Below are 55,811 nucleotides of genomic sequence, written 5' to 3' on the forward strand. Positions count from 1 at the left end.
ATCTGCGAGCGATTCACCAGTGGCCGCAACACCAGACGCTCGATCAGCAGCGCGGCGACGACCATCACCAGCAGCGCCAGCAGCAACGCCAGCGCGAATGGCACACCGCGCTCGTGCAGGCTCACGAAGGTCAGCGCGGCGAACAGCAGCATCGAGCCCTGGGCGAAATTGAACACGCCGCTGGCCTTGTAGATCAGCACGAAGCCGATCGCCACCAGCGAATACAGGGTGCCAGCGAGCAAGCCGCCGATCAGGGTTTCCAGAAAGGCATTCATGCGTGCGCGGCCCCCAGGTAAGCGGCGATCACCTCCGGGTTGGCCTGCACCTGCGCAGGCGTGCCGTCGCCGACCTTGCGGCCGTAATCGAGCACCACCACATGGGCGCACAGCCCCATGACCACCTTGATGTCGTGCTCGATCAACACCACCGTGGTGCCAAGCTCGCGGTTGATGTCGGCGATATAGCGGCTCATGTCCTGCTTCTCCTCGGTGTTCATCCCAGCCATGGGCTCGTCGAGCAACAACAGCGTGGGCTGCGCGACCAGTGCCCGGCCCAGCTCCACGCGCTTTTGCAGGCCATAGGCCAGGTTGCCCACCGCTACCTCACGCCAGGGCTGCGATTCGAAGAAAGCCCAGCACCTCTTCGGCGCGCTGCTGGAAGGCGCCTGCCTCACGCCGGGCGCGTGGCAGGCGCAGGGCCTGCTCCAGGAAGGTGCTGCGCTGGAAACGCGACAGCCCGGTCAGCAGGTTGTCGAGCACGCTCATGTTCTTGAACAGCGCATTGTTCTGAAAGGTACGGCCGATCCCTCGCTGCGCGGCCTTGAGCGGGTGCGGGCGGCGTAGCGGCTGGCCGTCGAACAGCAACTCGCCACTGCCCGAGCGGTACACGCCGTTGAGAATGTTGAGCAGCGAGCTTTTGCCTGCGCCGTTCGGGCCGATCAGCGCGCAGATCTCGCCGCGCGCCACCGAAAACGACAGGTCGTTGATCGCCTTCACCCCTGGAAAGACAGCGACACGTTGCGCACTTCAAGCAGGGCACTCATGCGGCGCGCTCCACACTGCCCTGCTGCAACCAGGCCAGGGGCACGGCAGTGCGTGGCGGGGTGGCCGGCGCTGCCGGGCAGTCGATATGGGCCAGGCGCTCAAAACCCAGCAAGGTGCGCACCCGCGCTTTTATCCAGCGCCTCACGCCCCGGCGCGGGTCGCGCAGGGTCCAGTCGCAGAGCTGGCGCCGCCAACTGCCTGCAGGGGCCAGGCGCGCTTCGATTTCGTCCGCGAGCGCCTGGGCGCGGGATGCCGACAGCAACAGCGCGGTGGGTGCCACTTCGCGGCGGTCGCGGCTGGCAGAGCCTCGGGTTTCCGGAAAGGCGAAGCCCGTTCCCGTCTCGAGCCAGCGGCTGAGCACGTGTTTCAAGCCCTCTGCCCATTCAGTGCCCTCGTCGACCCACACCACCTCGTCGGCTGCGGCGTTTCGCCAGGCAAGGGGTTGCGGCGCTACCTGCTCGCCTACCAGCAGGGCCGCAAGAGGCACGACCTGCCAGCCGCTTGCTGTCGCAGCCGTGGCCTGGGGGCTGACCACCGTGATCGCAGTGTTCACTGCCTGGCTTGCCGTGCGCCAATGGGCGACTTCTTCACGCCGCTGCACGAAGGCAAAGCGCGGGCGCGCCGTGCGCAAGGCCTGCTCCAGCGCCTCGCCCTGGCTGTCGCGGCTCACCACCACGCAGCGCCCGCCCAGGCTGCGTACCGCCAGGGAAAGATCACCACGCCCGGCTCCAGCGCACCACACAAGGCCACCGGCGCCTGGCCGGTAAATCCAAGCTCACGCAACGCTGCCGCACAACGCTCCACGTCCTGCAACACGTCGGCCCAGCGCCAGGCCTTCCACACACCCTGGCGGCGGTGGCGCAAGGCAATCTTCAGCGGAGCGCTCTGCGCCCATCGGCGCAGAGCAGTAAGCGCCAATTCAGGCACGGGGTCCGCAAGTTCAGGAGCGAAAAGATGAACAGTCATGGGTGTGCCTTCTGGTCAGGTTCAGGCGAGTTCGCGTGCCGGTTGCGGTTCGGGTGCATGGGCGAGCTGGCGGTAAGCAGCGCCCGGGTGGTTGGCAGGCAACCGGGGGCCATCGCCGAACAGTTTTTCGCGCAAGGTGCCGGGGGCGTATTCGGTCTTGAAGGCGCCGCGCTTCTGCAGCTCGGGCACCAGCAGCTCCACCACGTCGCGGAAGGTTTCATGGGCCAACGCGTAGGCCAGGTTGAAGCCGTCCACGTCGGTCTCCTCCACCCACGCCTGCAACTCATCGGCAACCGTCTCGGCACTGCCCACAATCAACGGGCCGAAGCCACCGATGCCCACCCAGTCGGCCAGCTCCTGCACGGTCCACTGCTTGTTCGGGTCGGCGGTGGAGAAGGTTTCCACTGCCGAGCGGATTGCGTTGGTGTGCAGGTGCTCAAGCACTTGGTCGGGCTGGTACTGGCCGAAGTCGATGCCGGTCCACCCGGAGATCAGCGCCAGCGCCCCTTCATAGCTGGCGTAGCTTTTCAGCTCCTTCCACTTGGCCTGCGCCTTGGTATCGGTCTCATCGACGATCACCGTCTGCAAATTGAAGATCAGCACTTTGCGCGGGTCGCGGCCTGCCGCAGCGGCGCGTTGGCGAATGTCGGCCACGGTCTTTTTCAGCAGCACCTTCGATGGCGCCGCGACGAACACGCACTCGGCATGCCCGGCGGCAAAGTCCTTGCCGCGGCTCGAGGCGCCCGCCTGATACAGCACCGGCGTGCGCTGCGGCGACGGCTCGCACAGGTGAATGCCCGGCACCTGGAAGTGTTTGCCCCGATGGTTGATCGGATGCACCTTGCTCGGGTCGCTGAACACACGGCGCTCGCGATCACGCAGTATCGCGCCCTCCTCCCAACTGCCTTCGAACAGCTTGTAGAGCACTTCCAGGTACTCGTCGGCGTAGTCGTAACGGGCGTCGTGCTCGCTCAACGCCTTCTGCCCCAGGTTGCGCGCGCCGCTGTCCAGGTAGGAGGTGACGATGTTCCAGCCCACCCGCCCCTTGGTCAGGTGATCGAGGGTCGAGAGCCGCCGGGCGAAAGGGTATGGGTGCTCGAAGGTGAGCGATGCGGTCAGGCCGAAACCCAGATGCTCGGTGACCAGCGCCATCGGGGTGATCAACGCCAGCGGGTCGTTCACCGGCACCTGCGTGGCCTGGCGCAAGGCGGCGTCGCCGTTGCCGTTGAGCACGTCGTAAATGCCGATCACGTCGGCGATGGAAATGCCGTCGAACTTGCCGCGCTCAAGCAGTTTGGCGAGGTCTGTCCAGTACTCCAGGTCCTTGTATTGCCAGGAGCGATCACGCGGGTGCGCCCACAGGCCGGGGGCCTGGTGGCCGACGCAGTTCATTTCGAAGGCGTTGAGGCGGATTTCACGTGGCACGAGGGGGCTCCAGTCCGGGAAGGGGGTGGCTGGAGGTTGGGGTTACAGGAAGTGTGCCAATTTTATTTCTATTTCTAAATCATATGGTTAGAGTATTTTGGGTGATTGGCATGCATGTGGAGGGGCATTGTGTTTGTTAAGTGTTGGTGGGAGAACAGTTGGCGAGGGCGGGCAAGTGCGATCGGGGGGTTGTTGCCGCACAATCGAAACCACCCTTGATAGCCCGGATGTGCAAGGATGCTTTCATTACGCGGATAAAAAATAGGAAGACGCCATGGATGCAGTAATCCGACTTGCCAAACTTACCGATATCGATGCGATTTTCAAGATTCGAACCAGTGTTCGGGAAAATCACTTGTCTCAAGACCAGTTGATTGAGATAGGCGTAACGCCTGAAGCGATAAGTCAGGCAATTTCAGAGGCTCCGTGCGCCTGGATCGCTGAGGTCAATGATGTCCCGGTGGGTTTTTCGATGATCGATATTGAAGAGGGTTGCGTATTCGCGGTCTTCGTCTTGCCGGAATTCGAAGGATTTGGGTTGGGGCGCAATCTGATGCTAAAAGCAGAGGCTTTCCTATTTCAGCGCCATCGGACGATATGGCTGGAAACCGCAGAAGCAAGCCGCGCGAGCGGATTCTATAAAAACCTTGGCTGGCAGCCAGTGAGGAACCTACCTGAGGGGGACATTCGTTTCGAGAAGCGACTGAATTAAAGCGAGAATAAATGTACCGAGACGGTTGGATGGGCGCCCCGCCAATTAAGCAACGTGTGTCTGGCGGACGCTTATAAATAGCACAAGCGTTATGGATAGCTTTTCCTTGGTCAACGGCATCTTGGATAGCCAAAGGACTGTCGGTCAGGCTCTGCGAGCCCCCTGTTTTGATGAGGTGCAAGCGCTCTCTGCAGCGAGGCTGGATTTTATGAACGCCTCAAACCAGCCCGACTCCAAACCTTGCTCCGGTGATTAAAGCAAGCGTGCCGCCAGGGACGTTGGCTTCACCCTTTAACCAAGGAACCGTCATGACAGACCCACGTAACGTTGCCCACGATAAAAAAGTTCAGCAAGAAAAAAGAACCATGGCGAAGAAATCGCGCCCGATGCCGAACACGCACCTCAGCCAGGTATGAAGCCAGCGCTCAAGCATGACGATGACAAGCACGACAAGGATGCCTGACGTTTCATACTGGCCCAGGGAATGCTTGCCTTGTGGATGTTCGCCAAGCTGAATTCGAAAGCTGGCGAACGGTAACGGTCAAGGGTTCCCGGGCTTGGAGTTCGCTTTTTATCCGCACCAGCGTGCTGTCCAATCCCGATACGCTGAGGCCGCCGCCGCCAACAGTACGGCTGCTTGGGATTGCCCAGCCCAACAGCACCTCACGGCTACATGAAACCCAAGCCAAAAGCCACCCACAAAAAAGCCCTGACTGCGCAGGGCTCTGATGTTGAAATATGGCGGAAGCGTAGAGATTCGAACTCTCAGGATAGTTGCCCATCGGCGGTTTTCAAGACCGCTGCCTTAAACCCACTCGGCCACGCTTCCTCGTTTTGCGGGCGACATCTTACTGCAATCTGCGCCCCTGTCAATCACCGATCTCCACTCCACGCGCCCGCTCTGGTATGCTCGTTTTGCAACGAGGTGTTTCTATAACCCCTTTGTCACTTGCCGACGGCAGGAAGCCTTGATTCAATCGCAGCATCACTCAAGAGGAGTCTCGCCATGCGCGAACAGGACTACATCATCAACCAGCGATCGGAGGCCGCGCAAGGCGAGGTCAGCCGTGTGCTGCGCAACACCTATGGCCTGCTGGCGCTGACCCTGGCGTTCAGTGGCGTCATGGCTTTCATCTCCCAGCAGATGAACGTGCGTTATCCCAACGTTTTCATCGTGCTCATCGGTTTCTACGGCCTGTTCTTCCTGACCAACAAGCTGCGTGACTCGGCCTGGGGCATCGTCTCCACCTTTGCCCTCACCGGCTTCATGGGTTACATCCTGGGCCCGATACTCAACCGCTACCTGGGCATGCAAGGCGGCGCCGAGGTCGTAGGTTCGGCATTCGCCATGACGGCGCTGGTGTTCTGCGGTCTGTCGGCCTATGTGCTGATTACCCGCCGCGACATGAGCTTCCTGTCGGGCTTCATCACCGCAGGCTTCTTCGTGTTGCTGGGTGCTACCCTGGCCGGCCTGTTTTTCCAGATCAGCGGGCTGCAACTGGCGATCAGCGCAGGTTTCGTGCTGTTTTCCTCGGTCTGCATCCTGTTCCAGACCAGCGCCATCATTCATGGTGGTGAGCGGAACTACATCATGGCAACCGTCAGCCTGTATGTATCGATCTACAACCTGTTCGTGAGCCTGCTGCAAATCTTCGGCATCATGAGCAGCGACGACTGATCGAAACTGCACTAGCGAAAAGCCCGCCTCGGCGGGCTTTTTCGTGCCTGAAGGTTTAGAATCGCGGCATCTGCCACACCAGGTTCGCCATGAAATTCGCCATAGCCGTGTTCTCCCCTGCCCACTCGCCAGCGTCACGGCGCGCGTTGCGCTTCGCTCAGGCGGTGCTCGCCAAAGGGCACGGTGTCGAGCGGCTGTTCTTCTACCAGGATGGCGTGCACAGCGCCTCGGCGAATGTGGTCTTCCCGCAGGATGAAGCCGACATTGCGGCGCAGTGGCGGGCCTTCATCGCTGAGCATTCGCTTGATGCGGTGGTGTGCATCGCTGCAGCGTTGCGCCGGGGCGTGCTCGATGAACAGGAGGCCGCCCGCTATCAACGGCCCGCGGCCAACCTCCCAACGCCGTGGGTGCTGTCCGGGCTGGGGCAATTGCATGAAGCCGCGCAAACGGCTGATCGCTTCGTCAGCTTCGGGGGTGTTTGAATGGCCAGGTCTGTATTGATCGTGACCCGCCAGGCCCCTTGGGCAGGCCCCGCCGCGCGGGAGGCACTGGATATCGCATTGGCCGGCGGCGCCTTCGACCTGCCGCTGGGCATGCTCTTTCTCGACGATGGCGTGTTCCAGCTGCAACCCGGCCAGGCGCCCCAGGCGCTCGAGCAAAAAAACCTCGCCGCGAACCTGCAAGCGCTGCCGATGTTCGGCGTGGAGGAGCTCTACGCCTGCGCCCACAGCCTGGCGGTGCGAGGTTTGCCAGCCGGCTCGCTGAGCTTGCCCGTGCAGATACTGGACAGCGACGCGCTGAAAGCCCTGCTCGGGCGCTTCGATGAAGTGATCACCCTTTGATGACGACTTTGCACGTGCTCTCCCATTCACCTTTCACAGACAACCGCCTCGACAGCTGCCTGCGCCTGCTGGGCCTTGAGGACGGTGTGCTGCTGTGTGGCGATGCCACTTACGCGCTACGCACCCCGGATGCCTTGAAGGGCGCGCGGCTCTTCGTGCTGGCCGAAGATGCCGAGGCGCGTGGCCTGGAAGTGCCACCGCCAGCCCAGGCGATCGACTACTCGGGGTTCGTTGAGCTCGCATTGGCCTACGATAAAGTGAACACCTGGCTATGAGCCCGTCGATGACCGTGAAAGCCGAGGAAGTTGCGCTCGACAAGGACGGCTTTCTGCTGGACCTGTCACAGTGGTCGCCGGCGGTGGCACAGGCCCTGGCCGCCAACGCCGCAATCGAGTTGACTGACGCTCACTGGGAGGTGCTGCATCTGTTGCGCCGCTTCCACAGCGAATATCAGCTCTCACCCGCCACTCGCCCGCTGATCAAGTATTGCGCACTGCACCTTGGCCCGGAAAAGGGCAACAGCGCACACCTCAACCGCCTGTTCAACGGCACCCCTGCCGAGCTTGCAGCCAAGCTCGCCGGGCTGCCCAAGCCGACCAATTGCATATGAATACGCCATCTGATCTGCAGCTCACCACGCCCGAGGAACACCCCTTCGCGGTGTTCGTGCGCATCCTCGGAAAAGGCAAACGGGGCGCCCGCAGCCTTACCCGCGATGAAGCGCGCCAAGCCATGGGCATGCTGCTCGATGGTGAGGCCGAGGCCACACAACTGGGTGCCTTCCTGATGCTGCTGCGGCACAAGGAAGAAAGCCCCGAAGAGCTGGCCGGCTTCACTGAGGCTGTGCGTGCGCGGCTGCCGAATCTGGCGTTCAGTGCCGATATCGACTGGCCCAGCTATGCCGGCAAGAAGCGCCACCTGCCCTGGTACCTGCTCGCAGCCAAGTGCCTGGCCGGCAGTGGTTTACGCATCTTCATGCATGGCGGCGGTGCGCACACCGCAGGCCGCCTTTACACGGAGCAACTGCTCGGGCCGCTGGGCATCCCGGTATGCCGCAGCTGGGCCGGCGTAGGCCAGGCCCTGGACAGCGAGCACCTGGCCTTCATGCCCTTGGTTGACTGGGCGCCGGCGCTTCAGCACATGATCGACCTGCGTAACACCCTGGGCCTGCGCTCGCCCATTCACTCACTGGCGCGCGTGCTGAACCCCCTTGGCGCTCGCCTGGGCCTGCAAAGCATCTTCCACCCCGGCTATCAGGCAGTGCACCGCGAAGCCAGCCAGTTGCTCGGCGACACCTCGATCGTGGTCAAGGGCGATGGCGGCGAGATCGAAGTGAACCCCGACAGCCCCTGCCACCTCTACGGCACCACTGGCGGGCAGAACTGGGATGAAGAGTGGCCGGCCATGGCTGCCCAGCGCCATGTGAAACCGGCCAGCCTTGAGGTGGAACAACTGCTGGCCGTCTGGGAAGGCCATGAAGAAGACAGCTACGGCGAAAAGGCGGTGCTGGCGACCATGGCGCTTGCCTTACGAGGCCTGGGGAGCCCGCCGAGCAGGCCTTCAGCCACGCCCAGGCGTTGTGGGCACAACGCGCGCGCTGAGAATCGCCTTGCCCTTGCGCGCGGCAACACCCTCGGCCTGGCCATCGCGCTGTTTGCCCAGCCGGGCCTGGCTCATCAGCTGAGGTATCAGCGGCCCTTCGGGCAGGTGTTGCCAGAACCGCTCGGGCATGTGGCCCTGCATCGCCTTGGGGTTCAAGCGCGCAGGGTTGAAGATGTGCTGGTAATACGCCAACCACAATGCCTGCCCGGCATCTGCCTCGCCATGCGCGAGCGCTCGCCACTCCGGGGGACATTCGCGGCGATAGTCCAGCGACTGCCCATCGAACGCCAAGCCGTCAGTGGGCGTTGCGATCAACCAGCGTTGCTGGCCCATGCGCCCGATAAAATGCTCGCCTACCTCAGCCAGCACATCGTGAGCCGGCACGTGCCAGGCGGTGAACAGCTCGCCGCGCTGGGTAAAGCGCAAGAATGCATGCACGTGGTGAATTTCCCGCCGTACCTGTTTGATCCGCCTGTGCAATTCGCTGCCCAGGCTATCGCCGGCGAGCATTGCGGTGCGATCTCCATGGGCGACGCGCCATAGCACTTCATAGAGCAGGCTCCAGCGCTGCGGGCCGATGAAGCAGGCGGCCTGCTTCAGCAAGTCGAGCAAGGAGCGTGGCACCCGCAGCAGGAAAGGCCCAGCACCTTCGGGCAGCCCCTCACCGCCGAAGAACAGATCATCGGCGCCCTCCCAGCTCACATCGGCAGGGTCGATGCCGTGAGCGAGCAGTTGCCGCGCTTGTTGCCGCCAGGTGGCAAAGCCATCGCAATCGAGGCAGATCATCCGAACAGCCCCATTTGCTGGGGTGGCGGCGTGTCGCGCAGTTGTTGGCGCAAGATCGCACTCGGCACTTCGGACTGGCGCGGGTGGTAATCACTGGTGACGATAAAAGGCTTGGCCTTGGCCAGCACGCGACGCAGGCGGGTCAGGTCGTCATAACGGATCCGCCGCTCACGCCGCAGCGCGACCAGGCGCTCGGTGGTGCGCAGGCCGATGCCGGGCACGCGGGCGATCAGCGAAGCGTCGGCCTGGTTCAAATCCAGCGGGAAGTGCTCACGGTGCGCCAGCGCCCACGCCAGTTCGGGGTCGATGTCCAAGGCCAGGTCGCCTGGTCCGGATAGGAGTTCGGCAGCTTCGTAGCCATAGCCCCGCAACAGAAAGTCGGCCTGGTACAGGCGGTGCTCCCGCAGCAAGGGCGCGGCCGCGTGCGGCACGCTGGAGGGGCTTTGCGGGATGGGGCTGAAGGCCGAGTAGTACACCCGGCGTAGCCGGTAGCCTTGATACAGCGCCTCGGCGCTGCGCAGGATCACGCTGTCATCGCTGCTGTCAGCGCCGATGATCATCTGCGTGCTTTGCCCCGCCGGGGCGAAGGCAGGTGCGCGAGCATGGCCCGCAACGGCTTGCTGCCCTCGGTCGATAGTGCCCATGGCCGCACGAATGGTTGCGCCCTGTTTCTCTGGCGCCAGCCTGCGCAGGCCGCTTTCACTGGGCAATTCGATGTTGACGCTCAAGCGGTCGGCGTAGCGGCCGGCGGCTTCGATCAACATCGGGTCCGCTTCAGGAATGGTCTTGAGGTGGATGTAACCCCGGAACCCATGCTCCTCGCGCAGCAACCGCGCCACCTCCACCAACTGCTCCATGGTGTAATCCGGCGAGCGGATGATGCCTGAACTCAGGAACAACCCACTGACGCAATTACGCCGGTAGAAGTCCAGCGTCAACCGCACCACTTCCTCAGGCGTGAAGCGCGCTCGCGGCACATCGCTGCTACGGCGGTTCACGCAGTATTGGCAGTCGTACAGGCAGAAGTTGGTGAGCAGCACTTTGAGCAATGACACACAGCGACCGTCAGGCGTGTAGCTGTGGCAGATGCCCATGCCCGTGGTAGCACCGAGCCCGGCCTTGCCGGCGGAGCTGCGCTTGGGCGCACCGCTGCTGGCGCAGGAGGCGTCATATTTGGCGGCGTCGGCGAGGATGCTGAGTTTATCGATCAGTTCCATGGCTACATATACAGTGGTTTTTCATACAGTATATTGCAGCCAGGCCTGGATCAAGCGCCGCTAGTCAGTAGATGTTCTTCGAGAACAGCGTAAACGGGGTTTTGAGCAGGATCTTCACGTCCAACCATAGTGACCAGTGATTGATGTAGGCAAGGTCTCGCTCCAGCCTGCCCTGCATCTTTTCCAGGGTTTCGGTTTCGCCGCGGAACCCGCTGACCTGCGCAAGGCCAGTGATACCCGGTTTGATGCGGTGGCGGGCCATATCGGCAGTGAGCTTGTCGCCGTAGTAGTCGTTGTGGGCGACAGCATGCGGCCGCGGCCCTACCAAGGCCATCTCGCCACGTAGTACGTTGATCAACTGCGGGAGCTCATCCAGCGAACTGCGCCGCAGGAACGCCCCGACCGCCGTTACGCGGCTGTCGTTGCGAGTCGCCTGGCGAACCTCCTGATCATCGTGCACCCGCATCGAGCGAAATTTGTACACCTGGATCACCTGGCCATTACATCCGTCGCGGCCCTGGCGGAAGAACACCGGGCCAGGCGAAGACAACTTCACTGCAGCTGCAGCGGCCAGCAGCACTGGCGACAGGGCAATGATGGCGAGCAAAGCCAGCGAACGGTCGATCAGTTCCTTGCCGAATGCCGCTGCAGGATGCGAGCTCAGCGGAGTTTCGTTCAGGTAAATGGCCGGGAACTGCTCGATCTGGGAGACCGATTGATTGAGCAGCATCATGCTGCCGAAGTCAGGCACCCACACCACGTCTACGGCAAGGTCGAGCAAGTCCACATAGATCGACTCGATCTGCACCATCCGGTCCAACGGCAAGGTGATATAGACGCGGCGTACTTGTTCGCGCTGAACGATGCCACGCAACATGCTCATGTCGCCCAAGCGATCCAGGCCCGGGACGTTAGCCCCTTCCGGGGCGATCAGGCCCAGTACCGGAACACGTGGTTTGAGTTGACGGGCCAGCTTCCCAGCCAGCTCGCCTTCACCAATGATGAGCGCAGTGCGAACCATGCGCAGCCGGCGGCTATGGCGGTTGAGCAGCCAACGCAATGGCAGGAAGCTGGCTGCCTGAGCCAGGAAGCCAACTACCATCAATTCGGTCGCCAATTCAGGTTCCAGCTCCAGAGGGCTGCCACTGGCCATCAGTAACAGGCCGAGTGTGCCGATCAGTACCGACCACCCTGCCAGCAACCGCAGCAAGCCGGCAGCGTGGTTCAGTCGCTTGTGATAGACGTGCAGGAACCCGTAGATTGGGAATGAAGCCAGCATGCCCAGGATCATCAACACGCGGTAAGCCGGGGCTATGGTGCCGGTTTCCACCACCAGCAATATGCAGAGCATTACCCGGCCAACACGGTGCCGGAGGTCCACATGGCCCAGAAAGTCAGGCCACGACGATTTGCCATCGGGTGCAGACGAGGAGCGATCATCGCAAGGTTCTCCATGACCAGGCACGGCGAGCCGCTGCGCGTGATACCAGGACAAGGCTGGATCTCAGGCAGGCTACCGCCACGACAGGGGACGTCGAAGTAAGGGGATCAGGCTGGAAGGGTGTGAAAGGTGCTGCTCACTGCATGAAGCAGCGATCGCGTGATGTTATGTAGCCATATATTTTCGTGCAATGCAGCGAATGAAAATTATGTGAAATTTTTTAGCAAAAATACGCTAAAACAATGGCTTACATCATTTTAATAAAGCTACACATCAATTCCATTTAGTCAAATTAATGACAAAAAAGCCGTCTTTTTAGAAAAAGACGGCTTTCTGGCAGATTAGGGTCGGTATCCCGGCGTCAGCTCTGTGGCGCTTGCAGGCTGAGTACTACCTTGCCGATACAAGGGCATTCGTCCATGTAACGATGCGCCTCCACGAATTGCTCGAAAGGAAAGACGCGCGCCGGTTGCGGTGCGATCACTCGGTCGGCGGTCAGCTGGTTGATCTGCGTGAGCGCTTTGCGCGTGGCCGCCTCGTCCTGCGGAATGTCGAGCTCCGGCTTGCCGGTGAAGTTGCCCAGGCAGTGCAGGTGCAGTTGCAGGCTCTTCTGGAACGCCGCACAGGCCGGCAAGGAAGTCTGGTTACCGCCTTGCAGCCCATACAGTATCAGGCTGCCGCGCGGCGCCATCAGGTCACCGAGCATCGACATCTGCGGGCCGCCAAGGCCGTCGAACACCATGTTCACGCCGCGCCCGTCGGTGTATTTGCCGACCTGAGTGACCAGGTCCTGCTCCTCGGTGGCAATTACCTTGTCAGCGCCGAGCGCCAGCAATGCTTCACGCTGTTCGCTGGTTTTGCTCACCGCAATCACCTTCACCCCCAGCGCCTTGCCCAGTTGCACGAACGCAGGGCCGGCGCAGTAGCTGGCGCAAGTGACCAGCGCACTCTGCCCCGGCTGCGCACGGGCAAGCTCGACGTAAGCGAACCAGGCAATCAACAACGGTGTGTAGTGCACGGCTGCCTGTTCGGGTGTGAGCACGTCGGGGTAACGCACCAGTGCCTGGGCAGGCAGCACCGCTACCTCACCGTAGACCGGGTGTTCATTGGCACTGGCGGCCGGAAAGCTGGCGACGGCATCGCCCACCTTGAAACCTTCGACGCCCTCGCCCACGGCAGTGACCACACCGGCCATTTCCTGGCCAAGGCTGGCTGGCAAGCGGGCCTGGGAAGGCGCCAGGTTCTGGCGCCAGAGCACGTCGTACCAGGTCACGCCGATAGCGGCCACTCGCACTTGCACTTCGCCGGGGGCGGGCAAACGGGCCTCGTGCTCTTCGCACTTCAAGACCTCCGCCGGGCCGAACTTGTGAAAACGAATTGTGCGGGGCATCACGAACCTCGTCTCATGACCTCTAATGGCTTGCAGATTATCCGGGCTTTAAGTGAGGCACCATCGGCGCAGGTTAATAGTCACCATGCCTGGCATTGATCCTCACACACCCGAACGCGTGTTACTGTCACATTCCCGATGCAGATTAACAGCTTTTGGCCGTAATATTCGACGTCTGCGCCCACCCCTGAGCATGAAGCCCGCCGATGAATCGCAACGACCTGCGCCGTGTCGACCTGAACTTGCTGATCGTTTTCGAAACGCTGATGCACGAGCGCAGCGTGACTCGCGCCGCGGAGAAGCTGTTCCTTGGCCAGCCGGCGATCAGTGCAGCGTTGTCACGCCTGCGCACCCTGTTCGATGACCCGCTGTTCGTGCGCACCGGCCGCAGCATGGAACCTACCGCCCGGGCGCTGGAGATCGGCGCCCTGCTCTCGCCTGCGCTCGACTCGATCTCCACTGCCGTCAGCCGAGCAGCCGAATTCGACCCCGCCACCAGCACAGCAGTGTTTCGTGTGGGGCTGTCCGACGATGTGGAATTCGCGTTGCTGCCACAACTGCTCAAGCGCCTGCGCGCCGAAGCGCCGGGCATCGTGCTGGTGGTGCGCCGTACCAACTACATTCTGATGCCCGCCCTGCTTGCATCTGGCGAGATTTCGGTAGGCGTGAGCTACACCAGCGACCTGCCAGCCAACGCCAAGCGCAAAGTGCTCCGCCGCAGCCGCCCTCGCCTGCTGCGCGCCGACAGCATGCCTGGCAGCATCAGCCTCGACGACTTCTGCTCACGGCCTCATGCCCTGGTATCGTTCGCGGGCGACCTCTCCGGCTTCATCGATGAAGAACTGGAAAAGATCGGTCGCGAGCGGCACGTGGTGCTCGCGGTGCCGCAGTTCAACGGGCTGGGGTCACTGCTCGCGGGCACGGACATCATTGCCACGGTGCCTGACTACACCGCAGACAGCCTTACTGCAGCCGGGGGGTTGAGGGCTGAAGATGTGCCAATTGGTACGCGTACCTTCGAGCTGCACATGGCTTGGCGTGGGTCGCAGGATAACGACCCGGCGGAGAGGTGGTTGAGGTCGCGGTTGCAGATGTTTTTTGGGGATCCTGAGAGTCTTTAGGCCTCATAGGACAGGCTGTTCTTCGTAAGGGGGCGGCGACCACACTGGACTGGCCCCTACAAAACCGGACGCAGGCACCCCGTCAACTTGATGCCGTCTTCATGCACCTGAACTCTCTCGGAGAGCGGTATTTCCACACGCTGTGTGGATGCTACTCGTTGTAATGTTCGAAAGCGATTGCCAGGTTGCGTAACGCCGTTTCGCGGTTCGGGCGAGGCATGTGGGCCACGTAGTCGCGCTTGATGGTCTTCACAAAGCTCTCGGCCATCCCGTTGCTCTGCGGACTGCGAACCGGCGTCGTGACAGGCTGCAAGCCGATTTGCTGTGCAAAGAGCCGAGTCTGCTCTGCGATATAGGCCGAGCCATTATCGCCCAGCCACTGCACAGGCGTGCTGGGGAGCTGATCACCAAACCGCTTCTCTACGCTTTCCAGCATCAGATAACGTACGTCGTCGCCAATGTACCCAGTGGGCTGGCCACCCAGCCAATCGCCTCTCGGTCGCTGCAGTCCAGCGCGAAGCTCACACTCAGCTTGGTGCCGTCGTCGCAGCGAAATTCAAACCCATCGGAACACCATCGAGTATTGCTGGTAGCAACAGCGACGCGGCCCTCATGCTTGCGAGCAGTACCAGGCTGTTTCACACGGCGTACCAGCAGCAACTTATGGTCACGCATCACTCGGTAGACTTGCTTCACATTGATCGCAGGCAATGCCAATTGCTCTCGGGAGCGGCGCAGCAAGCCCCACATTCGGCGATAGCCATACGTGGGCAGATCCCCAAAATACTCCCTAATTTCAGCAACTACAGCCGTGTCATCCGAATGCCTGGCACGTCGTGCCTTTGGCTGCGCGCCTTGTTTGAGCCGAACCGTTAACTGGGAGCGCGACACACCGAGACTTTCGCTGGCCAGCTTCACTGGTCGTCCCCCGGCAACAAGAGTGAGTGCGCAATCCATTTTCGCGAACGAGCGATCTCCACGGCCTCTTTGAGCACTTCGGCTTCCATGGTCTTTTTGCCGAGCATTCGTTGGAGTTCGCGGATTTGCTTTAACGCATCGTTCAGCTCATAAGCCGGAACAACGGCTTCGCCGGCACTGACCGCTGACAAGCTGCCTTCTTGGTAAAGCTTGCGCCACAGGAAAAGCTGGTTGGCATTTATGCCGTTGCGCCTGGCGACCACCGAAACGCTTTGCCCGGGTTCCAGGCTTTCGCGCACCATGGCCAGCTTCTGCTCGGGGCTCCAGCGCCGCCGGCGCTCCTGGCCAAGCAGTTCGCCGCCACCCTTATCGTTGCTGTTAGTCATAAACATACCCGTTTGCCTACTCTTATCCTAAGGAGAGGCACGGTGTCCTGTCTTTCAAGGGGCTCGTTCAAACGTCTGTATGCATGGAAATTCTTTGTGTGTACCCAGTCATTCAGCTCAGTGGTGAGGACTGACCTGGACGCCGCTCAAGACATGATGGATATGCGTGACTTTCAAGCTGTACGCACAATGGTCGGTAGCAACATTCTCTCTCATCAAGCAAGCGCACTTACTGGGCGAGCTCTCCAGTGCTCGCAGCTTCTACGCTGTAATTTTGGCCTACTGCAGAGACTTCGAAGCCGCCGATCGCGAGATGGCATTGATCGCACTGTTTCGCGGAGGGTTCGCTGATGCCCAACGCCATGAGTTCGACTCCCAACTGAGCTTGATCGGAGACATTCGAGCGGGTCGAGTAACGTAGCCTGAACATTGGTGCCCTTCCGCGTGGGGGACATTCCGCGATCGTGTACCTGGAAGTGGTGTAGCTCATTCTGCGGTGCTATTGAGCGCCCTCCCCACCTATGCTTGATAAGCAGAAAACCAAGATTGACCTCGTAAGGATTATTCCTTACCCTTCAATCAATACATCCGGGAGAACACCCATGCCTGCCATCCACGAAATCGCTACGTTGACCTCGAAGGGACAGGTCACACTGCCCAAATCCGTTCGCCAACTGCTGGGCATTGACACAGGTGGCAAAATTGCATTCGACGTACGAGGCGGTGAAATTGTGGTCAGCCGCGTAGAAACCACCCACGAAGACCCTGCCATCGGTGCATTCCTGGGTTTGCTGGAGGCTGATATCCGAGGCGGCCGCAACCTCACCACTCTGCCGGAGGACTTGGCGCAAACCATGCTCGCCAATGCAAACCACTCCATAAACCTGGACGAAGATATCGATGGTGAGGTCGCGGTCTGATGCTGCGACATGGCTGGACACTGTTGTTCCATGAAGGTGTGATTTTACAGCTACGCAAATTGCAAGAAGCCGCCGCCCGAGCCGAGCAGAACGATCCGCAAGGTTTTGAGAGCAACGCCAACGTCAAGCTGTTTCGGGCGCTGAGTCATCTGATCATGGAAGCTGTGCCTATGGATCCGGGCCGTGATGAGTTCCGCCAAGGCAATACGCTGGGCACCGCCTACCGACATTGGCGCCGTGCAAAAATCGGCAGGCGCTTTCGGCTGTTCTTTCGCTACGACTCAAGGTCCAAGGTCATCGTCTATGCATGGGTCAACGACGAAAACACCCTACGCTCCGCAGGCAGCAAATCCGCCCCCTACGCGGTCTTCGAGAAGATGCTGGGCCGCGGCAACCCTCCTGATGACTGGGATGCGCTGACTGCTGCGACGCGTAGCGACTGGGACGAGCCCAAAACATAAATTGCGCGAGTGGGTGAGGTATTGCACGTTTGAAACCGATCCCCCCTCGTTGCGTCCACTGGTATCCACTCGTGGCTGGTGCTGAAAGGGGCACATCTAAGGTTAAAAATCCAGTGCCGCAGGCGGTAAGATTTTTGCGAGGTTTTCAGCCCTCTCCGGGAACGAATCCTGTGATTGCCAGATGATCTGACCGCCAAAATCCAAATGCTCTGCGACGCGAACGGCGTACACAGCGCTATCTTCTTTCTGCCGGCCAAGCCAGTGATATCAGCTCCTCACCGCCATTAACGCTTCGACAGGCTCGCAAAATGCTGTGGCGCGATGGTCTCATTAGCTTGCGTAATGCGGTGTTCGCGACAACCGCTTTCAGACAGGACCAAACTGAGGGCCCTACCCTCAAAGTACCTGGCGAACCCGCGCGACCACCTCCTCCACCGCCGCCTCCACGCGGCCTTCATTACGGCACAACGCCAAACCATGGCGTTGCGCCGCCTGTTCGAAGGCCTGGGTGCAGGCCGCGTGCTCCTCGACATGCTGCAGCACCGTGCTGCCCAGCCCGCGGGTACGAGCTGCGGCCCTGGCCCAGGAAATCTCCGGCGCAGTAGTGATGCCCATGTGCAGGTCCGGCACCCTTACCCGCCGCTCGAGGTTCAGTTGCAGCACCTGCTCGAACGGCAGCAAGCGCCGAAAGGCGGCATCGGAAGGATACCAGCGGTCCATCAGCACGATGCAACCCGAAGGCTGGCGTGGCAGCACCTGCTGAGAAATCCATGCGCGGCTGTCTGCGAGGCGTTGGCACACTTCAAGTTCCAGCGCGGGGTCGGGGTGCCTCGCCAGCTGATTGACCATGGCCATGGTAGGGCCGCGTTGTGGGTCGCAGTTTTTTTCGCTCAGGCGCACCACTTTGTGCCCACATGCGCGCAAGGCGTGGGTTGCCGCTTCCAGCACCGTAGTTTTGCCGGTGCCCTTGGGGCCGTCGAGGCAGATGAAGCGCACGTTTGGGTCGGAGGCTGTCAGAGGCAGAGGGCTCACCGGTTGGTTGAGTGGCGGGTAATCAGCGGCGGATTTTATATCAATGCAGAGCCGTTCAGCAGCCTTGCCAAAACGCATGCCCGGCACGGGCCTGGCGCTAGCCAGCTGCGGATAGCCGGCTTGAATAGGGGCAACGTCGCACGCCATGCTGACGGTGTTCGCCCAGAGCATGATGGGAACCGTCAAAAGCACCTACCCTGCCACCCTATTAGAAGCTTGATCCTCGAAAACTGACCACCCGATCCCACGGAAGCACCCCACATGCCTGTCGATTTCAGACCCGCTCAAGCTTCGGACGCATACGACATTGCGCGTTTCTTTCAACTGACATCGGAGGGCATGGCCGACTACATATGGTGCAAGCTTGCCGCCCCGGGAGAAGCATTGTTGAGTGTGGGCACATCTCGCTATGCCAGGGAGCAGGGCGACTTTTCTTACAGGAACTGCCTGATGGCGACTTTCGAAGAGCGCGTCATCGGCATGATGCATAGCTATGCTCTGCGCGAAGCTCTTGACCGGCCTGCCGAGACCGACCCGATCCTGGCGCCTTATTCCGAGATGGAAGTACCTGACACCTTGTACATTTCCAGCCTTGCTCTGGATGAGGCCTGGCGCAGCCAGGGATTGGGCGTCCAGTTTCTTCACTACGCCCAGAAGCGCGCCGAGGACGCTGGCCTGAATGGCCTATGCCTGATCGATTATGCAGAGAACCACGGTGCACGCCGCTTCTACGAACGCCACGGTTTTCAAATTGTTAAAACCTGCCAGATCGTTCCGCACCCGATGCTGCGTGTGACTGGCGAGGCCTATTTGATGTATCGCCCCAATCACAACGTGCTCGAGAAAAAACCATGAACAACAAACTGACCGTATTTCGCGAACTGGATATTCAACCGGTGCGCGACCTTCCCTTCTTTGAAAAAGTCGTGGAAGGCACCCCTCACACGCTGACGTCCAAGTACTATCACGATGAACAGCAAGGTCGTATTTCCGGTGAGTGGGAAGCCAGCGTCGGGGCGTGGAGCATCGACTACAAGGTCTGGGAGTTCTGCCATGTCCTGAGTGGGCGCTGCGTCATCGAGCTTGAAGGTTGCGCCCCGGCCACACTGGCCGCTGGCGACACGTTCATTATCGAACCGGGCGCCAAGGGCAAATGGACCGTGCTCGAAGACATGAAAAAGAACTTCGTGATCCTCTTGCCCGCGAACTAGGCAAGCCAGATTTGGGCGTATGCTTTATCTTCCCGAAGAAAATACCGGGCTGCAGGTATGGAGCTCGGTGGCAAGCACGAAAACGGCCGGAGGCGAGCGGGCAACGACATGGCGCCCTGCCCGGGGGAATGTCTGGACACCCCGGCAGCCTGTTTAACAGCGCTGCCTGAAGCAGCACACCCATCCCCGACTCAACTGCCGTCTAGCTATACCAGGACGCTGAAATGGACACCGCTTTTCAAACACTCGCACTCAAGCTCGGCATCCAACTGCCGGAACGCTTTTCAGCACTGCTCGACCTAGCGCATTCAGGCACAGGAGCCATGCGCAGCGTGGAGGATTTGTTTTGGCTCGATGCCGAAGAGGCCGAGCGTGAGATCGATGAGTGGCTTAATCCCGAAGACCAGCAAGGGCGAACATTTCTGCCGTTCGCGAACAATGGTAGCGGTGAACCCTGGTGTTTCGTGCAACTGGAAACCGGCATGGCCGGGATTACGCAAGCACTGCATTATGGTCAGCTCACAAGCCTTGCTCACACCGATATCTCTTCATGGGTGGCAAGCCAATACATAGGCCTCGCCACAGATGTGACCCGGCTATCCCATCAAAAAGACGTTGGCATGGCACTCATGCATGAGGGGCAATCGCTTCACCCTGTATTGCTGCCGGCAGACTGTGCGCTGCTGGCCGACCTGTTTTCCAGGCCCTGCGTGGCCCTGGCATTCAAGGATGGCCCCAGGAGCCTCCCGAGAACAGTCAACGCCTTTATTTCTCGGGAAGAAGAGAAAGCATTGCTGCAAAGGCTCGAGCAGCCGGCCCCCATTGAATTCGCAGTTCTGCGTGACTGGATGCGCTGAGCACCGCTGGCATCTGCAGAACGACAACGGAGTACCCATGAGCGAAAAACAACCCTGCCGTATTTGCGCGAAGTTGATACTGCCAACCACGGCTGCTCGCAACGATGGAATGTGCATGCCTTGCAAAGGCGGCTATCGGCAAAATATCGAAGACGGCAAACTCCGGGGCGAAGAGCACAGGCGTTACCTTGCGAGCGCGGAGGCTTTGTATTGGAACGCACTGGTCGGGCGCGTCCACCACTCTCCCGAGGGGCTCTCAGAGTTGGCATTGGCAGAACAGCATTATTACGCAGTCAGCGCATTACAGGGTGAGGTGTACAACGGCGGCCTCGATCAATACTTCGGCAACTCCTCGGGAGATCACTACGCCAGCGCTTGCGCGGGGCTTCTGGAACTTGGGGCAACGCAGACGCTGGCCCTGCTCCATGAGGCGAAACACCTGCTGTTCGGTGCCCAGCCGGTACCCACCGAACAAGCCTTGCGCCAACTGAGCATGCCCACCTACGCAGACGAACGGGACCTTGATTGCGAAGCCGCACTGGATGCCCTCGACACGCAATTTTACCTCGACGCCGAACAACTCAACGAGCGCCTGCTGAGGTACGCCCGCGAGCACCGGTTGTTCGAAATGGAAGTTGAGTGACTGTCAGCCTTGCATGGCGTTGAGCCCGACGCCCGCGAGATAACGCACCTGCTCATCGCTATCCTGTGTAACCCTGCACAGGCCCTCGATTGCCCGAAGCACGTCGCAAGGTTGCATGCCGCTGTTATTCAACCCACTCACAGCATGGCGGCGAATGGCGACGTGGGGTGAAGACAGGCCACGCAAGGCTTCGCTGACATCAGCAGCAGTAGTGTCGATTCTGCCGCAAGCGGCTTCAAGGGCTTCTTCAACCGCAGGCCCAAGTTCAGGGCGCTGATCAAGCAGGCGCTCAAGGGGCCTGTAGCTCAGCACCAGTGGCCGCACGCCCCGCCAGCGGAAACCGCCGAAGTCAGCGCAGATGCCCGCGACCGCGAGTTCAGGTGATTGCTGCACGAGCCAGTCGACATCTCCGAGATAACCCAGGGCCGTTGCGCACCAATGGCGTGTCGGCCGCTCGGCGCCCTCCACTGCCTGCCGCCGGAGGGCCTGGACCACGGGCTGGTCGGCAATGCCCGCCAGCCCGAGAATCCGCGCCGCCGGTGTGGGTTCCGTGTGCCCATTGACCTGCTCGATAAGCGCAGCCTGTGCGGGGCGGCTATTGGCAATCAACCAGCGCTCTGCGTATTCCGCCGACACGCCGTCATGATGGTGCAAGCGCCCGACGTAGAAAGCCGCCTGCTCGGCATACGGCAAGGCAGAGACGTTGCGCAAGGTATTTTCGATGCCCCATTCGACAGGGAAATTATCCTCGAACTGCTGGCGCGTCAGGCTGCGTCGGGCCAGGGCAATATCGCCAGCGAAGTCATGGAAAAACACAACGAAGCCAGGCGCCACATTCGGGTGCTGGCAGAAATGCCGGCCCAGCGCCCTGGCGGCACGGCTCACAGTGACCAGAAAGCGCCGCTCAGCCGCTTGCCATTGGCGCGCGCCAAGCCGGTTGGCATGGGCTTGCAACTCATCGTCAAGGGGCGTGAACGGCTCGGCAGCGCAGATTTCCCAATCCCACTGCCAATCCGCCGGGTTCCACTTCACCGAACCGAAGCTTTGATCTTGCTCATCGGGGCAGCTTTGGCTGAGTGCTTGCAGGCTGTTTGCGGCAAAGCTGGGCAGCGACAGCACAGCCTCTTCTTCCCGGTAGCTGGCGTGAAATGCCGCAGCGTACAGTGGGCTACAGCCTTCATCGAGCAATGTTTGCAAGCTATGCCTGGCGGCGTCGAACAGCGCCCGCTCCAAAGCTTTCCAGTTCATCATCGCTCTCAGCTCCCTTCAAACAGCCCCAGATAGCGCAAGCCGTTGTAACTGTTTTCAGGCGGGATGCTGAGCACGCCATCACCGTCGGTATACCAGAACGTCGCATTGGCCTCTGCAATGCCTAACGCTGCGCAAGCGGCCATGGCCCTCGCCCAGTCGCTCGGATCGATGGGGGCGTCCTTCAGGATTTCTTCGACCGCAACCGGCTTGGCGCGCCGCGCGATGATGCCGATGAAATCTTCGTCGTACCACTTGGCACCGACATCCCTGCAGAAGCCACACACACGGTACGCAGGATCATCAAAATCGCCTTCCACGGAATAGTCCAATTCGAAGTATTTTTGATATTCGCTTTCTGGCGTAAAGTTGGTGCCTACCCAAACATGCACCTTTTCATAGTTTTCCAGGTTATACGTATTCACTGAATGCTCCATGCCTGCCAGCGCCGCGATAAAAGCCTATTGAAGGTTAGCCACTGCCCTTTTCGCAGCTTCGGCTTTGAGCGCTTTGGTTTTACCGTACTCTGCCAGCAGCTCCAACGTATGTTTACCAGCGTTGGGATGGTTGAGCAGATACTCGTGCAGCAATTTGTTGCCGGCTTTGACGAGTTGCAAAACAACCGCGGTGTCGTTGTACTCTTGTTCGAAACGCATCATCTGGCTTTCCAATCGATAATGATCTTCAGCCGTTTGCTCGGACGTGTCCTGGGCGAAAACCTGTACCCGTAGCTCATCCCGCTCAAGCACATGCACAAACAAGAATACGGTGGTCACAAAGGTCAGGTAGTTGCGATTGGTCGCGGTTTCCGGAAGGTACACTTGCGAGCAGAAATGAAACAGCTGCCCGTTACAGGCAGGGATGCTGGCTTCTGACGCTTTCCACTTGGGTGGGCGGCGCAAAAAGAGAATGTCTTTCTTCTTGAGCATGTCGACACAAGCACGCTCGGTATCTTCCCCCTTGCGGCTGAACATCACGCCTTCATTTTGCGAGAGTGGATGATAGATCAGTGCACCATTGTGCAGTTGCTTTTCTATGACCAGGTAATGAACCTGCTGCAACCTGCCATATCTGGGGTGGACCTCACCCGTAAAAACGGTACCGCCAAACAGGTAGAGCTCCCTTTCAATCTGGCTACCCAAAATCTCCAGATCTGCCTGCGCGAGTGTTATTCGCTCGATGAAGACCGCCTGATTACCCTGTATCTGCGGCCAGGGAATATCCAGCATCGGGTCTTCGCCGTGCATGTTTACGGCAATCATGGCTGCTTCAGGTGCTGCACTCATACTATCGACCTCTCCCGATCAGCAGGATGTATCCTAATAGTGATGGCTATCGCTACGCTCAACTACGAATCGAGGATATTCTCGGATTGCAATTGCGTACCCGCCTGCCTTGCCTGAGTGCTGCGATCAGGCAAGGCTGCAACCTTACTTCTGCTCGAGGAATTCGGTCAGGAATGCCTGCGGGCGGCCCGTCATGGACAACTCATCGTTATAGACGACGCGCAGCTCATGGCTCTCACCCGGCAAGTAAAGCTCGCCAACGTCCCGATCCAGCCGCAATACTTCGTAGCGCTTGCCGTCTCGCTGGACGGAATAACGCGTGTCCTTGTTGGTTTTTTCCACGGCCATTTTCTGAATGCGCAGGTTCCACTCGTTGTCTACACCCGCCACTTGAACCAGTGCTTCATTGGCAGCACGATCACCGATACGCAAGATCCAGACCTTGACGCCCATCTCGCCGCTGTAGGCGAAAATCTTGTCAGCGATTTCCGGGCGCGCCTCCTCGGCCATCGCAACGGACGAACCCAACAAGCAGACACTGAAAAGCACTGCCCAAACACTCCTGATTACCGACATCGATCGTCTTCCTTAGCGAAAAAAGTCCGAAATTATACATAATTTGAAACCATTAATAAAGAGCGAGTATTACAACAAACTCACTGCAAAACCCGCACCTAAAACAAACTTGCGCCAGGCGTGCTGACTTTTATTACAGCCGCTCGATCCTGAAGTCCCACCGATCAAAGTTTGCGCCATTCGGCACAGCCGGTAACGACTCGACGGCAGTAACACCTAACTGATACACGTTCTGAGAAAGCTCCGCACCAAGCTGGTTAAAACCGGTGATGCTCAATGAATAAAACCCCGGCTCGATATCGAGATAGTCGTTATTTCCCAAACGATCAGAGAGCCGGGCTTTGTAATTCAGGAAAAATTCCGGGTCCCAATCCATCAGCGCATGCAAATCCGCAATCAATAACAGGCCGCTGACGACATTCAGTGGAATATCCTCGTATCGAAAAACCGCCTCGTTGCTCTGCTCGAAAGGACGCATGCGCTCATCGCGCAAACGAAACACATAATTTTCTTCGGGAATGGGATACATGGGCACCACCGCCCCGCTCTGCACGGCCAGGCTGCCTATGTTGCTTTGTTCGACGAAAATCTCAAAGACATTGGAATCATCAGGGCAATGTTCGGCGATGAAGCGGCTCAACACGGCCGGATCGAAAATAACCACACCGGGAATAAAGGCCTCTATCTGTGCCTCTGTTTTCATCCGTTGCCCCCACAGGTTGAACCATCATTTCAAAAGGCGATCCCACATGGCGACGATCCGCCCTGCAATTCTCGGGATCATACCCACATCCACGCGCTGCACCCTATCACTGGAGCACCACATGAAATATGACGATGCCTCTTGGCATTACGGAGGCACCTTTCCGGCGGAGCTGCCCGAAGCAGCGGGTGCCACCCATATCGGTATGTTCCTGGCATGGATGCTGATGAATGACCTTGCCAGTGAAGAGCTCGAAGAAGACGCCGAGAGCGAACTGGCCCAACTCAAGGATCGCACCCTCACCGGCGCACGATTCCTGATGACTGTACTGGACGAAAAACTGACCGACGAAGAGTTCTCCGAGACCGGCAATGCATTCGCCGTCGCTTATTACCAAGGGCTGAACAACGACAGCCGTTACGTCGACGACTACCTGCTGACATTCGGCGCCAGCATTGAAGGCCTCTACCATGTTGAGGACAGCTGGGCCCATTACGACCAGCTGAGTGGTGTGATAGGCGCACGCTTTGGGGCCTGGCAGGCGGCTGGCCAGCCCGAATATATCGTTTGAAGGGCTCAGCGCCCCGCAGTGAGTGCCTTCTGATGGATCTGCCTTACACCAGCAAAAACCCGCCTGCCAGCACTGAAGCGATCACGCTGGCCATGCAGCAATGCACTATAGAACCGCGCGCCTGGATATGTGGATTCTGGGCACAGTGCGACGGCGCGATGATTATCGACCTCGTGCAGATTTACTCCACTGACATGATTACCGAACGCCAGCAGACTTACGAAATTGCGGCTTACTTTCCTGATCATCTGCTTGTGGGTGACGACTCCGGCGGGCGCCTGATTTTGCTGGAGCGCTCCGGAAAGCATCGGTTTTACCTGCAGGACTCAGGGGACCCGTTCATAGATGATGCAATGGCTTTTTCATCCATCGACGACTTGATCAAGGCTGTTGCCAGTGAGCCATGACATGCAATCCTCAAAAGACCTTATCCGCCAGCCGGGCTATCAGGCGCTCTCCGAGCAGCAACAGCGGCTGGTGATCGCCAGCTACACGTACAGAAGCCTGCGCCTGGTCGAGATGTTCGACCGCCGCTACGACCAGTGCCTGGCAGGCCTCTTTGGCCGTGGCCTGGCAGCCTACGCGGCCGGCACGGCCCATGACAGCCGCGCCCTGAAGGCAGAGATCGGCACCCACATACCTGATACCGATGAGTTTGGTGAAGAGGAAGGGGCCTATGCGCAAAACGCTTTCATTGCTTTGGCCTATCTGATGGAAGCAGCAACCTCTGGCGACCTGGCTTTATTGCAGGCCAGTATTGAAATGACCCAGAACAACGCTGACTTGTTGTGTTACGAATGCGACCCTGATTACACGCTGGTGGCACTGCTGGCTGCTGAGCAGCAGGTGCTCGACAACTTGGTGGCGCAGGCGGCGGCAATCGCTTCGGCGGAGCCTGCCACCCTCGACCTGATCGCATCGCTGGCCCTGCCCCACAGGCTGTGATTGTTGTGATTTGATACGCCTGATTGAACAGCCCGGACATGAGGCCCTATGAAAACGTACAGCATTCGCGACGTGCTGCAGAACATCGCCCACATGCCTGACAGCTGGTTCTACCTGCCAGCGGCCGGATGGACGCTCGATACCCGCGGTGCGTTCTCACTGGACAGTCGTGATTTCGCCCCGAATCCACTGACTATCTGCCGTTTCAGGTATTTAGTGACGGTTGGGTATCGACACTGGAGAAGGCCATGATCGAAGACGTGATCTTCAACGTCGACCAGCAGTTGCCTCAAGCATCCATACAGAGGTACTTCAAGGCCTTCGAATACTTCTACCAGAACGACGCCTTCATCGAATTCAGCCCGCCCCGCGCTGATGCCCACGCCAATTCAGAGCAGGGTTAGCGTAAGCCTCCAGCGGGATGCACGGATATTCACCCTGTTTGCAAGGACCTCACAATCATGAGCCTCGTCGATAACTACCTCGCCGGCCTGCGCAAAGCCTTGCCGGCCGAACAACTCGATGAGTTGCAACCTGCACACGGCGCCAGCGCGGCAGATATTCAGCGGCTGGCCGAGCGTTATCCGCTGTGCCCCGACAGCCTGCTGGAGCTGCTTGGCCACATCGACGGCACGCACTATCGGGATTACCCCGCTGGCAAGGTTCTGGTGCTGGTACTGGGCTCCGATGTATTTGAGTACCCCTACTACCTCAGTTCGGTCGACCAGATCCTTGAAGAAAGTGTGGATTACACCCGCAGCATTGCGCAGATCTATGCCGGCTATCTGGACACTGAGCCCGACCTGGTCGGCCCCGGAATCGATGTTTCGCTGGGCATGCATGAGCGGCTGTGTTTCTCCCACTGCATGAACAATGGAGGAACTTCGAGGCTGTACATCGACTTCAACCCAGCGGCCGGCGGCAAGGTGGGCCAGGTCGTGCGCTACCTCCACGACCCTGACAGCTACAAGGTGATCGCGCCAAGCTTCGATCAGTATTTGCAGCAGTTGATCGATGACGATTACGCGTTCGTTTTCGAGGATGGCGACTACTGAGGCGCGGATACCATCGCCCTGAACTTAGGCTCTGTACGAAATGCATCCCAGCTCGGCCATGCTGCGTTGAAAACAGGCTCGATCGCGAGCCCGGTCGGAATGCTCATTTACAACCAGTAAACTCCGCTTCCTCGCCTGTTTTCGCCTTGCCTTGCCTTCGCTGGAATACATTTCATACAGAGCCTAGACCCATCAACCCGGCATGCCCCAGACCCTGGGCACCACAACTTCCCAGTGCTGGCACTTGCAAAGCTCACGATAGGCCTCTTCACTTTGCTCGGCTGAACGAACCAGCACCGCTGCAACCTCGCAGGCCTCTATAACAAACTCAGGGTTGAAGGAAGCCGCAGTTCGGCCTACCGCCGCGCCTGACTCGTTCAATATCAAATAACGCCCGCCAGTGGATTCTGCCTGCAGCGTCAATGGGGTGCCTGTTTGCAATCCACCTAATGCCGCATGAATCCAATGGCGCTCGCTCTGCCTGCCGGCATAGCCAAGGTCGATGTGTTTGAGGCTCAGCTGCAAATAGCGTTTACGCAGTTCGGGCATTGGCTGGCCGGTAAACCGCTTGCAAGCAACGCTGGGAGGCAGGCTACCGCTGAACGCTTCACCGCCGCCGAACTCGCACAGTGTCAGGGTCTGCTCCGCCCGGGTCATGCCGACGTAGTACAGCCGGCGCTCATCCTCGATATTTTTCTCATTGCGCATATCCCACCCGCCGTCCAACAGCGCCACATGGCGAAATTCCAGTCCCTTGGCAGAGTGCACCGTTCCAAGATACAAGCCCCTGTGAGGCTGTTGGCGGATTTCGCGCGCATAGTCATACAGCCAGTCGATCACCGCCTTGCATTGCAGTTGGCAATTACCGAGTTCGACTTCGAGTTCATCGAAAGCGGTTTCGAACAATGGCCTGGCATAGTCGTCGAGCGAAGACTGAACCAGCCGCCATGCCTCGCTTGCAGTGAGCGCCTGGCCTGACTGCTCAAGCTGGGCGACCACTGAAACGAACGCGCGCTGGCTGGTCAGCGGCAACACGCTGTCCTTGTCTGCCGCCAGGTGGTACTCGATCCCGTGCAACTCGCACCACGCCTGGACCGGGAGTAGATAGTGATGAGCGCGAGCCAGCACTGCACAACCATCCCAGAGGCCGTTTTCCAGGCCCAGCAACCGCTCCAGTTCAAGCATGGCAGCCTGGGCCTGGCAGTTGCCGTGTGCACGATCGGCCGCACCGATCTGCAAACGCAGCACGCGCCCCTGGCGCTCGGCGTCCAAAGCGCTCCACTCGCCACCGGCTGCATTCGCCGAACGGCGCGCGTCGATCATCACCGGCGCGTCGGCCTTCAGCCGCTGGCCGTTGAGGCCAATCAGGTGATTGGCCGCCGCGATGATGCAAGCGCTGGAGCGGTAGTTCTCCACCAGAAAGGCATTGCTGGCCTCGTATTCGTGGCGAAACTCTTCGATGTAACGATTGTTGGTCTCACGGAAGGCGTAGATGTTCTGATCGTCGTCGCCTACGGCAATGATGCACGGCTTGCCTTCATCGGATGAGCCGCGGCCAGTCAGCGCACTGACCAGGCGATACTGGACCTCGTCGATGTCCTGATATTCATCCACCAGGATGTATCGATAACCGCGCAGCAACTCGGCACGCTTGTTGGCACGGGCATCGTCGAGATCGTCTTGGGTCAGCGCCTGGTCTTCATCCTCATCCGGCTGCACCACAAGGGAGCCTTCGAGCAAGTCGACGGCGTCTTTCATCAATTTGCCCAATGCGCCTTCGTCCACCTCATCGCCACGCTCGAAGCGCGTGCCGGTAAGGCGCATGGCCAGGCTGTGGTAAGTCATCACGCTGACCCCATAGGCATCGGCCCCCACCAGCGCCACCAGGCGTTTACGGATCTGATTGGCGGCATGGCGATTGAAGGTCAGCGCCACGATGGCGCTGGCAGGCACCCGCCGAACGCGCAGCAAGTAGGCAATGCGGTGGACGATGACCCGCGTCTTGCCAGAACCAGGCCCGGCCAGCACCAGCCGGTTGGCGTCCAGGTCGTCGGTAACGATGGCACGCTGTGTGTCGCTCAAGGCCTCGACGATCATCTGCCAGGAGGCCTCGCTGGTGGCGTACTTGAGCACGTGCTCACGGCCAGCGAAATAGCGCTTCAGAAAAGCCGACTTATCGATATTGAAATAATCTGCCACCAGTTGGCGCGACCTTTGTGGATTACCTTGTGCTTGCTCGGCGTACTCGCGCATCACGTGTACCTGGATGCGTTTTTCGCGATAGTGCTCGTCGAGAAGTTGATAGTCCTCTTTAAGGTAACGGGAGCGCTGAAGATCGACGTTCAAAGTCATGGCCCGGCGCATCACGGTAACGCCGTGGTTGAGGCAAAAGACTTCCTGGCGATGCAGGAACAGCAACACCCGCTCGATGTACTTGCCGCGATTGGCCGGCACTCTCTGGCTCAGTTCCAGGTCTTGATCGATCAGTGCCTCCAGTTCGCCAAACGTCGCCTCGGCCACCTGGTTCTTTTTACGCGCAGGCAATTTGGCCAGCAAATGCTCAAGCAACTTGCTGGCGACCACAGCGCGTGTTTCTCGAATGCCCTCGAGTACTTGCCAACTGCTTTCCTTGCGAATGCTCAAGCGAATGTAATCGTGGCTGATCATGCGCAAGTCGAAACTGTTGGCGCGCCGTTCGGGATGGCCATCTCGGTCAGGCGCCAGGCCTCGCAACAGCCGCAGCACATCCAGCGGCAAGATGTTTTTACGGCCCAGGCGCAGCTTGAGTGCCGACGTCAGCATCGCGACGCTCATATCCTGCCAGCCGCCACCAGGCGCATCGGGCGCCTGTTCGCTAAGCGTCTCCAGCAATGCTTTTTCAAGCGCCAGCAACTCCTGGAGTTGCTGCTGCGAGCTTTCGGTGCGGCCGTTGCTGAGCACGACGGTAAATTGCGTGTCGCTGACCAGCAGCCCGCGTGCTTCCAGGTCCTTGAGCACAAAGGCAACTTCCTGAGGTTCCAGGCTGGCAAGGGCAACCAGGTTGTCGGTATTGATGCGCTCATCGGCATTGGCACGGTACAGGTAACGCAGGATCGACAGGTATTCTTGCCGGCGGCGGTCAGGCAGGTTCGACTCGCCAATGCGCTGCTCAGCCTCTTCGCGAGGCAGCGCCAGGCGAGAGGCGAAGATTTGCGTGTGGTTCTCCTCGCGGGTCAGATACCGGCCGCGCTCCAACCAGGCCACAGCGGTCACTACCTTGGTATCGGCATCGGCGGCATCAGCACCGAAGGAGGTCTGGATGCTGTCGTCCATGAGCACTTCGCCTGCGGTGATCACCAGGGGCTTCTGGCCACGGCGTCTGAACTCGCTGTTGAGCTTTTTGTGGATCTGCTGGATATCCCGCTGGCTCAAGCAGGCTCGCTCGCATAAGCCGAACTGAGTTTCGATGTCCTGCGGGTCATACAGCAACACCGCGTGCGCCAGCTGCTGGTCACGCCCTGCTCGCCCGGCCTCCTGCAGGTAGTTTTCCAGCGAGCCGGGAATGTCGGCATGCACCACCAGGCGGATGTCTTTTTCGTCCACCCCCATGCCAAAGGCATTGGTGGCCACGATGATCGGAACGTCGCCATCCTGATAGGCAGCCTGCACCTTGAGCTTTTCGGCAGGCTGCATGCCTGCATGAAAATGCTCGCACACAAGCCCCTGCCCCCTCAAAAACTCCGCCAACTGCTCAGCCGACTTGCGGCTGGCGACGAACACCACCGCCGCCCCTGGCTGCTGCGTCAAATGCTCATCAAGCAGCCGATAGACACGCTGCCACTTTTCAGCGCGGCTACAGGGCATCACCTCGAGTGTCAGATTGGTACGCTCGTGGCTGCCGAGGAACTCGGCGAAACTTACGCCCAGCGCGTCTTTGAAATGGCTGCGGATATCGGCCAGCACTTCCGGCTTGGCCGTTGCGGTGAAGCAGCCGATGGGCGCCGGCTCGCGCCCTGCGTGGTACTTGGCGATGTAGCGTGACACGTAGTGGTAATCCGGGCGGAAGTCGTTCCCCCATTTCGACAGGCAATGGGCCTCGTCGAACACCCAGCCACCGACTTCGCGCTGCTCGAGCGCCTTGCAGAAGGCGCGGTTACGAAATTGCTCTGGCGACACCAACAGGATGCCGATATCACCCAGGCGCAGTTTCTCCAGCACGTCCATGCGCTCGGGCAGCGTGAGCAGCCCATTGAAAGCGCTGGCGCAGTGAATTCCCTTGGCTGCCAGGCCATCAACCTGATCTTTCATCAGCGACTGCAGCGGCGAAACGATCACCGTCAGGCTGCCATTGCGGTGATAACGGTTGAGCGCCGGCAACTGATAGGTAATGGACTTGCCGGCACCGGTGGCCAGCACCGCCAGCACATGCTGCCCGCGCATGCCGGCCAGGGTGATGCGGTACTGGAGCGGTTCGCCGGAGCGCTCCCGGCGAAAATCCGGGTATTTGAAATAACGCCGCAGTTCGTGGCGCGGGTCATGCGTGGTGCAGCAGTACTGGCAGCCGTCATCGCCGCACGGCTGATCACGAAGCTCGCGGATGAGCGCGCCCACCTTCGGGAACTGATAGCGCACCCAGGGTGCGAGCACCGAGTTGCCACCCGACACCCGCAGCCAGGCAAGCACATAGGCGAGCGGCAGGTGCGCGTCGGGATCTCGCAGGTCTTCGGCGATCAGCTTTCGAAGGCGGGTGCGGCATACCTTGAGGTCGCGGTTGGCCTCGAAGTCGCGCTCAGCCAACTGCCGCTCGATCAAAGGCCCGATATCCTGCACCGCCCATGCCTGCTGCCCGGTCAACGCGGCGAACAGCCCCCCGGCATCGAGCTCGGGCGTGGGCGCCAGCAACGCCTGGTAGCAAAGCAGCTCGGCAGGCTCCAGCTCCTGCAATTCGGCAAAGGCCTGGCGCTGGTCATTGAACAGCGAGAGGGTCAGGCGGCAGTCCGCCAGTGGTGAATTGAGGGTGTCGCGGACCAGTTTGTAGTCCTTGACCAGCCGATGATAAGGGTTGCGCGGAAATGCCAGGGGCGAGAGGCGCAAAGTATCCAGCGCCGGCAGGTGGAGCAACCCGAGCTCTGCGGCCTGCTCGCGCAGGATGCGCAAGTCATGATCGAGCAGGTTATGCCCCAGCAGGTACTCCGCACCCTCGGCCAGCCCTTCCACCTGCGCCAGTACTTGCGGCAGGTTTTTCTTCACATCAAGTTCGAGTGAAGCGCCCAGATCCTGCCGAAGCGCCCCGACCTTGAAAATTTCTTCCGGCTTACCGGGCGTTGCCGGATAAACCTCAAGGTCGACAACGAGCGCTTTTTCCTGGTGCACGGGGAACATGTCTGACGCAATCCTTGCTTGAAACCTACAGAATTACGCAGAATACAGGCAAAGGGCCATGCATTAAACCTCTCTCGACGAACAACGCCGCGGCACAACTATGGGTAAGTTCTGTTAAAGCACCGTGGGCATGAGATTTATGCGACAACTGCGGCTGCACCCTTATCGATAAAACGTTATCGCCATGGGCGAGGAATTCATCGCAGTTATCGATACCCCGTATCGCTACCCTGGCAGCCGAAGATGCACCGCTCAACATCACCCGCTCCGCTGCCCCAACTTCATGGATGAACTCATGGCGCCCGATACACTTTCAGTGCTACTCGACTACCTGCTGCGGCTGCCTCCGATCATCGGCGTGCTTATCGCCGGGCTGTATTTCACACCCGCATTACGGCAAGGCCTGCGTGTACTCATCCTGATTGCGGCCTTCATCTGCCTGCGCGATCAAATGACCCCGGCCGGGCTGTGGGCACTTAGCGGGCAGCCTCCGCTGCGCTTTCACGCCAACCCCTGGGTGCTGTTCTTTCTCGGCAGCGCCTCCATGGTATCGCCGGTTTTGATCCGCACGTTCCTTGCGCAGTGCTGGCAGCTGGTCGTCGGCTTCAAAGCAAGCCCTGTCGCGGGCCTCGCGGTGGGTACCTGGCCGGCTGCCTGATTGGGCTGCCGATCAGGCTGCATTTTGGCCTCCCGCTTGCGCCACTCCCCTGGTTACTGGGTTTTGCCACACTGGCCTTTGCCGGCAACGCTTTGGAGGAGGTGCTGTTTCGCGGCATGCTCCAGGGATGGCTGGAGCGCCGCATGACGGCCTGGTACGCAGCAATCGGCAGTGCGCTGGCGTTCTGCGCCTGCCACTTTTACCTGGCTTTCATCCTCACAAACGCGGGCTGGCCTGTGCTGGTCTTCACACTTCTAGAAGGTGTGGCCTGCGCGCTGGTGCGCCTCAAATGGGGCACCTGGCCTGCCGTACTCACCCATGGCACTGCAATTTTGCTCATTGGGGCGCCGCTGCAACCCTGAGAATGCAATGAGTTTCGCAGTGTTTCACCGGCAATTTTAGGCCAGTCACCGATTTACAAATCCTTCACACTACCGGCCGCCTCACTCAAGCCATCCACCCGGCAGCCGATAGCTCATGGGCGGCGCAAGGCAGGTCAATTTCAGCGCGCCGCTGGTGGCCATTAGCCTTCAACTCTATAATCCGCCTCCCTGCGCCTGCCCGTGCGGGCGCGATGGACGCCACACCCTACAAGGAGCTGTTCTTGAAACCCATCTTCACCCCGGTTGCCCTTCCCTTGCTGGCGGCCGCGTACCCTGGCCGTGCTCAGCGGCTGCGCCGCCACCGAAACCTCCCGTGCCCTGCCCGTGGCCCAGGTCGAAAGCGTCGCCCGCCCCTACAGCGGCGTGCGCTCGCCGATTGCGGTCGGCAAGTTCGACAACCGTTCCAGCTACATGCGCGGGATCTTCTCCGACGGCGTCGACCGTCTTGGCAGCCAGGCCAAGACCATCCTGATCACTCACCTGCAGCAGACCGGCCGCTTCAGCGTGCTGGACCGCGACAACCTGGGCGAAATCCAGCAGGAGTCCACCTACAAAGGCCAGGCCCAACGCCTGAAAGGCGCCGATTACGTGGTCACTGGGGATGTAACCGAGTTCGGCCGCAAGGAAGTGGGCGACCAGCAGCTGTTCGGCATTCTCGGCCGCGCCAAGAGCCAGGTGGCCTACGCAAAGGTGGCGCTGAACATCGTCGATAGCGCCACTTCGGAAGTGGTCTATTCCACCCAGGGTGCAGGCGAATATGCACCGTCGAACCGCGAAATCGTCGGCTTTGGCGGCACCGCCAGCTACGACTCCACCTTGAACGGCAAAGTGCTCGACCTGGCCATGCGCGAGGCAGTGAACAAGCTGGTCGACGCCGTGGACAGCGGCGCCTGGAAACCCCAACGCTGATCGAAGGAGCGATGCATGAACAAGGTGTTCACGTTGGCAGCCACCGTGCTGGTGTGCGGCTGGCTGGCCGGCTGTGCCGGGCCACGCCCCCTCTACCAATGGGAGGGTTATCAGGCCCAGGTGCGCGGCTACTTCAAGGGTGATTCCAAGGAAGCGCAGTTGCAGGCGCTGGATGCCGGCCTTGAGCGCATCAAGGCCAAGGGCGGCGCAGTGCCGCCAGGCTACCACGCCCAGATGGGCCTGCTGTGCGCCGACCTCGGCCAGCAAGGCCGGATGGTGCAGGAGTTCCAGGCGGAGAAGGCGCTGTTTCCGGAGTCGGCCACCTACATGGACTTTCTGCTGAAAAACGCAGGCAAGGCTGCTGACCCCGCCGGCAACCGCGTATCGAGCACAACACCGGCGGCCGAAGCGGCAGGGAAATCGCTATGAACACATGGATCAAGGGCCTGGCACTGATCGGCCTGGCAGCACTCGCCGGCGGCTGCGCCCCGGTCAAGACCGTCGACTACCAGGCCTACAAGCAGGCTCGCCCACGCTCGATCGTGGTGCTGCCGCCGCTGAACGAGTCGCCTGATGTGAAGGCCACCTACAGCCTGTTGTCGCAGGTCACCGTGCCACTGGCCGAAGCCGGTTACTACGTGGTGCCGGTGGCACTGGTGGATGAAACCTTTCGCCAGAACGGCGTGACGGCAGCAGGCGATGCTCACCAGCTGCCGCCGGCGAAGTTGCGCGAGATCTACGGCGCCGATGCCGGGCTGTACATCACCGTGAGTGACTACGGCACCAAGTACATGGTGCTCGCCAGCGCCACCATCGTGACCGTCCAGGCCCGCCTGGTCGATCTCAAGACCAACACCACCCTCTGGACCGGCAGCGCCAGTGCGTCGAGCCAGGAAAACCAGAACAACTCAGGTGGCGGCCTGGTCGGGATGCTGGTGGTGGCGGCAGTCAACCAGATCGTCTCCAACGTGGTCGAAGACGCTGGCTACCCTGATCGCCGGGATGGCCAGTGCGCGGTTGTTGTCGGCCGGGCATCCGCCAGGCTTGCTGTATGGGCCGCGCTCCCCACGTTACGGCAGCGACTGATCCAGGTGCCCCGTCCGCAGCACCGGCGGCCACCTCGTTCGGGACGGCCGCTCAGGCGTTGCATTTACCCAACCCTATGGCGTTCAGGCAATCTCCCACCCCACACAGCCTTGCAGGCGATGCCCCTTGCTCTGCCTCGCGCGCTTCGCTATATAGTCGCCTACACAACGACAATGCCAAGGAGCTGCTGCATGACTGCCTTCACCCCTCGTTTCGCCGCGCTGGCCCTGAGCCTGGTAGCGTTCTCCGCCCAGGCCGATGAAGTCCAGGTGGCGGTGGCCGCCAACTTCACCGCGCCCATCCAGGCGATCGCGCAGAGTTTCGAGAAAGACACCGGCCACAAACTGGTAGCCGCCTATGGCGCCACCGGGCAGTTCTACACCCAGATCAAGAACGGCGCGCCCTTCCAGGTGTTCCTTGCGGCCGACGACAGCACCCCGGCCAAGCTTGAGCAGGAAGGCGAAACGGTCAAGGGCTCGCGCTTTACCTACGCCATCGGCACGCTGGCGCTGTGGTCGGCCAAGGAAGGGTATGTCGACGACAAGGGCGAGGTGCTCAAAAAGAACAGCTACGAACACCTGTCCATCGCCAACCCCAAGGCGGCGCCTTATGGCCTGGCTGCCACCCAGGTGCTGAACAAGCTTGGCCTTGCCGATACCACCAAGGCCAAGATCGTGGAAGGCCAGAACATCACCCAGGCTTATCAGTTCGTTTCCACCGGTGCAGCGGAACTGGGCTTTGTAGCGCTGTCGCAGATCTACAAGGACGGCAAGGTCACCAGCGGTTCGGCGTGGATCGTGCCTTCCGAGCTGTACGATCCGATCAAGCAAGACGCCGTGATCCTCAGCAAAGGCAAGGACAACGCTGCCGCCAAAGCCTTGGTCGAGTACCTCAAAGGCCCGAAAGCGGCGCAGATCATCAAGTCCTACGGTTACGCCCTCTGATGCCACTGGATGCCGCTGACTGGGCGGCTATCCGCCTGACGCTGGAGCTCGCCAGCCTCACCACCGTGCTGTTGCTGCTGCTGTGCACACCACTGGCGTGGTGGCTGGCGCACGGCCGCTCGCGCTGGCGCGCGGTGGTGGGTGCAGTGGTGGCGCTGCCGCTGGTGCTGCCGCCGACGGTGATCGGCTTTTACCTGCTGCTGTTGCTCGGCCCGCACGGTTGGGTGGGCCAGGCGACCCAGGCTTTGGGGCTGGGCACCGTGGTGTTCAGCTTCGCCGGGCTGGTGATCGGTTCGATGATCTATTCACTGCCGTTCGTGGTGCAGCCATTGCAGAACGCCTTCAGCGCCATCGGCCCACGCCCGCTGGAAGTGGCCGCCACACTGCGCGCCTCACCGCTGGACTGCTTCTTCAGCGTGGTAGTGCCCCTTGCGCGCCCGGGCTTCATCACCGCCGCGATCCTCGGGTTTGCCCATACGGTGGGTGAATTCGGCGTGGTGTTGATGATCGGTGGCAACATCCCCGGCAAGACGCGTGTGGTGTCGGTGCAGATTTTCGATCATGTCGAAGCCATGGAGTTTGCCCAGGCCCATTGGCTGGCAGGTTCGATGGTGATCTTCTCTTTCCTCGTGATGCTGGCGCTCCATGCCAGGCGCGGGCCCAAGGCTGCCTGGAGTTGACCGCCGTGCCCCCTGCCCTGCAAGCCCGGCTGCTGGCCGACCGTGGCGACTTCCACCTGGAAGTGAACCTGGCTCTTCCGCCTACCGGTATTACCGCGCTGTTCGGCCAGTCAGGCTCGGGCAAGACCACGCTGCTGCGTTGCCTGGCAGGGCTCGAGCGCGCAGAAGACGCCTACATCGAAGTCGCCGGCGAAGTGTGGCAATGCACGCGCCGCAACATCTTCGTGCCGCCGCATCGGCGGCCGTTGGGTTACGTGTTCCAGGAGGCCAGCCTTTTCCGCACCTCTCGGTGCAGGCCAACCTGGATTATGGCTGGCGGCGCGTGCCCGCTTCGCAGCGGCGCATCTCTCATGCTGCGGTCTGCAGCATGCTTCGGTATCGGCCACCTGCTGGCACGCAGCGCCGGCCAGCTCTCCGGTGGCGAACGCCAACGGGTCGGGATTGCTCGGGCGTTATCGACCAGCCCGCGGCTGCTGCTCATGGACGAGCCCCTCGCCGCGCTGGACAAGGCCCGCAAGAACGAGATCCTCCCCTACCTTGAGCGCCTCCACGCCGAGCTGGATATCCCGGTGATCTACGTCAGCCATGCTCAGGACGAAGTGGCGCGCCTGGCCGACCATCTGGTGTTGCTGGAGCGCGGCGAAGTGGTCGCCAGCGGCCCGATCACCGAGACCCTGGCCAGGCTCGACCTGCCACTGGCGCAAGACAGCGACGCAGGGGTAGTGCTGGAGTGCCAGGTGCAAGGGTTCGACGCACAATATCAGTTGCTGGGGCTGCGCCTGCCGCAAAGCGAGGCCAGCCTATGTATCGCCCATCCGCAACGGCCGGCCGGCAGCCGGCTGCGGGTTCAGGTGCAGGCACGTGACGTGAGCCTGAGCCTGCACCGTGAAAGCCAAAGCAGCATCCTCAACCGCCTGCCGGCCACGGTGCGCCAGGTCCAGCTGGTGGGCGCACATGCGCTGGTGCGCCTGGACTGCGCCGGGGCACCACTGCTCGCCAGGGTGACACGCTACTCGGCCGATCAACTGGGGCTGGCGCCAGGCGCTGCGGTGTGGGCACAGATCAAGGCGGTGGCAGTACTGGCCTGAGCCCTGCCGCAGAGCGGCGAAACTTTCGTCAGGGGCGCCGGGTCGGACCTATCAACACCGCCCGGAGAGCACCCCATGGCCCACGAGCCCGCCGATGCCGCCGCCCGCGCCGCCGACGTGCTGCCCGAACAGGCTCAGGCAGTCAATTCGCTTAAAGTGCTGACGGTCAACACCCACAAGGGCTTCAGCGCCTTGAACCGCCGTTTCGTATTGCCGGAACTGCGTGATGCCGTGCGCGCGCTGTCGGCCGATGTGGTGTTTCTGCAAGAGGTGCTGGGCCGCCACAGCGGCCACGGCGAGCGTTACGAGAACTGGTCAGACACACCGCAGTACGAATTTCTCGCCGACAGCATGTGGCCGGTCTATGCCTACGGCCGCAATGCCGTCTACCCGGAGGGTGATCACGGTAACGCGCTGCTCTCGAAATTCCCGATCTTGCGCCACGACAACCTCGATGTGACCGTCAGCGGCCATGAAGAGCGCGGGCTGCTGCACTCGGTGCTCGCGGTGCCGGGCCAGGGTGAGGTGCACACGGTGTGCATCCACCTGGGCCTGCACGAAAGCCAGCGGCAGATGCAGCTCAAGCTGCTGTGCCAACTGCTCGAAAGCCTCGGCCGCTACGAACCGGTGATCGTGGCAGGCGACTTCAATGACTGGCGCCTCAAGGCGAGCGGCGTGCTTGAAGCGTGCGGCCTGCGGGAGGTTTTCACCCAGGCCTACGGCGCGCCGGCGCGCAGCTTCCCGGCACGCTGGCCCTGGCTGCGGCTGGACCGCATCTACCTGCGCAACGCCGAGGGCCACTGCCCTCAGGTGTCGTCACGCAAGCCCTGGTCGCATCTGTCCGACCATGTGCCGTTGGCCGTGGAGGTTCGCCTGTGAGCGTTGGCAATGCACTGGAGCTGCTGATCAATGGCGACGCCTTCTACCCCCGGGTGTACCAGGCGATCGACGCCGCGCGCGAAGAGGTGCTGCTGGAGACCTTCATCTGGCGAGAGGACGAGGTGGGCCGTGCACTGCAGGCTCATTTGATCACCGCCGCCAAACGCGGCGTGCGGGTCGAGGTACTGGTCGACGGCTACGGCAGCGATGAACTGAGCGCACCCTTCGTGGAGGCGCTGGCCGACGCCGGTGTGCGCCTGCTGGCCTTCGATCCCAGCCCGCGGCGGCTTGGGGTGCGAACGAACCTGTTCCGCCGTTTGCACCGCAAGATCATCGTGGTCGACGGAGAAATCGGCTTCATCGGCGGCATCAACTTTTGCGCCGACCACTTGAGCGACTACGGGCCGATGGCCAAGCAGGACTACGCCGTGCAGGTGCGCGGGCCGGTGGTGCAGGCGCTGCATGAAGCCAGCCTGCGGTTGATGGACGAAACCGCACGCGCTGAGCCGCGAACCCAAGCCCTGGCTCACTCGCCAGGTGCCTCTGGAAGCCGATACCGCTACCGCCACTGCCAGCCTGTGGATCCGCGACAACCAGCGCCACCGCGACGACATCGAGGAGCGATACCTGCTCGCCATCGACCAGGCGCGGGAACGCATCCTGATCGCCAACGCCTACTTCTTCCCAGCTACCGCTTGCTGCGCGCTTTGCGCGAGGCGGCGCGGCGCGGTGTCGAGGTCACCTTGATGCTGCAGGGCATGCCCGACATGCCGCTTGTGCGCCTGTGTTCTCGCCTGCTCTACAACGACCTGCTGCGCGATGGCGTGCAGATCCGCGAGTACACCCAACGCCCGTTGCACGGCAAAGTCGCGGTGATCGACCGCCACTGGTCCACGGTGGGCTCCAGCAATCTGGACCCGCTGAGCCTGTCGCTGAACCTTGAGGCCAATCTCGTGATCGACGACAGCGCGTTCAATAGCCGGTTGCATGAGCACTTGCACCACCTCATCCAAGCGCACAGCAAGCAAGTCACCCTGCAACGGGTGCTGCGTGGCCACTGGTGGCGTGCGCCGCTTGTATTCTCGCTTCCACTTCCTGCGTCACTTCCCGGCCTGGATAGGCCTGCTGCCCGCTCACCGCCCACGGCTCAAGCCATGGGCGCCCGTCACAGAAGAAGGGGCACAGATGCCCGAAGGAGGTGCCGGATGAAGCGCTCGGGCTGGGCTATGGTGCTGCGTGCGCCGAACTGGGTATGCCTGATCGGCGTGCCGGTGCTGCTTTACTTTCTGTTGCGTAATCAGGACTGGAACGAAGTCTGGCAAGGCTTGAGGCGCTACCCGGCGACGACCTTGCTGGTCGGTGCAGTGATCGCGCTGGTCAGTTATGCGGTGTTCAGCGGTTTCGACCTGATCGGCAAAGCCTACACCGGCCACCCGCTACGCCGCGGGCAGGTGATGCTGATCGCATTCGTATGCTACGCGTTCAACCTCAACCTCAGCTCATGGGTCGGCGGCATTGCGCTGCGCTACCGCCTCTACACCCGACGCGACGTTAAAGCGGCCACTGTCACGCGCATCCTCAGCCTGGGCCTGGTCACCAATTGGTCCGGCTATCTGTTGATCGCCGGTATCGTTTTCGCCTGCGGCTTGCCGGCATCGCCTGACAGCGTGCACATTGGCGCGACCAGCCTGCGCGTCGCAGGCGTTCTGATGGTGATGGCCAGCGTAAGCTGGGTGTTGGCTTGCCGTTTCTCACGCAAGCGCGCATGGAAATGGAAAAGCCATGAAATCACCCTGCCCTCGGCGCCCATGGCGTTGCTACAGGTGGCAAGCGGTGCGCTCAACTGGGCACTGATGGGTACGTTGATGTGGTGGGTGATGCCTTCGGGTGCAGACTTTCCGACGGTCCTGGCCATCTTGCTGATCAGCAGCATCGCCGGGGTGATCGCCCACATTCCCGCAGGGCTGGGGTGCTCGAGACGATTTTCATCACACTGATGCAGGGCCAATACAACAAAGGTACCTCGCTGGCGGCGCTGATCGCCTACCGCGCGCTGTACTTTCCGATGCCGCTGGCGCTGGCGTGCCTGGTTTACCTCGATATGGAGCGTCGAGCGATCGCCCATGCGGCGCCTTCTACTCAAGGATGAAACCGGCATAACGCGTGGACATTTCCGACAGGTTGTAGCGTCGCTCAGCCAATCAGCACTCCGTAGTCTGGGCCGTCCGAATCAAAGACGCCCATCATGCGAAGGAGTGCATCATGAAGCCCATCCCGCAGGCGGCCTCGCCTGGCAGAACGCTAATCATCGTCGCGCTGGCCGCCCTGCTGCCCTTGGCAGCGGGCCTGGTCGCAACCTTTCATGCCGTTGAACACACCCTTCAACGCGAAACCCATAAAGTGCTGCACAAGGCGCTGAGGCAGCTGGATCAGCTCTTCAACGAAACCGCCGCAGCGGCCATGCGCCTGCATCCACTGGATGCCGCCCATTGCAAGCAGTCGAAACCGACGCAGCCGCACGCAGTAAGGCACCATTTGTTCGTGAGTGAATTCAAGCTGGTGGGTGACTGCTCCACGCGGATGAGCGAGCCCGAAACCGAAGAACAGGACGTTGCCTGGTCGCTGATGATTCACCCCCCCACCGCTCCGGGTGACGGCCTCGGCAAGCTGCACATGCGCTACGGCACCGAACAGCAACACCTGCTGATGGTGCTGAACATCCAGAGCGTCACCCGCTGGATGAAAATGATCAGTGACGACACCTATCTGACCCTGCGTATAGGCGACTATCAGGTCTGGGACGATGGCGCGCTGCTGCACGGCCGCACCACCGACAACCAGCAATACGCGTCGACGGCGAAGTCCTCTTCCTGGCCTTACGAAATCACCAGTACCCTGTCTGCAGACGACGTTCTGCGTGCTTTCCGCGACGGCCTGCTCCAGATGCTGGTCAAGCTCGGTGCGCTCTCGGTCGTCTGCGCCGGGCTTTGCCACTGGGCACTGACCCGTACGCGCGGTTGAGGGCACCAGGGCGGTGCAAGCGCTAGCCGTTGCGCCTGCTAGCCTTTATCGAAGCCAGGCCCGGCCTTGAATGCCTGTAAAGAAATGCATGCCTTCGCCTGCCGCTTGCGGTAATGTGCCCGCCCGCTCTGTTCCGACACTTTCGCACGAGGTTCCTTTGCACAAAGGCATCATCGCATCGGTTGCCGCATCCGCCCTGTTTGCCACGATGTATTACTACACTTCCTTGCTCACGCCACTGACCGGCGAGGAGATTTTCGGCTGGCGCATGTCGCTGACACTGCCCTGCGTGACGCTGTTTCTGATCACCACCGGCGATTGGCGCCTGGCCGCAGGTTTGCTGCGGCGCATCCGTGCCACGCCAGTGCTGCTTATCGGCTGCATGGCCACTGCCGCGCTGATGGGTGTGCAGCTCTGGCTGTTTCTCTGGGCGCCGCTGCACGGCCGCAGCCTGGAGGTATCCATGGGCTGATTCCCTGCTGCCCTTGACCATGGTGCTGACCGGCAAGCTGCTGTGGAACGAGCGCCTGTCTCGGCTGCAAACCGTGGCCGTGTGTTTTGCTGCCGTTGGTGTAGGCCATGAGGTGCTGCGCCACGGCTCCTTCGCCTGGGAAACGCTGGTCGTCGCGCTGGGTTATCCGGTCTACTTCGTGATTCGCCGGCGCTGCCGCAACGACCACCTGGGCGGGCTGTGGGTCGATATGCTGCTGCAATCGCCAGTGGCGCTGTGGTTTGTCTGGCAGGGGCCACTGTCGAGTGCCGACCTTGCCGCACACCCGGGTTTGTATGGGCTGATCCCGGTGCTGGGCGCGATCAGCGCAGCGGCGCTGGTCAGCTACGTCACCGCCAGCCGGAGCCTGCCGTTCTCCCTGTTCGGCCTGCTCAGCTACGTCGAGCCCGCATTGCTGGTGGTGGTGTCTCTGCTGCTGGGCGAAACCATCGGTAGCGATCAATGGCCCACCTACGGGTTCATCTGGCTTGCGGTGGCCGTGCTGATCCTCGAAGGCGCCCGGCATCTGATACGCCAACGGCGCCGCATCTGAAGCTGCAGGCGCGAAGGGATCGTTCCGAGCGCCGCGCAATCAAAGCACCATCACCCCGATGGACAGCGGTGAAGGTATTGCTCAGAATGCAACGCCCACACGGATCACGCGCGACAGCGCCAGCCACAGCATTTGGCGAGCCAAGGAACATGATCATCGCCCCCGACTGGATCATCTGCGAGCATTGCGACACCCGATATCGCGCCGCGCCCCTCACTCGTGGGCAGACGGCCCACTGCCGGCGCTGCGGGGCAGTGCTCTGGCGCGCGCCGCGGTTCAATCTGCAACAGCAATTGGCACTGACTGTCACGGCCGCGCTGCTGTTCCTGTTCGCCAACATCTTCCCTGTGATCAGCATTCGCATGGAGGGCCTCGGCAATGCCGCCACGCTGGCGCAATCGGTGCAGGCTCTGGCGCGGGGCGAGATTACGCCAATGGCTGCCGTCACTGCGCTGACCATCATCCTGGCGCCGATGCTGCAGATCCTGTTGCTCGGCTGGCTGCTCTGCCATGCCGTGGCCGGGCGAGTTGCGCCAGGCTTTCGGGTTTGCATGCGTACACTTGAGCACTTGCGCCCCTGGAGCATGCTGGAGGTGTGCCTGCTGGGTATTCTGGTGGCGATCATCAAGCTGGGGGGCATGCTCGATGTGCATCCCGGCGTTGGTTTATGGGCATTATCGATGCTCACTGTGCTGTTGATCCTGATCTCCGGCAAAGGTGTGCAGCAACTGTGGCGGCTGTACGAGGCGCGCCATGAGTAAACTGCCGTTCGCTCGCGATCAAGGCCTGGTCCACTGCCATACCTGCTCCAGAGTATGCTCGCAGGCCGAGGCCCGGTGCCCGCGCTGCGACAGCCGTTTGCATGCACGCAAACCGAACTCGATCGCTCGTACCTGGGCATTCCTGCTGGCAGGGCTCATCTTCTATATCCCCGCCAACGTGCTGCCGGTGATGAACACGCGCATGTTCGGCAACGCTGCCGAGAACACCATCATGAGTGGCGTGATCGAGTTCTGGAAAGGCGGCTCCTGGGACATCGCCCTGCTCATCTTTTTCGCCAGCATCGTGGTGCCGTGCCTCAAGTTCCTGGCACTGGGCATGTTGCTGGTGACCTGCCAGCGCCGCAGCACCTGGGCGATGCTGCAGCGGGCCAGGCTGTTTCGTTTCATCGAGCTGATCGGCTATTGGTCGATGCTCGACGTGCTGGTGGTGGCGCTGGTCGCCGCCCTGGTGCAGTTTCAGAGCCTGAGCGCGATTTCGCCGCGCCCGGGTATTCTGTTTTTCGGCGCAGTAGTGGTACTCACCATGCTCGCAGCCATGAGTTTCGACCCCCGCCTGATCTGGGACGCAGAGGTAGACGATGACTGATCAAGGACACTCCCCGGCGCCCGGCCTTCCGGAGGTGAAGCGTCGCCGCTTCAGCGTTTCACTGGTGTGGCTGGTGCCGATCGCCGCGGCCGTCTGTGGGTATCACGATGCTGATCCACGGCACGCTGTCGGCGGGGCCGCAGATCAACATCGACTTCCAGACCGCCGAGGGCCTGGAGGCCAACAAGACCCAGGTCAAGTACAAGAACGTGGTGATCGGCCACGTGACCGACATCAACCTGGCCAGCGACCGCAGCCGCGTCACCGCCACGGTAGCGCTCAATGCCTCGGCCAGCGCCTTCTCCTCCGAAGACACTCAGTTCTGGGTCGTGCGCCCACGCATCGGTGCCCAAGGCATTTCTGGGGTCGATACCCTGCTCTCCGGCGCCTTCATCGGTGCCGACCCAGGCCGCTCGGAGAAAACCCGCCGCGACTTCACCGGCCTTGAAACGCCACCCCCGATTACCTACGGGCAGAAAGGCCGGCGCTTCAACCTGCACACCGACGACCTGGGCTCGCTGGACATCGGCTCGCCGGTCTATTACCGGCGCATTCAAGTAGGCCAGGTGATCTCTTACCGCCTCTCGGACGACGGCAAAGGCATCGACGTGCAGATCTTCATCAACTCGCCCAACGACAAATTCGTCACCGACGACAGCCGTTTCTGGAACGCCAGTGGCGTTGATGTTGCCCTGGGCGCTGCCGGGCTCAAGGTCAATACCCAGTCGATGGCGGCGATCCTGTCCGGCGGCGTGGCATTCGTCGAGCCCAAGTACAGCCCTGAACGCAAAACCTGCCGAGCAATGGCACACCTTCAACCTCTTCGACGACCAGGAAAACGCCCTGGCGCCACCAGATGGCGAGGCGCGCTACATCAGCATGCGCTTCAACCAGTCGCTGCGTGGCCTGGCGGTAAATGCGCCGGTCGAGTTCCACGGTGTGAACTTGGGCCGAGTGGTGTCGGTCGACCTTGACTACGACCAGGACAGCAAGGCGTTCCCGACCGTGGTAGGCGCTGTGATCTACCCGGCGCGGCTGGGCAAGGCCTACGAGAAGATCCTCGCCCAGTGGGGCGCTGAGGACGATGCACGCTCGGCGCAATTGATGGCCGCGTTCGTCAAACAAGGCCTGCGTGCCCAGGCTCGCAGTGCCAACCTCATCACCGGCCAGCTGTTGATTTCGCTGGACTTCGTGCCCAATGCGGCGCCGGTCAAATTCAACATGGCCGCACGGCCATTGGAGATTCCCACCGTGCCCGGCAGCCTGGACAAACTCCAGGAGCAGCTCCAGGCGATGGTGGAAAAACTCGGCAAACTGCCTATCAACGAGATCGGCGACAACCTCAATGGCAGCCTGGCGCAGCTGAGCAAAACGCTCGGCCAGGTGAACGGCTCGACCTTGCCACAACTGAACCAGACCCTGGCGCAAGCGCAGAAGACGCTGGCCAGTGCCGGCAAGGCGCTGGGTGAGGACTCGCCGCAACGCCAGGAAATCAGCGATGCCATGCAAGACCTGCAGCGCACCGCCCGCTCGGTGCGTGCCCTCGACCGATTTCCTTGGCCGCCACCCCGAAGCGCTGATCCGTGGCCGCACGGGCCAGGGCAAGCCCTGACGCCTACCGCTCCTCCGATTCCACTTCCCGCGAGGCCGAACAGCCATGAACCTTCGAACCCCGCGTGTACTGGCACTGCTCGGCGCCCTGGCGCTCTCGGCGTGCAGCTCGGTACCCACCCATTACTACACGCTCATGCCCACCGACACTGGGCGCAGCCCCGCGCCAACACCCGGCCCTGCGTTTCAATTGCAGTCGGTGCGCATTCCGGTGCAGGTCGACCAGCCTTCGCTGGTGATTCGCCAGAGCCAGGGCGGCCTGGCGATCCTGGACAATGAACGCTGGGCAGCGCCACTGGCCGACGAATTCCATGACGCGTTGGCCAACCGCCTGGAGCAGGCACTGGGTGGCCGCGACCTGGCGGGCATGCCGCAAGCCGCAGGGTGTCCCGGTGCTGAGCGTCCGTGCGGATGTCAGGCGCTTCGATTCACCGCCGGGCGAATACGCGCTGATCGATGTGGTATGGAGCATCACGCTTAGCGGAGAGCAACCGCGCAGCCTCACTTGCGGCAGCCATTTGAGAGTACCGAGCCAGGCGTCGCTTGCAAGTGTGGTGCTGGCCCATCAGCAGGCAATTGGGCAGCTGGCCGAGGCCATCGCCGGCAGCGGCCGTGCGCTGGCCAATGCGCCGCAGGCAGGCTGCCCTCGCTGAGGCCTGCGCTGGCGGCAGGTCGGGGCGGCTGGTAAAGTCGCCGCCTTCACATGCCGCGAGACCTGCCATGAAGCTTCTGCCCGCCTTGGCCTTGAGCCTGATCGCCTGCGCCTTGCCCAGCCTTGCCAATGCCCATGCGCACCTCTCGGGCGCTGCAACCGACGCTACTCAACTCGAACTGGTGTTCTCCGAAGGCCTCGAAGCGGCTTTCTGCCAGGTCACGCTGAGCGACAGCCAGGGCCGCCCGCTGCCTACCGGATCACCCACCACCGCACCCGACGACAAGCGGGTACTGTTGGTGCAGCCAGCTGCCTCACTGCCGCCTGGCGACTATGATCTGAAATGGCGAGTGGTGTCGGTCGATACCCATGCCAGCAACGGTACATTCCACTTCACAATCAAGCCGTAACCCGATGACTTTACTGGTTTTATTTCGCTTCACGCATTACCTCTGCCTGATGCTGCTGTTTGGCGTATCACTGTTGCGCCGCGCGCCTTGCGCCTTCCAAGGCGGTGCTGCCCCTACGGCGCTTGATGGACCCCTTTCTCTGCCTTGTTGCGCTGTTCGCGCTGCTCAGCGGCGTAGGCTGGCTGCTGGCAACAAGCGCGCAATTGAGCGGCAGCTGGGTGCAAGGGGTGCAGTCGGCAACGTTGCGTAGCGTGCTGTTCGGCACCTTCTTCGGCAAAATCTGGGGCGTGCACCTGGTGCTGTGCCTGTTGCAACTGGTGTACTGGCGCCTGCCTGGCCGGCGGTCGCACACCCCTGCACTCGCCCTGTCGACGCTAGCCCTTGCAACCATGGCACCGGTGGGCCATGTGGCGATGTTCACTGGCATCGAAGGTGGCCTGATGGTGTTGAACCAGATGCTGCACTTGCTCTGCGCGGGCGCCTGGCTTGGGGGTCTTTTCCTGCTAATCTGGATGAGCTTCAAGCCACAACTCGTTGATTTAAAAGACTCAATGCGTCAGTTCAGCCTTATCGGCGTGCCATTGGTTGGGATAATCCTTATCAGCGGGGTCATCAACACGCGTTTGATCACCGGGCAGTTCCTGCCATCAGGTTCGGCGTTCGCAACGGTACTTGCGTTCAAGGCTGCGGCAGTGCTCGCCATGCTGGGTTTTGCGCTCTACAACCGATACCAGGCACGCCGCGTTCCGCCTGCGGGTATGCGCACGGCACTGATTGCCGAGGCCTTGTGCGGGGTGTTCGCACTGGGAGCGGTGGCCTGGCTAGGCACACTGGCACCCGTTCCAATGGGGGCAGCATGAAAGCTCAAGCGCGGCATATTCTCGTAGCGACGGCCGAGCAGGCCGAAGCGCTCAAACAGCGCCTGGCCAAGGGCGAGGCGTTCGACGCTGCTGGCCCGCAAGCACTCGCAATGTCCATCCGGCAAGCGCGGGGGCGACCTGGGAGAACTGCGACCGGGTCAATTGGTGCCGGCGATCGATCAGGTGATTTTCAAAAAGCCGCTGCGTACCGTGCATGGCCCGATCAGGAGCAAATTCGGGTACCACCTGGTGCAGGTTTTCTTTCGAGGCTGATGCCTTGCGCACGTACAGCCACGCAGCCTGCGCCTCCTGAGGTCGCAGAGGGGAAGGTAAAACACCCGCCGCTTCATTTAAAAATATTTTTATATTAAAAACATTGGCTTATCGAATATTACTCATCCTTTTTAGCCAATAAATCACCTAAAAGGCAGGATTTCGTTTTCAAGGTATGGAATCAGTAAAAACCCACGTATTTTCAGGGTATTGCAATAGCTTTTTCAGAACCAGTGGTCGATTGGACTTGCCAGTTCGTCAGGTGTTTTGGATGATCAACACTTACCACCCGCACACGCAACGGAGGCGCAGCGGTTTCACATGAGCCTGAACAAGCCAGAACTCGGCCTCAAACGCGACTTGCAAGGCGTCGCCTCGGACCTCAAATGGTCTGCGGTGGAGTTGTTGCAGATCGCCAAGCGCCTCGAAAACAGCGGCAGCCTCGCCGACGCGCAGAATCTCAAGCGCATGGCGGAGATTTTCCAGCGCGATGAAACGCAGCTCAATGAGTATGCCGACGCGCTGAAAGAAGGCCGCCTGCAGTGCGCCGGAGTGCCGACGCCGCCTTGACCTGCGTCACAGCTGCGAAACTTTGCCGGTGGCACCGATTGCATGCACGCGGATGAACGGTGAAAATGCGAGGCGTTTTCATTCACTCATCAGTACGCCCATGCCGCCACGCTACAGCCCTTCCCGCCGCGCCCTGCACTGGCTTTCAGCCTTGATGATCCTCTGGGCGACTTTCAGTGGTTTTGGCGTTCTGGCACTGCCTCCGGATGCTCCGCTGCGGCTTTGGGTCGAGCAGTTCAACCCGCAAGCCACCTCCGTGTTCATTCCCCTGTTCGCCTGGCGCTGCCTGCTGCGCTGGCGCGCCACCGATGGCCATGACGGGCAGCGCCTGGCGCACAACGTGCACCTGGCACTTTACGGCTTGACTGCCGTGGTGCTGGTCACTGGCGTGTTGATGATGGCTCACCCGGTGAGCATGTTCGGTGTGTTCACCCTGCCCGAGCTGGTCTACGACGGTGCCTGGCTCGCTCGCCTGCACCAGTGGCATCACGTGGCCTGCATGTTGCTCGCTCTGCTGGTCACACTGCACCTGCTGGCTGTCGCCTGGCATCACCTCAATGGCCGGCGCATTCTTGCGCGCATGCTGTAGCGTCACTTGCAGCGCGCGCTGCCTTGAAATATTCCGGACACCGGCTACCCTGACTCTCCGCTTGCGGTTCAGCGTCACGCTTGAACACCACAACCTCAGGAGGAAGCCTCTTCATGCCCACCGCAATACCCGCCTTGTTTCTCAACGCCCTCGTATGCGCCGACCCCACTCACAGTGTGTGCATGCCCCCGCAATTCGTCTGGAGCGCGCCCAAATCGGTCGCCGATCATCGCCGGGCCAGCCGCTGCGAAGATTTCGCCGAAACCCTCAATCGTGCCCAGCAAGACAAAACCATTCTTTATCGCTGCGACGAAGAACGCGGCGCCTGAGTTCGCTATCCTGCGCGCCCTTACCCGACTGCCGCGCCCTCGATGAACCACGCTGCGCTTGACCTGTTCGATACCCTGCTCACCCAACAGCTGGCCGCTCTGCCCGATCAAACGCGGCGTTTGCTGCATGGCCGCGGCAGGTGCTGGCCCGGGCTTGAGCAGGTCTGCGTCGACTGGTTCGAAGGTGTGCTGCAAATTTCCCTGTTTCGCCCGCCCGACGATTTGCCGGCCTTCACGCAGCGTTGCAGGGAAATTGCGGCACGCCAGCCACAGGTGCATGCCGTGTTGCTGCAATTGCGCTACCAGCAAGGTGCGCCAGGCCAATGGCTTGCCGGCGAGCCATATCCGGAGCTAGTGGTGAACGAACACGGCCTGCGCTACCAGCTGAACCTTGGCCAGGCTCAGAACAGCGGGCTGTTCCTGGACATGCGCCTGGGCCGGCAATGGGTTCGCGAACACAGCCAAGGCGTGCGGGTGCTCAACCTGTTCGCCTACACCTGTGCGTTCTCGGTGTGCGCCATCGCAGGCGGAGCCGAAGCCGTAGTCAACCTGGACATGGCCCGGGGTGCGTTGGCACGCGGCCGGGAAAATCATCGGCTCAACGGCCATGACCTCTCGAAGGTCAGTTTCTCGGGCATGAATTGTTCAGGTCCTGGGGCAAGCTCAGCCGCCTGGGGCCGTATGGCCTGATCATCATCGACCCTCCCAGCTTCCAGAAGGGCAGCTTCGTGCTAACCCAGGACTACGAGCGGATCCTGCGCAGGCTTCCAGCCCTGCTTGCACCGCACGGCCGGGTACTGGCCTGCATGAACGACCCGGCCCTGCCCAGCCAGTACCTGATCGAACGCATGGCCGAACAGGCGCCCGCGTTGCGCTTGATCGAACGCCTCGACAACCCACCGGAATTTCCTGACAGCGAACCGGAAGGCGGCCTGAAAGTATTGAGCTTTCAGCTTGGTTAGCCGACCAACTGCACTGCAGCGAGCACGGCGGCGGCCGATAACAACGGAATGAAACCATTCAGCCGTTCACATGCGCCCTCGCCTGCTGCGCCCTCGCCTGTCCCGGAATCGAATCAGGTTCCTGCGCGGCCGTGGGGCATCTGGGCGCTGCCACTGGGCATTGCCCTGGTGGGCACTGCCTTGTCGCTGTGGGGCAGCCTGCTTGACCTTCGCCATCAGCGCCAGGAGCAGTGGGCGGACGTCAACCTTCAACTGAGCGCCGTGGTGGCGCAGGCACACAACCAGATCCGCGCGGCCTATGGTGAAACCGAAGGCCTGCTGCAGCTGATCAACGTCGATGGCGATATCTCGCCCAGCCATTTTCACGGCATGGCCGAGCAGGCCATGGCCAACGTGCCGTCTATCCGGCACATGGCCATTGCACCCAACGATGTGATCCGCTGACATCTACCCGTTGCCGGGCAACGAGGCCGCACTCGGCCTGGATTGACCGCAGCCTGCCCCGGCAATACGCCAGCGTGCGCCGAGCACGCGCGCTCGGCCAGACGCTGCTGGCCGGCCCGGTCGAACTGCGCCAGGGAGGCCTTGCGCTCATTTACCGGCGCCCGGTATTCGTTGGCGGCCACAACGGGCACCTGCGCTATTGGGGCACCGTGGCGGTGATTACCGATATCGAAGGGCTGCTACGGGCGTCCGGGCTGCTGGAGAACCCAAGGCTGCGCCTGGCGGTACGCGGCGCCGACGGCCAAGGTGCGCAAGGCGCGCTGATTCATGGCGACAGCCAATTGTTCGATGGGCAAAGCGCCCTGGCCTCGCTGGAGGTACCCGGTGGCCAGTGGCAAGTGGCTGCCCAGCCCATGGTGGGCTGGGCAGCCAGAACGCTGGGCAGCTCGTTGCTGTTCTGGGTGTGCATGGCGGCCACGTCGATCCTCACCGCTTTCGCTGCCGCGCTGAGCCACAGCCATGTACAGGCCAGGCGGCGCAACCTGGCACTGGGCCGTGAAATAGCGGAACGCCAGGAGGTCGAGGCCGAGCTGGTTCACCAGGCCCATCACGACGCCGTCACCGGCCTGCCCAATCGCGTGCTGTTCAAGCAGCGCCTGGCGCAAAGCATCGAGCACGTGCAGCAACAAGGCGGCTTCATGGCGGTGTTGCTGCTGGACCTGGACAGCTTCAAGGAAGTCAACGACACCCTTGGCCATGCCCAGGGTGATCAGTTGCTGATACAGGCAAGCCGCCGCTTCGCCGAACACATCCATCCCTGGGATACGCTGGCCCGGCTCGGTGGCGATGAATTCGCCTTCATTCTCGATCGCCTGAACCACCCCAGTGACTCGACACCGGTGGTTCAACGCTTGCTGCAGGCCGCCGCCCAGCCCTTCGTGCTCGGCAGCGACACGGCCTTGGTGAGTGCCAGCATCGGCGTCGCCATCTGCCCGGCCGATGGCGGCAGTGCAGCTCGACCTGCTGCGCCACGCCGACACGGCGATGTATGGCGCCAAAGAGGCTGGGCGCAATGATTTTCGCTATTACCAGGCGTCGATGACCAGCCGTATCCAGGAACGGGTCACGCTTGAGCACGCCCTGCGCCGCGCACTGCAGCGCGACGAATTCGAATCGCGGTACCAGCCCCGCATCGATCTTGCCAGTGGCCGCGTTCAGGGCGCCGAGGCCCTGCTGCGCTGGCGTGATCCGAACCAGGGCATGGCTCTACCCGGACCTGTTCATCCCGGTCGCCGAACGTACCGGGCTGATCATCCCCATCGGCCAGTGGGTGTTGGACAACGCGTGTGCCCAGCAGCGGCGCTGGCGCGCTCGCGGGGTCTTCGAAGGGCGCGTAGCGATCAACGTAGCCACGCCGCAGATCGAGCGCAGCGATTTCGTCACCAGCGTATCCCGCGCCCTGCAGCTGCACGGGCTGCCCGCTCACAGCCTCGAAGTGGAGGTGACCGAAAGCCTCTTGATGCAGCATCAGGACCTGGCCTGCCACGTGTTACGGCAGTTGCAGCGGCTTGGGGTGCGCACCGCCATCGATGACTTCGGCACCGGCCATTCGTCACTGGCGTACCTGAAGCTGCTGCCGGTCAACCATCTGAAGGTCGATCGCGCATTCGTCAAGGACCTGCCCGGCGACAGCACCTATGCAGCCATCACCCAGGCCGTGGTGGCGCTCGGCAAAGCGCTCGGGTTCGAAGTTACCGCAGAAGGCATCGAGACCGCTGAGCAGTGGGAGCACCTGCGCGACATTGGCTGCCAGAGCGGCCAGGGCTATTACATTGGGCGGCCGATGCCGGCGCAAGACTTCGAGCAGTGGCTGGCGCGCTACAGCACCAGCCCTCAACGCCAATCGTCGAGCAACAACACCGCTTCGTTGTCGTAATCCTGCCCTTTGTGCAGGGCTACGCCGATAATGCGCATGCGAAACCCGGCCTCCAGCAACCAACGGTAGGCCTGCACTCGGCCAGTATTCACCCCTACGAGCAGTTGCCGCGCCTGCTGCGCTGCGGCAAGGGCTTCGCATCGCCCTATCAGCCTCGCCAGGGCCTCCGGGCCAGCGCCGGGGCGCACCGCTGCGAAGCGCACGTAGCACACCTCTGGCCCGGCTTCGCAGTGTTGGCCGTAGTGGCAGATGGCGAAGCCGTCTCGGCGGGCGACCACGCCACCCAGGCCCTGGTGCAGGGCGGCTTGGATTTCGCCGCTCACATCCAGCCCCGGGCTGATCGCTTCGGTGATGCCCAGGCAGTGCGATTGCAACGCCTGAAGATCGCCTGTGTGCTGCTCGGCCAAGGGCGAGTAGCTGCCGCTCAACGGGCGCGCCATCACTACCGAAAGGCAGCGAGGCCAGAAGCCGAATCGCTGATACAGCCCCAGATGACGTGGGCTGTCGGGAAAGGTGAAAAGCCCGCTGTGAGTGCAACCCCACTCATCGATCAAGGTGCTCACGTGCGCCATCAACTGTTTGGCGATGTCCTGCTCCCAATGATCAGGCGCCACAGCCACCGGGCCCACGACCGCGTGCTGGCCCCAGCGGCTGACGCAGGCTACACCCAGCAGCTCGCCCTGGGCCTGCGCCTTGAACCAGTGGGTATGGGGCGCATGCCAGCGAGCGCTCACGTAATCGCGCTGGTTCCAGAACTCGCCCGGCTCGGCCTCGCCGATCACCGTGGCAAAGGCTTCCCGTACCAAGGCACGGGCCGCAGGGAGGTCTTCGGCCTTGAGGTCGGCGAAATGGATCTCAAGCTCACAGTTGCGCATGGCAGGGGGCCTTGTCCGGCAGGGATTGTTGTTGCTGGCCGGCCAGCATCCGTGCGGCACTCAACGGCATGGGCCGGCCCAACAGGTAGCCTTGCACCTTGTCGGCGCCCAGGCGGCGCAGGGCTTCGAGCTCGCTGATACTTTCCACACCCTCGGCGACGATGCTGCAGCCGGTTTCCTGCGCGAACGCAATCAGCGCCGACGCCAAGGCGCGCCGTTGCGGGTCCTGATCGATGCCCTGGGTCAGGCTCATGTCGAGCTTGATGATGTCAGGGCCTATTTCCAGGATGTGGCGCAGGCTGGCATAGCCCGCGCCGGCGTCGTCGATCGCGATGCGCAGGCCACGCTGGCGCAGCGGCGCCATGGCCTGGAGCAACTGGGCGTAATCGGCGACGATGGCGTGCTCGGTGACCTCCAGCACCAGCCTGTTCGCCGGGTACGGCGCCAGCAAGGTGTCGAGCCGGTTGCCCAGGAACATGTCGGGTGAGCAGTTCAGGGCCAGGTACGCAGGCGCTGGCAACTGCGCCAGGCCCTTGAGCGCAAGCTCGATGGCCTGCGCTTCCATCAAAGCGCCAAGCCCTGCTTCTGCCGCCTCCCTGAACCAGAAGTCGGGGCTTCTGACAGGTTCGCCGCTGAACCGCGACAAGCATTCCCAGCCCGCCAATGCGCCGGTTTCCACGTCGAAGATCGGCTGATACACCACCGACAGTTCGCCGCCGGCCAGGGCCTGGCTGATGTGCCGGTGCTTGCGCAGGCGCTCGGTCACGACATGCAGGTCGGCTTCGAGGCGCTCGGCGACCAGTTCCGCAAAGACCTTGAGCATCTGCACGTCACGCTCGGTGAGGCTGTTATCGGGCTGGGCGGAGAACAGCACAGGGTGCCGTAGATGCGGCCATCGCTGAACAGGATCGGCACACTCAAGTGCGAGCCGATCGGCAACGCCCGGGTTTCCGGGATGGCCAGCGCCTCGGGAAAGCGTGAAGTGTCCCCGATCAGGTTGGGCAACTCACCCGCAACGACCTTCTGGCAGTAACCCACCTCCATCGGCAGGCTGTCACCGGCCTTCAGCGGCCCCGGCTGCTTGCTGTCGACGTGAGTGAACAGGCGGTCCTGCTCGCGAAACTGCGAAATGAACGCCACATCCATGTTCAGATGCGTACGCAGTGCATGCAGCACCCGATCAATACCGGCCGGCCCATCAGACATCTGGGCGTTCAGGGCAACTACTTGGGTGAACGACGACATGCCACGACCTCCTGGTAACGTGTAAGCCATTGAACACATCGTAGATGGGCGGGCAGCAGTTTTCGATGGCTGCCTGCGCTTGGCACGCAGCTTTCAGACCAAATGCAGCCCTTGGATCCGCCGGCACTCAACTGCGTGCGAACACCGATGCGCCGATCGCATCGCTGAAACGTTCAAGGGCGGCCATGCCGGCCAGCGAATTGCCTGAAGCATTGAGCTCCGGCGACCACACGCAGACCGTAAAGCGCCCCGGCACCACCGCCAGGATGCCGCCACCTACCCCGCTTTTACCCGGCAAACCTACCCGGTAGGCAAAGTTGCCAGCCTCGTCATACAAGCCACTGGTGGCCATGATGGCGTTCACTTGCTGCGTCTGGCGTGGGCTGAGCACCTGCTCGCCGCTCTGCGGGCATACCCCGCGATTGGCCAGGAAGGCGAAGGCGCGAGCCAGGTCCTGGCAACTGACGGCCAGGGCGCAGTGGTGAAAATAGCTGCGCAGCACCGCATCGACATCGTTGTGGAAATTGCCGAAGGCCTGCATCAACCAGGCCATGGCCGCATTGCGCGCACGGTGCTGGTATTCGGACTCGGCGACTACCG

The 55,811-nt window shown here is 61.4% G+C and carries 56 protein-coding genes, 1 tRNA gene and 13 pseudogenes (2 of these 70 cut by a window edge); 48 read left to right on the forward strand and 22 right to left on the reverse strand.

Annotated elements, in window-relative coordinates; genetic code table 11:
* From LN139_RS09690 to LN139_RS09710, 5 genes and pseudogenes are all read right to left on the reverse strand, one after another.
* Positions 1-275, reverse strand: the 5' end (the start) of a protein-coding gene (locus tag LN139_RS09690) for a branched-chain amino acid ABC transporter permease (RefSeq protein WP_236359707.1). The gene continues 607 nt to the left of window position 1, outside the view; 275 of the gene's 882 nt are visible here — the first part of the coding sequence; it begins with the start codon at positions 273-275; its stop codon lies off the left edge, out of view.
* Positions 272-1,042: pseudogene (locus LN139_RS09695) on the reverse strand (ABC transporter ATP-binding protein). Before LN139_RS09695 ends, LN139_RS09690 begins: the two are co-directional and overlap by 4 nt.
* Positions 1,039-1,785 carry a hypothetical protein gene (locus tag LN139_RS09700; RefSeq protein WP_236359708.1) on the reverse strand — a complete coding sequence of 249 codons (747 nt, stop codon included), beginning with the start codon at positions 1,783-1,785 and terminating at the stop codon, positions 1,039-1,041. The pseudogene LN139_RS09695 and the gene LN139_RS09700 overlap by 4 nt, the downstream one beginning before the upstream one ends.
* Positions 1,710-2,009 (reverse strand): hypothetical protein, encoded by a 300-nt coding sequence (locus tag LN139_RS09705; protein ID WP_236359709.1) that lies wholly within the window; start codon positions 2,007-2,009, stop codon positions 1,710-1,712. Before LN139_RS09705 ends, LN139_RS09700 begins: the two co-directional genes overlap by 76 nt.
* 21 nt (positions 2,010-2,030) lie before the next feature.
* Positions 2,031-3,434, reverse strand: coding sequence for an LLM class flavin-dependent oxidoreductase (locus LN139_RS09710; protein ID WP_236359710.1), 1,404 nt, complete (start codon positions 3,432-3,434; stop codon positions 2,031-2,033).
* A gap of 274 nt (positions 3,435-3,708) precedes the next feature.
* Between LN139_RS09710 and LN139_RS09715 the strand changes: the two genes are divergently transcribed.
* Positions 3,709-4,146: a GNAT family N-acetyltransferase gene (locus LN139_RS09715; protein WP_236359711.1), complete on the forward strand. Its 438-nt coding sequence runs from the start codon at positions 3,709-3,711 to the stop codon at positions 4,144-4,146.
* Between the two features lie 739 nt (positions 4,147-4,885).
* Here LN139_RS09715 and LN139_RS09720 read toward each other — a convergent pair.
* Positions 4,886-4,975 (reverse strand) — tRNA-Ser (locus tag LN139_RS09720).
* A gap of 177 nt (positions 4,976-5,152) precedes the next feature.
* Between LN139_RS09720 and LN139_RS09725 the strand changes: the two genes are divergently transcribed.
* From LN139_RS09725 to LN139_RS09750, 6 genes and pseudogenes are all read left to right on the forward strand, one after another.
* On the forward strand, positions 5,153-5,824 hold the full coding sequence (locus tag LN139_RS09725) for a Bax inhibitor-1/YccA family protein (RefSeq protein ID WP_236359712.1): 672 nt from the start codon (positions 5,153-5,155) through the stop codon (positions 5,822-5,824).
* Between the two features lie 89 nt (positions 5,825-5,913).
* Positions 5,914-6,306, forward strand: a complete 393-nt coding sequence (gene tusD, locus LN139_RS09730; protein WP_236359713.1) for a sulfurtransferase complex subunit TusD — start codon at positions 5,914-5,916, stop codon at positions 6,304-6,306.
* The gene (gene tusC, locus LN139_RS09735) at positions 6,307-6,666 is read left to right on the forward strand and encodes a sulfurtransferase complex subunit TusC (RefSeq protein ID WP_236359714.1); all 360 of its coding nucleotides are present in this window, start codon (positions 6,307-6,309) and stop codon (positions 6,664-6,666) included.
* Positions 6,666-6,941 (forward strand): sulfurtransferase complex subunit TusB, encoded by a 276-nt coding sequence (tusB, locus tag LN139_RS09740; protein WP_236359715.1) that lies wholly within the window; start codon positions 6,666-6,668, stop codon positions 6,939-6,941. The genes tusC and tusB overlap by 1 nt, the downstream gene beginning before the upstream one ends.
* 8 nt (positions 6,942-6,949) lie before the next feature.
* Positions 6,950-7,276: a TusE/DsrC/DsvC family sulfur relay protein gene (locus LN139_RS09745; RefSeq protein ID WP_442964401.1), complete on the forward strand. Its 327-nt coding sequence runs from the start codon at positions 6,950-6,952 to the stop codon at positions 7,274-7,276.
* A pseudogene (locus LN139_RS09750) lies at positions 7,273-8,267 on the forward strand (glycosyl transferase family protein). The gene LN139_RS09745 and the pseudogene LN139_RS09750 overlap by 4 nt, the downstream one beginning before the upstream one ends.
* Here the strand turns inward: LN139_RS09750 and LN139_RS09755 are convergent.
* From LN139_RS09755 to LN139_RS09770, 4 genes are all read right to left on the reverse strand, one after another.
* The gene (locus LN139_RS09755) at positions 8,227-9,054 is read right to left on the reverse strand and encodes a TIGR03915 family putative DNA repair protein (RefSeq protein WP_236359717.1); all 828 of its coding nucleotides are present in this window, start codon (positions 9,052-9,054) and stop codon (positions 8,227-8,229) included. The pseudogene LN139_RS09750 and the gene LN139_RS09755 sit on opposite strands and share 41 nt — an antisense overlap.
* Positions 9,051-10,271 (reverse strand): putative DNA modification/repair radical SAM protein, encoded by a 1,221-nt coding sequence (locus tag LN139_RS09760; RefSeq protein ID WP_236359718.1) that lies wholly within the window; start codon positions 10,269-10,271, stop codon positions 9,051-9,053. Before LN139_RS09760 ends, LN139_RS09755 begins: the two co-directional genes overlap by 4 nt.
* Before the next feature lie 64 nt (positions 10,272-10,335).
* The gene (locus LN139_RS09765) at positions 10,336-11,622 is read right to left on the reverse strand and encodes an exopolysaccharide biosynthesis polyprenyl glycosylphosphotransferase (RefSeq protein WP_236359719.1); all 1,287 of its coding nucleotides are present in this window, start codon (positions 11,620-11,622) and stop codon (positions 10,336-10,338) included.
* A gap of 451 nt (positions 11,623-12,073) precedes the next feature.
* Positions 12,074-13,102, reverse strand: a complete 1,029-nt coding sequence (locus LN139_RS09770; RefSeq protein ID WP_236359720.1) for a zinc-dependent alcohol dehydrogenase family protein — start codon at positions 13,100-13,102, stop codon at positions 12,074-12,076.
* A 206-nt stretch (positions 13,103-13,308) separates the two neighbouring features.
* Here LN139_RS09770 and LN139_RS09775 point away from each other — a divergent pair, with 206 nt between their 5' ends.
* Complete coding sequence (locus tag LN139_RS09775; RefSeq protein ID WP_236359721.1) at positions 13,309-14,223, forward strand: LysR family transcriptional regulator; 915 nt, start codon at positions 13,309-13,311, stop codon at positions 14,221-14,223.
* 82 nt (positions 14,224-14,305) lie between these two features.
* On the opposite strand, the pseudogene LN139_RS09780 reads toward LN139_RS09775, so the two are convergent.
* A pseudogene (locus LN139_RS09780) lies at positions 14,306-15,527 on the reverse strand (IS3 family transposase).
* 602 nt (positions 15,528-16,129) lie between these two features.
* Between LN139_RS09780 and LN139_RS09785 the strand changes: the two are divergent.
* Positions 16,130-16,447: a type II toxin-antitoxin system PrlF family antitoxin gene (locus LN139_RS09785; protein ID WP_236359722.1), complete on the forward strand. Its 318-nt coding sequence runs from the start codon at positions 16,130-16,132 to the stop codon at positions 16,445-16,447.
* Entirely contained in the window at positions 16,447-16,908 is a 462-nt protein-coding gene (locus LN139_RS09790; protein ID WP_236359723.1) for a type II toxin-antitoxin system YhaV family toxin, read from the forward strand. Before LN139_RS09785 ends, LN139_RS09790 begins: the two co-directional genes overlap by 1 nt.
* 396 nt (positions 16,909-17,304) lie before the next feature.
* Here LN139_RS09790 and LN139_RS09795 read toward each other — a convergent pair whose 3' ends face one another.
* Positions 17,305-17,904: a dTMP kinase gene (locus LN139_RS09795; RefSeq protein WP_236359724.1), complete on the reverse strand. Its 600-nt coding sequence runs from the start codon at positions 17,902-17,904 to the stop codon at positions 17,305-17,307.
* A 297-nt stretch (positions 17,905-18,201) separates the two neighbouring features.
* On the opposite strand from LN139_RS09795, the gene LN139_RS09800 reads away from it, so the two are divergent.
* The 4 genes from LN139_RS09800 (at position 18,202) to LN139_RS09815 (ending at position 20,651) form a co-directional block, all read left to right on the forward strand.
* On the forward strand, positions 18,202-18,795 hold the full coding sequence (locus LN139_RS09800; RefSeq protein ID WP_236359725.1) for a GNAT family N-acetyltransferase: 594 nt from the start codon (positions 18,202-18,204) through the stop codon (positions 18,793-18,795).
* The gene (locus LN139_RS09805) at positions 18,792-19,151 is read left to right on the forward strand and encodes a cupin domain-containing protein (RefSeq protein WP_236359726.1); all 360 of its coding nucleotides are present in this window, start codon (positions 18,792-18,794) and stop codon (positions 19,149-19,151) included. The genes LN139_RS09800 and LN139_RS09805 overlap by 4 nt, the downstream gene beginning before the upstream one ends.
* A gap of 224 nt (positions 19,152-19,375) precedes the next feature.
* Entirely contained in the window at positions 19,376-20,008 is a 633-nt protein-coding gene (locus LN139_RS09810; RefSeq protein ID WP_236359727.1) for an SMI1/KNR4 family protein, read from the forward strand.
* Between the two features lie 37 nt (positions 20,009-20,045).
* A complete protein-coding gene (locus LN139_RS09815; RefSeq protein WP_236359728.1) occupies positions 20,046-20,651 on the forward strand; it encodes a DMP19 family protein in 606 nt (201 codons plus the stop codon).
* A gap of 3 nt (positions 20,652-20,654) precedes the next feature.
* Here the strand turns inward: LN139_RS09815 and LN139_RS09820 are convergent, their stop codons facing one another.
* The 5 genes from LN139_RS09820 to LN139_RS09840 all read right to left on the reverse strand — a co-directional run bounded on the left by LN139_RS09820 (position 20,655) and on the right by LN139_RS09840 (position 24,464).
* Complete coding sequence (locus LN139_RS09820; protein WP_236359729.1) at positions 20,655-21,902, reverse strand: DUF4303 domain-containing protein; 1,248 nt, start codon at positions 21,900-21,902, stop codon at positions 20,655-20,657.
* Between the two features lie 5 nt (positions 21,903-21,907).
* Positions 21,908-22,324 (reverse strand): immunity 22 family protein, encoded by a 417-nt coding sequence (locus LN139_RS09825; protein ID WP_236359730.1) that lies wholly within the window; start codon positions 22,322-22,324, stop codon positions 21,908-21,910.
* A gap of 36 nt (positions 22,325-22,360) precedes the next feature.
* Positions 22,361-23,185 (reverse strand): hypothetical protein, encoded by an 825-nt coding sequence (locus LN139_RS09830; RefSeq protein WP_236359731.1) that lies wholly within the window; start codon positions 23,183-23,185, stop codon positions 22,361-22,363.
* 144 nt (positions 23,186-23,329) lie between these two features.
* Complete coding sequence (locus LN139_RS09835; protein ID WP_329611029.1) at positions 23,330-23,734, reverse strand: hypothetical protein; 405 nt, start codon at positions 23,732-23,734, stop codon at positions 23,330-23,332.
* A gap of 160 nt (positions 23,735-23,894) precedes the next feature.
* Complete coding sequence (locus LN139_RS09840) at positions 23,895-24,464, reverse strand: hypothetical protein (protein WP_236359733.1); 570 nt, start codon at positions 24,462-24,464, stop codon at positions 23,895-23,897.
* 121 nt (positions 24,465-24,585) lie between these two features.
* Here LN139_RS09840 and LN139_RS09845 point away from each other — a divergent pair, with 121 nt between their 5' ends.
* From LN139_RS09845 to LN139_RS09865, 5 genes are all read left to right on the forward strand, one after another.
* On the forward strand, positions 24,586-25,035 hold the full coding sequence (locus LN139_RS09845) for a DUF7832 domain-containing protein (RefSeq protein ID WP_236359734.1): 450 nt from the start codon (positions 24,586-24,588) through the stop codon (positions 25,033-25,035).
* 32 nt (positions 25,036-25,067) lie between these two features.
* Positions 25,068-25,442, forward strand: coding sequence for a hypothetical protein (locus LN139_RS09850; RefSeq protein WP_236359735.1), 375 nt, complete (start codon positions 25,068-25,070; stop codon positions 25,440-25,442).
* A 1-nt stretch (position 25,443) separates the two neighbouring features.
* Positions 25,444-25,980, forward strand: coding sequence for a hypothetical protein (locus LN139_RS09855; protein WP_236359736.1), 537 nt, complete (start codon positions 25,444-25,446; stop codon positions 25,978-25,980).
* A gap of 248 nt (positions 25,981-26,228) precedes the next feature.
* Complete coding sequence (locus LN139_RS09860) at positions 26,229-26,384, forward strand: DUF7716 domain-containing protein (RefSeq protein ID WP_236359737.1); 156 nt, start codon at positions 26,229-26,231, stop codon at positions 26,382-26,384.
* Positions 26,385-26,441: 57 nt separating this feature from the next.
* Complete coding sequence (locus LN139_RS09865; protein WP_236359738.1) at positions 26,442-27,035, forward strand: SMI1/KNR4 family protein; 594 nt, start codon at positions 26,442-26,444, stop codon at positions 27,033-27,035.
* 192 nt (positions 27,036-27,227) lie between these two features.
* Here LN139_RS09865 and LN139_RS09870 read toward each other — a convergent pair whose 3' ends face one another.
* A complete protein-coding gene (locus LN139_RS09870; RefSeq protein ID WP_236359739.1) occupies positions 27,228-32,396 on the reverse strand; it encodes a RecQ family ATP-dependent DNA helicase in 5,169 nt (1,722 codons plus the stop codon).
* A 184-nt stretch (positions 32,397-32,580) separates the two neighbouring features.
* Between LN139_RS09870 and LN139_RS25160 the strand changes: the two genes are divergently transcribed.
* The 29 genes and pseudogenes from LN139_RS25160 to LN139_RS10000 all read left to right on the forward strand — a co-directional run bounded on the left by LN139_RS25160 (position 32,581) and on the right by LN139_RS10000 (position 53,091).
* Complete coding sequence (locus LN139_RS25160; RefSeq protein WP_329611030.1) at positions 32,581-33,054, forward strand: hypothetical protein; 474 nt, start codon at positions 32,581-32,583, stop codon at positions 33,052-33,054.
* 101 nt (positions 33,055-33,155) lie between these two features.
* Positions 33,156-33,416, forward strand: a complete 261-nt coding sequence (locus LN139_RS25165; RefSeq protein WP_329611031.1) for a CPBP family intramembrane glutamic endopeptidase — start codon at positions 33,156-33,158, stop codon at positions 33,414-33,416.
* A gap of 212 nt (positions 33,417-33,628) precedes the next feature.
* Positions 33,629-34,346 (forward strand): annotated as a pseudogene (locus LN139_RS09880) (CsgG/HfaB family protein).
* A 15-nt stretch (positions 34,347-34,361) separates the two neighbouring features.
* Entirely contained in the window at positions 34,362-34,775 is a 414-nt protein-coding gene (locus LN139_RS09885; RefSeq protein WP_236359741.1) for a DUF4810 domain-containing protein, read from the forward strand.
* Positions 34,772-35,432 (forward strand): annotated as a pseudogene (locus tag LN139_RS09890) (DUF799 domain-containing protein). Before LN139_RS09885 ends, LN139_RS09890 begins: the two are co-directional and overlap by 4 nt.
* Before the next feature lie 191 nt (positions 35,433-35,623).
* Positions 35,624-36,376, forward strand: a complete 753-nt coding sequence (gene modA, locus LN139_RS09895; RefSeq protein ID WP_236359742.1) for a molybdate ABC transporter substrate-binding protein — start codon at positions 35,624-35,626, stop codon at positions 36,374-36,376.
* Positions 36,376-37,056: a molybdate ABC transporter permease subunit gene (gene modB, locus LN139_RS09900; RefSeq protein WP_236359743.1), complete on the forward strand. Its 681-nt coding sequence runs from the start codon at positions 36,376-36,378 to the stop codon at positions 37,054-37,056. Before modA ends, modB begins: the two co-directional genes overlap by 1 nt.
* A gap of 5 nt (positions 37,057-37,061) precedes the next feature.
* Positions 37,062-38,144, forward strand: a complete 1,083-nt coding sequence (gene modC, locus LN139_RS09905) for a molybdenum ABC transporter ATP-binding protein (RefSeq protein WP_236359744.1) — start codon at positions 37,062-37,064, stop codon at positions 38,142-38,144.
* 75 nt (positions 38,145-38,219) lie between these two features.
* On the forward strand, positions 38,220-39,023 hold the full coding sequence (locus LN139_RS09910) for an endonuclease/exonuclease/phosphatase family protein (protein ID WP_236359745.1): 804 nt from the start codon (positions 38,220-38,222) through the stop codon (positions 39,021-39,023).
* Positions 38,972-40,232 (forward strand): annotated as a pseudogene (gene clsB / locus LN139_RS25595) (cardiolipin synthase ClsB). The gene LN139_RS09910 and the pseudogene clsB overlap by 52 nt, the downstream one beginning before the upstream one ends.
* Positions 40,229-41,172: pseudogene (locus LN139_RS25600) on the forward strand (lysylphosphatidylglycerol synthase transmembrane domain-containing protein). The pseudogenes clsB and LN139_RS25600 overlap by 4 nt, the downstream one beginning before the upstream one ends.
* A 113-nt stretch (positions 41,173-41,285) precedes the next feature.
* Positions 41,286-42,044 carry a CSS-motif domain-containing protein gene (locus LN139_RS09925; RefSeq protein ID WP_236359748.1) on the forward strand — a complete coding sequence of 253 codons (759 nt, stop codon included), beginning with the start codon at positions 41,286-41,288 and terminating at the stop codon, positions 42,042-42,044.
* A gap of 157 nt (positions 42,045-42,201) precedes the next feature.
* Positions 42,202-43,087: pseudogene (gene rarD / locus LN139_RS09930) on the forward strand (EamA family transporter RarD).
* A 149-nt stretch (positions 43,088-43,236) separates the two neighbouring features.
* Positions 43,237-43,848, forward strand: coding sequence for a paraquat-inducible protein A (locus LN139_RS09935; protein ID WP_236359749.1), 612 nt, complete (start codon positions 43,237-43,239; stop codon positions 43,846-43,848).
* The gene (locus LN139_RS09940) at positions 43,841-44,455 is read left to right on the forward strand and encodes a paraquat-inducible protein A (protein ID WP_236359750.1); all 615 of its coding nucleotides are present in this window, start codon (positions 43,841-43,843) and stop codon (positions 44,453-44,455) included. The genes LN139_RS09935 and LN139_RS09940 overlap by 8 nt, the downstream gene beginning before the upstream one ends.
* Positions 44,448-46,067 (forward strand): annotated as a pseudogene (locus LN139_RS09945) (PqiB family protein). Before LN139_RS09940 ends, LN139_RS09945 begins: the two are co-directional and overlap by 8 nt.
* A 135-nt stretch (positions 46,068-46,202) precedes the next feature.
* Positions 46,203-46,373, forward strand: a pseudogene (locus LN139_RS25605) (ABC-type transport auxiliary lipoprotein family protein); the annotation flags it as partial.
* Positions 46,374-46,413: 40 nt separating this feature from the next.
* Positions 46,414-46,719, forward strand: coding sequence for an ABC-type transport auxiliary lipoprotein family protein (locus LN139_RS25610; protein ID WP_442964402.1), 306 nt, complete (start codon positions 46,414-46,416; stop codon positions 46,717-46,719).
* A gap of 67 nt (positions 46,720-46,786) precedes the next feature.
* A complete protein-coding gene (locus LN139_RS09955) occupies positions 46,787-47,128 on the forward strand; it encodes a copper resistance protein CopC (protein WP_236359751.1) in 342 nt (113 codons plus the stop codon).
* A 251-nt stretch (positions 47,129-47,379) separates the two neighbouring features.
* Positions 47,380-47,988 (forward strand): CopD family protein, encoded by a 609-nt coding sequence (locus LN139_RS09960; RefSeq protein ID WP_236359752.1) that lies wholly within the window; start codon positions 47,380-47,382, stop codon positions 47,986-47,988.
* A pseudogene (locus tag LN139_RS09965) lies at positions 47,985-48,261 on the forward strand (peptidylprolyl isomerase). The gene LN139_RS09960 and the pseudogene LN139_RS09965 overlap by 4 nt, the downstream one beginning before the upstream one ends.
* 321 nt (positions 48,262-48,582) lie before the next feature.
* Positions 48,583-48,831: a hypothetical protein gene (locus tag LN139_RS09970; RefSeq protein WP_236359753.1), complete on the forward strand. Its 249-nt coding sequence runs from the start codon at positions 48,583-48,585 to the stop codon at positions 48,829-48,831.
* A gap of 100 nt (positions 48,832-48,931) precedes the next feature.
* Entirely contained in the window at positions 48,932-49,420 is a 489-nt protein-coding gene (locus LN139_RS09975) for a cytochrome b (protein ID WP_236359754.1), read from the forward strand.
* A gap of 113 nt (positions 49,421-49,533) precedes the next feature.
* Positions 49,534-49,749, forward strand: a complete 216-nt coding sequence (locus tag LN139_RS09980) for a hypothetical protein (protein WP_236359755.1) — start codon at positions 49,534-49,536, stop codon at positions 49,747-49,749.
* A 42-nt stretch (positions 49,750-49,791) separates the two neighbouring features.
* Positions 49,792-50,711 (forward strand): annotated as a pseudogene (locus LN139_RS09985) (class I SAM-dependent methyltransferase).
* Between the two features lie 48 nt (positions 50,712-50,759).
* A complete protein-coding gene (locus LN139_RS09990; RefSeq protein ID WP_236359756.1) occupies positions 50,760-51,155 on the forward strand; it encodes a hypothetical protein in 396 nt (131 codons plus the stop codon).
* Between the two features lie 74 nt (positions 51,156-51,229).
* On the forward strand, positions 51,230-52,231 hold the full coding sequence (locus LN139_RS09995) for a diguanylate cyclase domain-containing protein (protein ID WP_236359757.1): 1,002 nt from the start codon (positions 51,230-51,232) through the stop codon (positions 52,229-52,231).
* Positions 52,232-52,253: 22 nt separating this feature from the next.
* Positions 52,254-52,358, forward strand: a pseudogene (locus LN139_RS24805) (hypothetical protein); the annotation flags it as partial.
* A 40-nt stretch (positions 52,359-52,398) separates the two neighbouring features.
* On the forward strand, positions 52,399-53,091 hold the full coding sequence (locus LN139_RS10000) for a putative bifunctional diguanylate cyclase/phosphodiesterase (RefSeq protein WP_268944848.1): 693 nt from the start codon (positions 52,399-52,401) through the stop codon (positions 53,089-53,091).
* Here the strand turns inward: LN139_RS10000 and LN139_RS10005 are convergent.
* The 4 genes from LN139_RS10005 to glsB form a co-directional block, all read right to left on the reverse strand.
* On the reverse strand, positions 53,049-53,966 hold the full coding sequence (locus LN139_RS10005; RefSeq protein ID WP_236359758.1) for a GNAT family N-acetyltransferase: 918 nt from the start codon (positions 53,964-53,966) through the stop codon (positions 53,049-53,051). The two genes, LN139_RS10000 and LN139_RS10005, sit on opposite strands and share 43 nt — an antisense overlap.
* Entirely contained in the window at positions 53,953-54,840 is an 888-nt protein-coding gene (locus LN139_RS10010) for an EAL domain-containing protein (RefSeq protein WP_236359759.1), read from the reverse strand. The genes LN139_RS10005 and LN139_RS10010 overlap by 14 nt, the downstream gene beginning before the upstream one ends.
* Entirely contained in the window at positions 54,729-55,211 is a 483-nt protein-coding gene (locus LN139_RS10015; protein WP_236359760.1) for a GAF domain-containing protein, read from the reverse strand. Before LN139_RS10015 ends, LN139_RS10010 begins: the two co-directional genes overlap by 112 nt.
* 127 nt (positions 55,212-55,338) lie before the next feature.
* On the reverse strand, positions 55,339-55,811 hold the 3' portion of the coding sequence (gene glsB / locus LN139_RS10020) for a glutaminase B (RefSeq protein ID WP_236359761.1). 445 nt of this gene lie beyond the right edge of the window; 473 of the gene's 918 nt are visible here — the last part of the coding sequence; its start codon lies off the right edge, out of view; it ends in the stop codon at positions 55,339-55,341.

The organism is Pseudomonas sp. KNUC1026 (assembly GCF_021650705.1).
In the GTDB taxonomy this organism is placed as follows: Bacteria; Pseudomonadota; Gammaproteobacteria; order Pseudomonadales; family Pseudomonadaceae; genus Aquipseudomonas.

Coding starts and splice junctions, on each gene's coding strand:
- LN139_RS09760 (WP_236359718.1), bottom strand. CDS start 10,271: ATGGAACTGATCGATAAACTCAGCATCCTCGCCGACGCCGCCAAATAT.
- LN139_RS09755 (WP_236359717.1), bottom strand. CDS start 9,054: ATGATCTGCCTCGATTGCGATGGCTTTGCCACCTGGCGGCAACAAGCG.
- LN139_RS09990 (WP_236359756.1), top strand. CDS start 50,760: ATGAAACCATTCAGCCGTTCACATGCGCCCTCGCCTGCTGCGCCCTCG.
- LN139_RS09770 (WP_236359720.1), bottom strand. CDS start 13,102: ATGCCCCGCACAATTCGTTTTCACAAGTTCGGCCCGGCGGAGGTCTTG.
- LN139_RS10015 (WP_236359760.1), bottom strand. CDS start 55,211: ATGTCGTCGTTCACCCAAGTAGTTGCCCTGAACGCCCAGATGTCTGAT.
- LN139_RS09830 (WP_236359731.1), bottom strand. CDS start 23,185: ATGAGTGCAGCACCTGAAGCAGCCATGATTGCCGTAAACATGCACGGC.
- LN139_RS09860 (WP_236359737.1), top strand. CDS start 26,229: ATGATCGAAGACGTGATCTTCAACGTCGACCAGCAGTTGCCTCAAGCA.
- LN139_RS09790 (WP_236359723.1), top strand. CDS start 16,447: ATGCTGCGACATGGCTGGACACTGTTGTTCCATGAAGGTGTGATTTTA.
- LN139_RS09870 (WP_236359739.1), bottom strand. CDS start 32,396: ATGTTCCCCGTGCACCAGGAAAAAGCGCTCGTTGTCGACCTTGAGGTT.
- LN139_RS09975 (WP_236359754.1), top strand. CDS start 48,932: ATGCCGCCACGCTACAGCCCTTCCCGCCGCGCCCTGCACTGGCTTTCA.
- LN139_RS09810 (WP_236359727.1), top strand. CDS start 19,376: ATGGACACCGCTTTTCAAACACTCGCACTCAAGCTCGGCATCCAACTG.
- LN139_RS09765 (WP_236359719.1), bottom strand. CDS start 11,622: ATGCTCTGCATATTGCTGGTGGTGGAAACCGGCACCATAGCCCCGGCT.
- LN139_RS09815 (WP_236359728.1), top strand. CDS start 20,046: ATGAGCGAAAAACAACCCTGCCGTATTTGCGCGAAGTTGATACTGCCA.
- LN139_RS09970 (WP_236359753.1), top strand. CDS start 48,583: ATGAGCCTGAACAAGCCAGAACTCGGCCTCAAACGCGACTTGCAAGGC.
- LN139_RS09725 (WP_236359712.1), top strand. CDS start 5,153: ATGCGCGAACAGGACTACATCATCAACCAGCGATCGGAGGCCGCGCAA.
- LN139_RS09840 (WP_236359733.1), bottom strand. CDS start 24,464: ATGAAAACAGAGGCACAGATAGAGGCCTTTATTCCCGGTGTGGTTATT.
- LN139_RS09955 (WP_236359751.1), top strand. CDS start 46,787: ATGAAGCTTCTGCCCGCCTTGGCCTTGAGCCTGATCGCCTGCGCCTTG.
- LN139_RS09910 (WP_236359745.1), top strand. CDS start 38,220: ATGGCCCACGAGCCCGCCGATGCCGCCGCCCGCGCCGCCGACGTGCTG.
- LN139_RS25160 (WP_329611030.1), top strand. CDS start 32,581: ATGGGCGAGGAATTCATCGCAGTTATCGATACCCCGTATCGCTACCCT.
- tusB (WP_236359715.1), top strand. CDS start 6,666: ATGACGACTTTGCACGTGCTCTCCCATTCACCTTTCACAGACAACCGC.
- modA (WP_236359742.1), top strand. CDS start 35,624: ATGACTGCCTTCACCCCTCGTTTCGCCGCGCTGGCCCTGAGCCTGGTA.
- LN139_RS09980 (WP_236359755.1), top strand. CDS start 49,534: ATGCCCACCGCAATACCCGCCTTGTTTCTCAACGCCCTCGTATGCGCC.
- LN139_RS09705 (WP_236359709.1), bottom strand. CDS start 2,009: ATGACTGTTCATCTTTTCGCTCCTGAACTTGCGGACCCCGTGCCTGAA.
- LN139_RS09800 (WP_236359725.1), top strand. CDS start 18,202: ATGCCTGTCGATTTCAGACCCGCTCAAGCTTCGGACGCATACGACATT.
- LN139_RS09855 (WP_236359736.1), top strand. CDS start 25,444: ATGCAATCCTCAAAAGACCTTATCCGCCAGCCGGGCTATCAGGCGCTC.
- LN139_RS09935 (WP_236359749.1), top strand. CDS start 43,237: ATGATCATCGCCCCCGACTGGATCATCTGCGAGCATTGCGACACCCGA.
- tusC (WP_236359714.1), top strand. CDS start 6,307: ATGGCCAGGTCTGTATTGATCGTGACCCGCCAGGCCCCTTGGGCAGGC.
- LN139_RS09885 (WP_236359741.1), top strand. CDS start 34,362: ATGAACAAGGTGTTCACGTTGGCAGCCACCGTGCTGGTGTGCGGCTGG.
- tusD (WP_236359713.1), top strand. CDS start 5,914: ATGAAATTCGCCATAGCCGTGTTCTCCCCTGCCCACTCGCCAGCGTCA.
- LN139_RS09865 (WP_236359738.1), top strand. CDS start 26,442: ATGAGCCTCGTCGATAACTACCTCGCCGGCCTGCGCAAAGCCTTGCCG.
- LN139_RS09820 (WP_236359729.1), bottom strand. CDS start 21,902: ATGATGAACTGGAAAGCTTTGGAGCGGGCGCTGTTCGACGCCGCCAGG.
- LN139_RS09925 (WP_236359748.1), top strand. CDS start 41,286: ATGAAGCCCATCCCGCAGGCGGCCTCGCCTGGCAGAACGCTAATCATC.
- LN139_RS09805 (WP_236359726.1), top strand. CDS start 18,792: ATGAACAACAAACTGACCGTATTTCGCGAACTGGATATTCAACCGGTG.
- LN139_RS09785 (WP_236359722.1), top strand. CDS start 16,130: ATGCCTGCCATCCACGAAATCGCTACGTTGACCTCGAAGGGACAGGTC.
- LN139_RS09940 (WP_236359750.1), top strand. CDS start 43,841: ATGAGTAAACTGCCGTTCGCTCGCGATCAAGGCCTGGTCCACTGCCAT.
- LN139_RS09775 (WP_236359721.1), top strand. CDS start 13,309: ATGAATCGCAACGACCTGCGCCGTGTCGACCTGAACTTGCTGATCGTT.
- LN139_RS09845 (WP_236359734.1), top strand. CDS start 24,586: ATGAAATATGACGATGCCTCTTGGCATTACGGAGGCACCTTTCCGGCG.
- LN139_RS09715 (WP_236359711.1), top strand. CDS start 3,709: ATGGATGCAGTAATCCGACTTGCCAAACTTACCGATATCGATGCGATT.
- LN139_RS09850 (WP_236359735.1), top strand. CDS start 25,068: ATGGATCTGCCTTACACCAGCAAAAACCCGCCTGCCAGCACTGAAGCG.
- LN139_RS10005 (WP_236359758.1), bottom strand. CDS start 53,966: ATGCGCAACTGTGAGCTTGAGATCCATTTCGCCGACCTCAAGGCCGAA.
- LN139_RS09745 (WP_442964401.1), top strand. CDS start 6,950: ATGACCGTGAAAGCCGAGGAAGTTGCGCTCGACAAGGACGGCTTTCTG.
- modB (WP_236359743.1), top strand. CDS start 36,376: ATGCCACTGGATGCCGCTGACTGGGCGGCTATCCGCCTGACGCTGGAG.